This window comes from Halomonas jincaotanensis (assembly GCF_018448785.1).
GTDB lineage: Bacteria > Pseudomonadota > Gammaproteobacteria > Pseudomonadales > Halomonadaceae > Halomonas > Halomonas jincaotanensis.
Window position 1 is genome coordinate 114616 of record NZ_JAHCLU010000013.1, and the last position, 54709, is coordinate 169324.

General features: G+C 62.9%; 52 protein-coding genes and 1 pseudogene (1 of these 53 cut by a window edge). 25 read left to right on the forward strand and 28 right to left on the reverse strand.

Annotated features, from left to right (window positions below; all coding sequences use genetic code 11):
• On the reverse strand, positions 1 to 937 hold the 5' portion of the coding sequence (locus tag KG088_RS12910; RefSeq protein WP_213825942.1) for an MFS transporter. The gene continues 452 nt to the left of window position 1, outside the view; 937 of the gene's 1389 nt are visible here — the first part of the coding sequence; it begins with the start codon at positions 935 to 937; its stop codon lies off the left edge, out of view.
• 117 nt (positions 938 to 1054) lie between these two features.
• Positions 1055 to 1717, reverse strand: coding sequence for a class I SAM-dependent methyltransferase (locus KG088_RS12915; protein ID WP_213825943.1), 663 nt, complete (start codon positions 1715 to 1717; stop codon positions 1055 to 1057).
• Positions 1718 to 1757: 40 nt separating this feature from the next.
• Here KG088_RS12915 and KG088_RS12920 point away from each other — a divergent pair, with 40 nt between their 5' ends.
• From KG088_RS12920 to KG088_RS12930, 3 genes are all read left to right on the forward strand, one after another.
• Positions 1758 to 2150, forward strand: coding sequence for a VOC family protein (locus tag KG088_RS12920; protein ID WP_213825944.1), 393 nt, complete (start codon positions 1758 to 1760; stop codon positions 2148 to 2150).
• A 141-nt stretch (positions 2151 to 2291) separates the two neighbouring features.
• Entirely contained in the window at positions 2292 to 2690 is a 399-nt protein-coding gene (locus tag KG088_RS12925; protein ID WP_213825945.1) for a DUF4870 family protein, read from the forward strand.
• Positions 2691 to 2693: 3 nt separating this feature from the next.
• Positions 2694 to 3623, forward strand: a complete 930-nt coding sequence (locus KG088_RS12930) for a lysophospholipid acyltransferase family protein (RefSeq protein WP_213825946.1) — start codon at positions 2694 to 2696, stop codon at positions 3621 to 3623.
• 61 nt (positions 3624 to 3684) lie between these two features.
• On the opposite strand, the gene KG088_RS12935 is transcribed toward KG088_RS12930, so the two are convergent.
• Positions 3685 to 5091, reverse strand: coding sequence for a mannose-1-phosphate guanylyltransferase/mannose-6-phosphate isomerase (locus KG088_RS12935; protein ID WP_319941432.1), 1407 nt, complete (start codon positions 5089 to 5091; stop codon positions 3685 to 3687).
• Between the two features lies 1 nt (position 5092).
• On the reverse strand, positions 5093 to 6700 hold the full coding sequence (locus KG088_RS12940) for an alkaline phosphatase family protein (protein ID WP_213825948.1): 1608 nt from the start codon (positions 6698 to 6700) through the stop codon (positions 5093 to 5095).
• 127 nt (positions 6701 to 6827) lie between these two features.
• Here KG088_RS12940 and KG088_RS12945 point away from each other — a divergent pair, with 127 nt between their 5' ends.
• The 4 genes from KG088_RS12945 to KG088_RS12960 are packed head-to-tail and all read left to right on the forward strand — an operon-like array spanning position 6828 to position 12001.
• Entirely contained in the window at positions 6828 to 8378 is a 1551-nt protein-coding gene (locus KG088_RS12945) for a glucan biosynthesis protein (RefSeq protein WP_213825949.1), read from the forward strand.
• Positions 8365 to 10317, forward strand: coding sequence for a glucans biosynthesis glucosyltransferase MdoH (gene mdoH, locus KG088_RS12950; RefSeq protein WP_250148248.1), 1953 nt, complete (start codon positions 8365 to 8367; stop codon positions 10315 to 10317). The genes KG088_RS12945 and mdoH overlap by 14 nt, the downstream gene beginning before the upstream one ends.
• Before the next feature lie 53 nt (positions 10318 to 10370).
• Positions 10371 to 11186, forward strand: a complete 816-nt coding sequence (locus KG088_RS12955; protein WP_213825951.1) for an FkbM family methyltransferase — start codon at positions 10371 to 10373, stop codon at positions 11184 to 11186.
• On the forward strand, positions 11183 to 12001 hold the full coding sequence (locus KG088_RS12960) for a creatininase family protein (RefSeq protein ID WP_213825952.1): 819 nt from the start codon (positions 11183 to 11185) through the stop codon (positions 11999 to 12001). Before KG088_RS12955 ends, KG088_RS12960 begins: the two co-directional genes overlap by 4 nt.
• Positions 12002 to 12058: 57 nt before the next feature.
• On the opposite strand, the gene ribA is transcribed toward KG088_RS12960, so the two are convergent.
• Positions 12059 to 13195 carry a GTP cyclohydrolase II RibA gene (ribA, locus tag KG088_RS12965; protein ID WP_213825953.1) on the reverse strand — a complete coding sequence of 379 codons (1137 nt, stop codon included), beginning with the start codon at positions 13193 to 13195 and terminating at the stop codon, positions 12059 to 12061.
• Between the two features lie 277 nt (positions 13196 to 13472).
• Here ribA and KG088_RS12970 point away from each other — a divergent pair, with 277 nt between their 5' ends.
• Complete coding sequence (locus KG088_RS12970; protein ID WP_250148255.1) at positions 13473 to 14114, forward strand: RibD family protein; 642 nt, start codon at positions 13473 to 13475, stop codon at positions 14112 to 14114.
• A gap of 66 nt (positions 14115 to 14180) precedes the next feature.
• On the opposite strand, the pseudogene KG088_RS19610 reads toward KG088_RS12970, so the two are convergent.
• From KG088_RS19610 to KG088_RS12990, 5 genes and pseudogenes are all read right to left on the reverse strand, one after another.
• Positions 14181 to 15056, reverse strand: a pseudogene (locus KG088_RS19610) (lysylphosphatidylglycerol synthase transmembrane domain-containing protein); the annotation flags it as partial.
• On the reverse strand, positions 15053 to 15982 hold the full coding sequence (locus KG088_RS12975) for a class I SAM-dependent methyltransferase (protein WP_213825954.1): 930 nt from the start codon (positions 15980 to 15982) through the stop codon (positions 15053 to 15055). The pseudogene KG088_RS19610 and the gene KG088_RS12975, both read right to left, overlap by 4 nt.
• Positions 15979 to 17103, reverse strand: coding sequence for a glycosyltransferase family 4 protein (locus tag KG088_RS12980; RefSeq protein WP_213825955.1), 1125 nt, complete (start codon positions 17101 to 17103; stop codon positions 15979 to 15981). Before KG088_RS12980 ends, KG088_RS12975 begins: the two co-directional genes overlap by 4 nt.
• Positions 17103 to 17501: a 6-pyruvoyl trahydropterin synthase family protein gene (locus tag KG088_RS12985; RefSeq protein WP_213825956.1), complete on the reverse strand. Its 399-nt coding sequence runs from the start codon at positions 17499 to 17501 to the stop codon at positions 17103 to 17105. The genes KG088_RS12980 and KG088_RS12985 overlap by 1 nt, the downstream gene beginning before the upstream one ends.
• A 17-nt stretch (positions 17502 to 17518) precedes the next feature.
• Positions 17519 to 18511, reverse strand: a complete 993-nt coding sequence (locus tag KG088_RS12990; RefSeq protein ID WP_213825957.1) for a zinc-dependent alcohol dehydrogenase — start codon at positions 18509 to 18511, stop codon at positions 17519 to 17521.
• Positions 18512 to 18745: 234 nt separating this feature from the next.
• Between KG088_RS12990 and KG088_RS12995 the strand changes: the two genes are divergently transcribed.
• Together KG088_RS12995 and KG088_RS13000 are read left to right on the forward strand one after the other, a co-directional pair.
• Positions 18746 to 19477, forward strand: coding sequence for a CDP-alcohol phosphatidyltransferase family protein (locus KG088_RS12995; protein ID WP_213825958.1), 732 nt, complete (start codon positions 18746 to 18748; stop codon positions 19475 to 19477).
• A gap of 35 nt (positions 19478 to 19512) precedes the next feature.
• Positions 19513 to 20067 (forward strand): hypothetical protein, encoded by a 555-nt coding sequence (locus KG088_RS13000; RefSeq protein ID WP_213825959.1) that lies wholly within the window; start codon positions 19513 to 19515, stop codon positions 20065 to 20067.
• Here the strand turns inward: KG088_RS13000 and KG088_RS13005 are convergent.
• Positions 20064 to 21491 carry an amidase gene (locus KG088_RS13005; RefSeq protein ID WP_213825960.1) on the reverse strand — a complete coding sequence of 476 codons (1428 nt, stop codon included), beginning with the start codon at positions 21489 to 21491 and terminating at the stop codon, positions 20064 to 20066. The genes KG088_RS13000 and KG088_RS13005 overlap by 4 nt on opposite strands.
• Positions 21492 to 21885: 394 nt before the next feature.
• Positions 21886 to 22389 (reverse strand): porin family protein, encoded by a 504-nt coding sequence (locus KG088_RS13010; RefSeq protein ID WP_213825961.1) that lies wholly within the window; start codon positions 22387 to 22389, stop codon positions 21886 to 21888.
• Between the two features lie 245 nt (positions 22390 to 22634).
• Here KG088_RS13010 and KG088_RS13015 point away from each other — a divergent pair, with 245 nt between their 5' ends.
• Positions 22635 to 23774, forward strand: a complete 1140-nt coding sequence (locus tag KG088_RS13015; protein WP_213825962.1) for an aminotransferase class V-fold PLP-dependent enzyme — start codon at positions 22635 to 22637, stop codon at positions 23772 to 23774.
• A gap of 99 nt (positions 23775 to 23873) precedes the next feature.
• On the opposite strand, the gene KG088_RS13020 is transcribed toward KG088_RS13015, so the two are convergent.
• Positions 23874 to 24557: a CBS domain-containing protein gene (locus tag KG088_RS13020; RefSeq protein WP_213825963.1), complete on the reverse strand. Its 684-nt coding sequence runs from the start codon at positions 24555 to 24557 to the stop codon at positions 23874 to 23876.
• Positions 24558 to 24899: 342 nt separating this feature from the next.
• Between KG088_RS13020 and KG088_RS13025 the strand changes: the two genes are divergently transcribed.
• From KG088_RS13025 to cdd, 6 genes are all read left to right on the forward strand, one after another.
• Positions 24900 to 26174 carry a NupC/NupG family nucleoside CNT transporter gene (locus tag KG088_RS13025; RefSeq protein WP_213825964.1) on the forward strand — a complete coding sequence of 425 codons (1275 nt, stop codon included), beginning with the start codon at positions 24900 to 24902 and terminating at the stop codon, positions 26172 to 26174.
• Between the two features lie 127 nt (positions 26175 to 26301).
• Positions 26302 to 27114: a deoxyribose-phosphate aldolase gene (gene deoC / locus KG088_RS13030; RefSeq protein ID WP_213825965.1), complete on the forward strand. Its 813-nt coding sequence runs from the start codon at positions 26302 to 26304 to the stop codon at positions 27112 to 27114.
• Entirely contained in the window at positions 27114 to 28454 is a 1341-nt protein-coding gene (deoA, locus tag KG088_RS13035) for a thymidine phosphorylase (RefSeq protein ID WP_213825966.1), read from the forward strand. The genes deoC and deoA overlap by 1 nt, the downstream gene beginning before the upstream one ends.
• Complete coding sequence (locus tag KG088_RS13040; RefSeq protein ID WP_213825967.1) at positions 28451 to 29725, forward strand: phosphopentomutase; 1275 nt, start codon at positions 28451 to 28453, stop codon at positions 29723 to 29725. The genes deoA and KG088_RS13040 overlap by 4 nt, the downstream gene beginning before the upstream one ends.
• The gene (gene deoD, locus KG088_RS13045; RefSeq protein WP_213825968.1) at positions 29725 to 30459 is read left to right on the forward strand and encodes a purine-nucleoside phosphorylase; all 735 of its coding nucleotides are present in this window, start codon (positions 29725 to 29727) and stop codon (positions 30457 to 30459) included. Before KG088_RS13040 ends, deoD begins: the two co-directional genes overlap by 1 nt.
• Entirely contained in the window at positions 30456 to 30887 is a 432-nt protein-coding gene (gene cdd, locus KG088_RS13050; protein WP_213825969.1) for a cytidine deaminase, read from the forward strand. The genes deoD and cdd overlap by 4 nt, the downstream gene beginning before the upstream one ends.
• A 15-nt stretch (positions 30888 to 30902) precedes the next feature.
• On the opposite strand, the gene KG088_RS13055 is transcribed toward cdd, so the two are convergent.
• On the reverse strand, positions 30903 to 31283 hold the full coding sequence (locus KG088_RS13055) for a glutaredoxin family protein (RefSeq protein WP_213825970.1): 381 nt from the start codon (positions 31281 to 31283) through the stop codon (positions 30903 to 30905).
• 70 nt (positions 31284 to 31353) lie between these two features.
• On the reverse strand, positions 31354 to 33612 hold the full coding sequence (locus tag KG088_RS13060) for a mechanosensitive ion channel family protein (RefSeq protein WP_213825971.1): 2259 nt from the start codon (positions 33610 to 33612) through the stop codon (positions 31354 to 31356).
• Between the two features lie 197 nt (positions 33613 to 33809).
• On the opposite strand from KG088_RS13060, the gene KG088_RS13065 reads away from it, so the two are divergent.
• Together KG088_RS13065 and KG088_RS13070 are read left to right on the forward strand one after the other, a co-directional pair.
• Positions 33810 to 34817, forward strand: coding sequence for an amidoligase family protein (locus tag KG088_RS13065; RefSeq protein WP_213825972.1), 1008 nt, complete (start codon positions 33810 to 33812; stop codon positions 34815 to 34817).
• The gene (locus tag KG088_RS13070) at positions 34814 to 35488 is read left to right on the forward strand and encodes a gamma-glutamyl-gamma-aminobutyrate hydrolase family protein (protein ID WP_213825973.1); all 675 of its coding nucleotides are present in this window, start codon (positions 34814 to 34816) and stop codon (positions 35486 to 35488) included. Before KG088_RS13065 ends, KG088_RS13070 begins: the two co-directional genes overlap by 4 nt.
• A 72-nt stretch (positions 35489 to 35560) precedes the next feature.
• Here the strand turns inward: KG088_RS13070 and KG088_RS13075 are convergent, their stop codons facing one another.
• The 3 genes from KG088_RS13075 to KG088_RS13085 form a co-directional block, all read right to left on the reverse strand.
• A complete protein-coding gene (locus KG088_RS13075) occupies positions 35561 to 35992 on the reverse strand; it encodes an OsmC family protein (protein ID WP_213825974.1) in 432 nt (143 codons plus the stop codon).
• 138 nt (positions 35993 to 36130) lie between these two features.
• Positions 36131 to 36631: a thiol peroxidase gene (gene tpx / locus KG088_RS13080; RefSeq protein WP_213825975.1), complete on the reverse strand. Its 501-nt coding sequence runs from the start codon at positions 36629 to 36631 to the stop codon at positions 36131 to 36133.
• A 105-nt stretch (positions 36632 to 36736) separates the two neighbouring features.
• On the reverse strand, positions 36737 to 37444 hold the full coding sequence (locus KG088_RS13085) for a DUF1415 domain-containing protein (protein WP_319941433.1): 708 nt from the start codon (positions 37442 to 37444) through the stop codon (positions 36737 to 36739).
• Here KG088_RS13085 and KG088_RS13090 point away from each other — a divergent pair.
• Positions 37443 to 38345 (forward strand): aldo/keto reductase, encoded by a 903-nt coding sequence (locus tag KG088_RS13090; RefSeq protein WP_213825976.1) that lies wholly within the window; start codon positions 37443 to 37445, stop codon positions 38343 to 38345. The two genes, KG088_RS13085 and KG088_RS13090, sit on opposite strands and share 2 nt — an antisense overlap.
• Positions 38346 to 38486: 141 nt before the next feature.
• Here the strand turns inward: KG088_RS13090 and nfi are convergent, their stop codons facing one another.
• Complete coding sequence (nfi, locus tag KG088_RS13095; protein WP_250148249.1) at positions 38487 to 39158, reverse strand: deoxyribonuclease V; 672 nt, start codon at positions 39156 to 39158, stop codon at positions 38487 to 38489.
• A gap of 75 nt (positions 39159 to 39233) precedes the next feature.
• On the opposite strand from nfi, the gene KG088_RS13100 reads away from it, so the two are divergent.
• Both KG088_RS13100 and KG088_RS13105 read left to right on the forward strand, forming a co-directional pair.
• A complete protein-coding gene (locus KG088_RS13100) occupies positions 39234 to 40550 on the forward strand; it encodes an exonuclease SbcCD subunit D (RefSeq protein WP_213825978.1) in 1317 nt (438 codons plus the stop codon).
• Positions 40547 to 43852, forward strand: coding sequence for an AAA family ATPase (locus tag KG088_RS13105; RefSeq protein ID WP_213825979.1), 3306 nt, complete (start codon positions 40547 to 40549; stop codon positions 43850 to 43852). The genes KG088_RS13100 and KG088_RS13105 overlap by 4 nt, the downstream gene beginning before the upstream one ends.
• A 25-nt stretch (positions 43853 to 43877) precedes the next feature.
• On the opposite strand, the gene KG088_RS13110 is transcribed toward KG088_RS13105, so the two are convergent.
• Positions 43878 to 44486 (reverse strand): LysE family translocator, encoded by a 609-nt coding sequence (locus tag KG088_RS13110; RefSeq protein ID WP_213825980.1) that lies wholly within the window; start codon positions 44484 to 44486, stop codon positions 43878 to 43880.
• A 248-nt stretch (positions 44487 to 44734) separates the two neighbouring features.
• Here KG088_RS13110 and KG088_RS13115 point away from each other — a divergent pair, with 248 nt between their 5' ends.
• On the forward strand, positions 44735 to 45766 hold the full coding sequence (locus KG088_RS13115; RefSeq protein ID WP_213825981.1) for a GlxA family transcriptional regulator: 1032 nt from the start codon (positions 44735 to 44737) through the stop codon (positions 45764 to 45766).
• 75 nt (positions 45767 to 45841) lie between these two features.
• Positions 45842 to 46321, forward strand: a complete 480-nt coding sequence (locus KG088_RS13120) for a nucleoside deaminase (RefSeq protein ID WP_213825982.1) — start codon at positions 45842 to 45844, stop codon at positions 46319 to 46321.
• A gap of 9 nt (positions 46322 to 46330) precedes the next feature.
• Here the strand turns inward: KG088_RS13120 and KG088_RS13125 are convergent, their stop codons facing one another.
• The 3 genes from KG088_RS13125 to KG088_RS13135 all read right to left on the reverse strand — a co-directional run bounded on the left by KG088_RS13125 (position 46331) and on the right by KG088_RS13135 (position 48505).
• On the reverse strand, positions 46331 to 47182 hold the full coding sequence (locus KG088_RS13125; protein ID WP_213825983.1) for a glutathione S-transferase N-terminal domain-containing protein: 852 nt from the start codon (positions 47180 to 47182) through the stop codon (positions 46331 to 46333).
• Positions 47183 to 47286: 104 nt separating this feature from the next.
• On the reverse strand, positions 47287 to 47847 hold the full coding sequence (locus KG088_RS13130; RefSeq protein ID WP_213825984.1) for a flavin reductase family protein: 561 nt from the start codon (positions 47845 to 47847) through the stop codon (positions 47287 to 47289).
• Positions 47848 to 48019: 172 nt separating this feature from the next.
• Positions 48020 to 48505 (reverse strand): cupin domain-containing protein, encoded by a 486-nt coding sequence (locus KG088_RS13135; protein WP_213825985.1) that lies wholly within the window; start codon positions 48503 to 48505, stop codon positions 48020 to 48022.
• A gap of 444 nt (positions 48506 to 48949) precedes the next feature.
• Here KG088_RS13135 and KG088_RS13140 point away from each other — a divergent pair, with 444 nt between their 5' ends.
• The gene (locus tag KG088_RS13140; protein ID WP_213825986.1) at positions 48950 to 49690 is read left to right on the forward strand and encodes a dienelactone hydrolase family protein; all 741 of its coding nucleotides are present in this window, start codon (positions 48950 to 48952) and stop codon (positions 49688 to 49690) included.
• A gap of 76 nt (positions 49691 to 49766) precedes the next feature.
• On the opposite strand, the gene KG088_RS13145 is transcribed toward KG088_RS13140, so the two are convergent.
• The 5 genes from KG088_RS13145 to KG088_RS13165 all read right to left on the reverse strand — a co-directional run bounded on the left by KG088_RS13145 (position 49767) and on the right by KG088_RS13165 (position 54435).
• Complete coding sequence (locus tag KG088_RS13145; RefSeq protein WP_213825987.1) at positions 49767 to 49985, reverse strand: hypothetical protein; 219 nt, start codon at positions 49983 to 49985, stop codon at positions 49767 to 49769.
• Positions 49986 to 50565: 580 nt separating this feature from the next.
• The gene (locus KG088_RS13150) at positions 50566 to 51084 is read right to left on the reverse strand and encodes a DUF2141 domain-containing protein (protein WP_213825988.1); all 519 of its coding nucleotides are present in this window, start codon (positions 51082 to 51084) and stop codon (positions 50566 to 50568) included.
• 564 nt (positions 51085 to 51648) lie between these two features.
• Entirely contained in the window at positions 51649 to 52074 is a 426-nt protein-coding gene (locus KG088_RS13155; protein WP_213825989.1) for a P-loop NTPase family protein, read from the reverse strand.
• 512 nt (positions 52075 to 52586) lie between these two features.
• Positions 52587 to 53876 carry a hemolysin family protein gene (locus tag KG088_RS13160; protein WP_213825991.1) on the reverse strand — a complete coding sequence of 430 codons (1290 nt, stop codon included), beginning with the start codon at positions 53874 to 53876 and terminating at the stop codon, positions 52587 to 52589.
• A 181-nt stretch (positions 53877 to 54057) separates the two neighbouring features.
• Positions 54058 to 54435: a GNAT family N-acetyltransferase gene (locus KG088_RS13165; RefSeq protein WP_213825994.1), complete on the reverse strand. Its 378-nt coding sequence runs from the start codon at positions 54433 to 54435 to the stop codon at positions 54058 to 54060.
• Positions 54436 to 54709: the final 274 nt, after the last annotated feature.

Here is a 54709-nt window from a genome sequence, read left to right on the forward strand (position 1 = left end):
GGCCAACGGCCACCGGGTAGAGCGAAAATACCCCGCCACCGAGCAGAAACAGTAGCCCGGCGAGCAACCAGCGATTAGGCGGCAATGTCAGCAGGGCGATGGCAATCACCACGCAAAAGGCGCTGATGACGATGAGCACCAGCTGGCGGTCATGGCGATCGGACCAGCGGCCCACCGGGTATTGCAGCAACATGGCACCGAGTATTACTACCGCCATCATCTGACCGATCTGGCTGACGGTCAGGTCGATGCGCTGCAAATAAAGGGGCAGCAGGGAGTAGATCGCGGCGACAAGAAGCCCCGAACCAAAACTCCCCACCACCCCGGTTGGGGTAAGGACGATCAGGCGCAGTGGTGAAAGTGGCTCGGCTTTCTCGATCAGTGGCGACACGCGAGGGATCATCGCCATCGGCAGCACCGAGAGCGAGGCCAGCATCCCAATCACCATGAACGAGGCAGCGCCGCCCATGGCCTCGGTAATGCCTAGCAACAGCTGACCGAGCACGCCGGCGGCATAGAGTGAAATCATGTAGAGTGCCAGCAACCGGCCTCGGGACTTGGCCTCGCCGGCAGTGAGTAGCCAGCTTTCGATGACAAGATAGACCCCTACCGTGGCCCAGCCGCCGATCAGGCGTAGTACGAACCACGCCCAGGGCTCCGACACCAGCCCCTGCAACAGCACGGTGACCGCTACCAGCGAAGCGAAACTGCCATAGGCACGTATATGGCCGATGCGCAGCAGCAGCCGATCGTTGAGCATCGCGCCCAGCGCCAGGCCGATGAAATAGGCCGATGATACCCACCCGATAACCACCGCTGACTCGCCGGCAGCGTCCAGGCGCAGGGTGATGACGGTGGCCAGAAAGCCATTGCCGATGCCGAGAATGAAGAGCCCCAGCAAGGGAGCCAGGGCCATGGCGAGCAGTTGCCGCGACATGAGATTCCTCGAAACAGAAAGATAAAACGAAGGGTGGCAGACCATGCGCGTTTTCGCTTGACTCGCCGGCCCGGGGCTGGAATCGGGGCCAGAATCATACGCTTGGCAAACACCGAGTCAATCTGTTTCTTCGCCGCGGAGCACGGGCTTGTGCAACAGCGCCACATCATCGGTGGGCAGCGTCAGCGACAACTGCAAATGTTTTGCTAGCCAGACGAAGGTGGCCTCACTGAAAAAGCTGACATGCGTCGGATCGCGAATATAGTGCCAGCGAGCGAAAGCCTCTTTCGACGTCACCCGCTTGGTCATCACTGCCAGCCAGCCACCGGGGAGGAGCATGCCAGCCAAGCGCTCGAACTCCCGGCCGGGCTCGAATAGATGCTCTACCACCTCGCTGGCGGTGATGAAGTTGTAACAATGTTCCAGCGGAAACGTCGCTGGCGCATAGAAGGGGTCGTAGATCGCCATCGGATGACCCGCCTCCTCGAACATCACCGAGAGGGTCGGCCCGGGGCCTGCACCGAAGTCCAGACCGCGCGCCCCGGGAGCGAGATGCGGTTGTAGCGGGTCGAACAGTCGAGAAAGAAAGCGGCGATACCCGGCGTCGCCGGGCGCATTGTCGTGACGATCGTAGACCGCTTTCTCAGCCTCGCGGGACAGGCGTTGTGCTTTTGGCACGAATACCATCTCGCAACGCTGGCACTGCTGATAATCACGACGAGTATCGTGATGATAAAAAAGGGTCTGGCGAGATGTGCATAGCGGGCAGACCATCATCATCGTATCCTTTCCAACCAACTCATCATTACAGGAGATGTGAATGCTGTCAGGTCTGGACCATCTGGTCATCACCGTGACCGACATTTCCCGCGCCGTGGATTTCTATTCCCGGGTGTTGGGTCTGGATGTGCGTTATCGCGACCGTGAACGCGTCGATCTGATGCTCGGCGACATGGCGCTGCGCCTGCATTGGACCGATACCGACGTATCGCCCAAGGCGGCAACGCCAACGCCCGGCAGCCTGGACATCTGCCTGCGCAGTCAGCGGCCGCTCAGCGAGATACAACGACATCTGGAAGCGCTGGAGGTCGAAGTGGAACTAGGGCCGGTGATTCGCCAGGGCGCCAGCGGCGAGATCGAATCGCTCTACCTGCGTGACCCCGACGGCAACCTGCTCGAGATCAGCCGGCCGTTGAAACACGACGCCACCTGACTCCCGCCACCACTGGCCCAGACACCACACAGACGGCATGGGGTCGCGCCCCCATGCCTCACGACTGGCATTGTGGCGGCCGGCGGGTATCATTGTCGCCATTCATTGACGTTGTCATTCATTTCCGTAGCAGGATAAGCCGTGAACGATTCCTCCAAGCACGACGCACTCAAACATGGCGATGACCCCTCGGTCGTTCGCCAGGACGCCGCACCCGATACCACCATGGCAATCGTAGTGTATGCCCTGCACCTGGCCGGCATCGTAACCGGCGGCGTCACCTCGCTGGTCGGTGTAGTGATCGCCTATGTCTATCGCGGCAAGGGGCCGGTCTGGCTCGACGAGCATTACCGCTACCAGATCCGCACCTTCTGGATGGCCCTGGTCTACTTTGCCGTTTCCGGGCTGCTCACGCTGATCTTGATCGGCTTTCTCACCTGGCTGTTGGCCATCATCTGGCTGGTGATCCGCTGCGTCAAAGGCCTCAGGGCGCTCCATGAAAACCGCGCCCCCGATAACGTGGACACCTGGCTGATTTGATCCATGCCGCGATCTGAGGCTCGTTTCAGCTCGCTCAAGGCTCGCGCCATCACCCTGGTGTGGCGGGTACTCGCCGGTTGCAGCATGGCGGCCCTTTGGCGCATGGCACGCCTCGGGGGTCCGCTGGTGCACCTTTTCAGCCGGCGGGAACGCGAGGTTACCGAAATCAACCTCGCCCAAGTCTATCCCCATCACAAAAGCGCAGAACGCCGCCATCTCGCGCGACAAAGCCTGACCCACTCAACCGCCACCATGCTTGAGTTGGGCTTCGCCTGGATGGCTGACCTCGATCGGGTCCATGCCGCCATTCTCGACGTCCACGGCCGCGAGCTTCTCGATCAAGCACGCGCCGATGGCCGCGGGGTGATCGTCCTGGCGCCCCATTTTGGCAACTGGGAGCTGCTTAATGTCTGGCTGACTCGACACTTTCCGATGACCGTCATGTACGAACCCCCCAAGCTCGTCGACCTCGACCCGCTGATCCTGCATGGGCGTGAGCGTACCGGGGCCAGCCTGGTACCGACCAATCCGCGTGGCGTGGCTGCCCTGCTCAAGGCACTCAGGCAACGCGAGGTGGTCGGCATCCTGCCCGATCAGGAGCCCAGTTGGGGTAGCGGTATCTTCGCCCCATTCTTCGGGCGTCCGGCCTACACCGGCACGCTATTGCCCAAGCTGGTCGCCCGCACGCAAGCCCGTGTCGTCACCGGGGTCGCCAGACGACTGCCCGGTCGTGGCTTCGCCATTCATTTCCTGGCGGCCGACGAGCGTGTCTACGCCAACGACGACACCACCTCCGCCACTGGGGTCAATGCCTGCGTGGAAGCCGCCATCGCCCTGGACCCGAGCCAGTACCAGTGGGAATACAAGCGCTACCGCAAGGTCATCCAGGAACAGGAGGGGCATCCTCGGCATCGGTCGTTTCGACTCTATTGACCGCAAGGGTCTTGCCGAGTGTGTATCTAGCTGACAGTGGGTCTCGTCTTGTCGCTCGGCCTCACTCTCGTCCGTAGCGGTCGTCCAGACGCACGATGTCGTCTTCGCCCAGATAGCTGCCGGACTGCACTTCGATCAGAGCCAACGGAATCAGCCCGGGGTTTTCCAGGCAATGCACTCGCCCCATGGGAATGTAAGTGGATTCATTCTCGCCGATCAGAAACTGCCTATCGTCGAGCGTGACACGCGCCGTACCGCTGACCACGACCCAGTGCTCCGCACGGTGATGATGCAGTTGTCGCGACAGACGGGCCCCGGGTTCTACAACGATCCGCTTGACTTGATGACGTGGCCCCGCATCGACGCTTTGGTAGTGGCCCCAGGGCCGGAACGCGGTCGCGTGCTCCGAGACCTCGTTGCGACCGTCCACCTCAAGACTCTCGACCAGTTGACGTATGTCCTGGGCCCGGCGACGGTCGGCGACCAGCACCGCGTCCGCTGTCTCGACGACCATCAGGTTCTCGACGCCCAGTGTGGCGACCAAGCGCGATTCGGCGTGGACCAACATTCCCTTGCTTGCCTCGCAGCACACATCGCCCTGCAAGGCATTGCCGTGAACGTCATGGGGCAGTACCTCCCAGAGCGCCTGCCAGGAGCCGATATCGCTCCAGCCGGCCGCCAGCGTCACCATCGCGGCGTCACGAGTGCGTTCCATCACCGCCACGTCAACGGAACCACTTGGGCTCGCCAGGAAGGCATCGGCATGTGGGCGCAAGAAATCCAGATCGCTCACGGCGCCGGCCATGGCTCGGCGACAGGCATCGAGCATGGCCGGCTCGAAGGTATCCAATGCCGCCAGATAGCCTTCAGGCGGCAGGACGAACATCCCGCTGTTCCAGTAGTGCTCGCCGCTGCCCCGAAACGCCTCAGCGGTCACGGCGTCGGGTTTCTCCACGAAACGCGCCACCGCGTAGCCGTCATCGCCGAGGCGCTCACCGGCCTGCAGGTAGCCGTAACCGGTTTCGGCGCGCGTCGGCACGACCCCGAAGGTGACCAACCGCCCCTGCTCCGCGAGCCGCAAGGCCTGCAAGAGCGCCTGGCGAAATGCCGTCTCGTCGGCCAGATGATGATCCGACGGCAACACCAGCAAGGGACTGTCGCGACCCTGCGTCTCGGCGACCCATGCCGCCAGGGCGATCGCCGGCGCCGTGCCGCGTCCTTCAGGCTCGAGAAGCAGAATCGCGTCCTCGACCCCGGCCTGACGCAGTTGTTCGGCTGCCAGGAAGCGGTGGTCCTCCTGGCAAATGACGATCGGCGGCCCGGCACCCAGTCCGTCGAGCCGGGCAAGTGTGCTGACCAGCAGGCTCCGGTCATCGAGCAGCGACAGAAACTGCTTGGGCCGCTTGCGGCGCGACAACGGCCAGAGTCGCGTACCGCTGCCGCCGGCCAGGATTACGGGGGTGAACACGTTAAAATCTCCTATCTGTGTCGACGGGATAAGCGAAGTCTTCATGCAGCCAGCGGCGCAATTGATCCATGCCGGGGGGAGTCTCCTCCTGCAGCGGCACGGTGCCGGGGACGAAACCACGCGCCAGGAAGGGGTCGATCAACGACGCGTCACCGCTGATCACATGCACCGGCACCCCGGCGCTGGCATCTTCCCCGGTGATCAGTGGCGCCGACTGATGATCGCCCAGCAGGATCAGCAGGGTCTCATCATCGACGTAGCGCTCGGCCCAGCTCGCGCTGGTGTGTAAAGCATAGTCCAGCGCCAGCGCATACTGGTCTCGCACCTTTTCGGCATCCTGCCAGAGCACCTCGGGCGCCTCGCCGGCGTTTTCCCAGCGCTTGAACACACTGCCGTCGCCGATATCCTCCCAGGCGAGAACGGGAATCACCGGCGTCCAGGGCGCATGACTACTGACCAGCGCCGCCTGGGCGAAGATCGGTGACTCGGCCGGGTCGAGGATACGTTGCTGGAGAAAGTGCAGGGTGTACTGATCGGGCATGGTCACCCAGTTAAGCGGCGGCCCGGCATAGTCGAAGTCATCCGCCGCGTGAATGTCGTCGAAGCCGTAGGCTTCGCCCTCCGGCCAGGCCAGCGTGATCGCGGGCATGACGGCATGGGTGCGATGCCCACTGGCACGAAAATCGTCCACCAGGGTCGCGCGGTCGCTGGCGAGCATCAGCCGATACCATAGCGAATTATCGATCCATTGCCCGCTGAGGGCAGTGGCGTGAGCCAGCCACGACTGACCGCCCCGAATCGGCGAGTCGAGCGTCCCCGACGCTATCGACAGGCCAGCCGACTCGAAACGCTCGGCCATGGTGTCCAGGCGTGGCCGGACAACTCCCATGTAGCGCTCGTCGAACAGCGCCGACACTCCATAGGATTCGATGAAGACTAACAGGACGTTCTTTCCCGCCAGGCCCGGCATTTCACGAGCCGGGGCCGGTGCGTTCTCCATGCGCGCCGCGAACTCGCGGTGGGCTCGCCGTGTCTCGACCCATTGATCCAGTTGAAAATACAGCGTGTTCAGCAGCGGCGTGCGCGCCATCGGCAGCCACCGAGAGTGGGTGAACTCGGCCATGACGAGACCACTGCTGACGACCAGTAACACAGCACCAAGACCGACCGATATCCGGGTGCGCTCCACGCCCTGCAGAACTCGCAGCGTCCAGGCCAGAGACCCAACCAGTAGGCCAACGGCTACTAGCCCCCCGAGTACCACCAGCAGTGCCGGCACTAGCCCCAGATTGCCGATGAGCAAGTCGATAACCGAGCGCGTCAGGGGGAAATCCAGATACAGGTTCAACGAACGCCCGAAGGTCAGCTGTGTTGCGGCGTCCCCCAGGCCGAGCAGCAACCCCAACATAACGATGACGATTATCAGCCACCGCAGCCAGGCGATACGGGCTACAGTCGGCAGCATGACCATGAGCCCCGCCAATACGAGCGCCTCCAGGGCGAGCCACTGGACCGTGGGCTCCCCGAAGCGCACCCACAGCGGCACCAGCAATATTAGGTTGAGGATCGCGGGGGCCACCCACCAGCGAGCATGACGACGAAAGGACATGGGAAAATCCTGAGAAAATAGAAGCCAAGCAAGGTATTGTATAAGATTTGTATCAGAATATCCCGGCAACTTGACGAGCATCTTGCTGTCAACTCAAAGGGAGAGAATGCCCAGGGAGGATTACCGCATGCATCCGGCACGAATGCTGGCAGCTAGCCTGTCATTGATATGGCTCGCACCTTCGGCGTGGGCAGAACCCGAGACGTCCCAGCCCAGTGTATTCGATGAGGCCACCGAGCGGGCCCGCGCGCTGGCCGAGGGCGCTTATGAAGAACGCAACGGAACGTTACCCGAGGCCTTGCAAAATATCGATTACGACGTCTACCGCTCCATTCGCTTTCGTTCGGAACAGGCGCTTTGGGAAGACCAAGCGCTTTTCTCGGTCCAGCTATTTCATGCCGGATTCCTGTTTGGACAGCCCGTCAAGATCAACCTCATCGAGGATGGCGAGATCCGCTCCCTCCCTTTCGATGCTGCGTTTTTTCGCTACGATGGCGATGCCGCCTCGCTGGCAAATGAAGACCTGAGTGGCAGCGGTTATTCGGGATTTCGCCTGCACTATCCGCTGAATCGTGAGGATTATCGCGACGAGTTCCTGGTCTTCCAGGGCGCCAGCTACTTCCGCATGGTCGGCCGCGACCAGGGCTATGGCCTCTCGGCGCGTGGCCTGGCCATCGACACCGCCTCATCCGGTGGTGAAGAGTTCCCCGCCTTTCGCGAGTTCTGGTTGTTCCAGCCAGAACCTGACGCCACCAGCATGGAGATCGTGGCACTGCTCGACAGTCCCTCTGTTGCCGGCGCCTACCATTTCAACGTCCATACCGGCGACCAAATCAAGGTGGATGTCGAGGCACGACTCTTTGCCCGGCGTGACGTGAACAAGCTGGGGCTCGCCCCGCTGACCAGCATGTTCATGTTCGGTGATGTCAGCCCTTATCCGGAAGACGACTTTCGACCCCAGGTCCACGACTCCCAGGGGCTGTTGATGCACACCCATGCCGGCGAGTGGATCTGGCGACCCCTGGGTAACCCACGGGAACTGCGCATCAGCCGACTCCACGACGAGAATCCGCAAGGATTCGGCCTCGTGCAGCGCGAACGCGACTTCGACGACTACCTGGATCTGGAGTCGCGCTACGAGCGTCGACCCAGTCACTGGATCACCCCACTCGATGATTGGGGGCCAGGCGGTCTGGAACTGGTTGAAATCCCTAGCGACTCCGAAACCAACGACAATATCGTGACCTATTGGGTTCCTGAGGAGCCGTTGCGCGCCGACGAAGAGCGTACCTTCCGCTACCGGATCGCCACCTTCGACGCCAATCGGCCCGAAGAACCCTTGGCGAGCGTCGTACGTACCCGCCAGGGCTGGGGGGCCATTCCCGGCCAGAGCGATCCGCCGCCCCGCAGCCGGCGTCAGTTCGTGGTCGATTTTCGCGGCGAGGAATTGTCCACCCTGCACGACACGCACCCAGTAGCGGCTACACTCGATGTATCGAGCGGTGAGTTCCACGAGTTGCAAGTCCATCGTCTTCCCGACGGTGAAACCTGGCGCGCAACGTTCCGGCTCGAGCCCGACGGCGACAGTCCTACCGACATGCGCCTCAAGCTGACGCTTCGCGACCACCCCCTGACCGAAACATGGAATTATGTCTGGAACCCCAATGAGCTCCGCTAGCGCTCCGACCCGGGCCCCCTGGCTGGCCGCAAGACGCTGGATATTCGCTCTGCTGGTGCTTGCGAGCACGGCATTTGGTGGCTGGGCGATGTTCGAGATCCTGCGCGTCAACGGCATCACCCCCTTGCAGGCGGTGGTGCTGGGCCTGTTCGTGATTACCTTTGGCTGGATCACGATCGCATTCTGGACGGCGATCATCGGTTTCGTGTTGCGACTGAGGCATCGTGATCCCTTGACCTTGTCGCGTGTCGCGCCCCCCGCCACGGCGCGGCACCTGGGGGAACACCGCACCGTGCTGGTGATGCCCATCTACAACGAGGATCCGATTCGGGTCGCCAACGGTCTGGAAAGCACCTGCCGCTCACTGCTCGAGCACCCCAATGCCAACGGGTTCGAGGCATTTGTGCTCAGCGATACCCAGGACGCCACGATCGCCCGCCAGGAAGAGGCCGCCATCGCCGCCCTTCAGCAACGCCTCGCGCCGCACTTCACCGTTCACTATCGCCGACGCGAGAACAATCAGGGGCGCAAGGCCGGCAACCTGGCGGACTTCTGCCGCCACTGGGGCCGGCATTACGATTACATGATCGTGCTCGACGCCGACAGCATCATGGGTGGCCAGACCCTGGTTTCGCTGGTCGCCTCCATGCAGGCGAACGACCGGATCGGGCTGATACAGACGATTCCGATTCCCATCCGGTCGGATAGTGTGTTCGGTCGTTTCACGCAACTCGCCGCTGCCTTGCACAGCCCGTTACTGGCGACCGGGCAGTGTTTCTGGCAGGGCGAAACCGTCAACTTCTGGGGCCATAACGCCATCATTCGCACCCAGGCCTTCATGGAAAGCTGCGGTTTGCCAGAGCTCCCGGGGCGCCCCCCGCTGGGTGGCGAAATCCTCAGCCACGATTTCGTCGAGGCGGCGCTGTTGCGTCGCAACGGCTGGGAAGTGCACCTGGATGTGCACGTCGACGAAAGCTATGAGGAAGTGCCCAGCAATATTCTCGATTTCGCCAAGCGCGATCGGCGCTGGATCCAGGGCAACATGCAGCACTTGCGGCTGCTCGGGGTTCCCGGCCTCCACCCCATGAACCGTTTCCACTTCCTGTTCGGGGCCATGGCCTACCTGACCTCGCTGTTGTGGGCATTGATGCTGGTGGTGAGCACCGTTGACGCCATCGGCCGCGCCCAGGGAAGACACGACTTCTTCAGCGCCGGCTACCAGCTCTTTCCCGACTGGCCGATCTCGACGCCCGGCCTGATCATACCACTCATCGTGAGTACGGTGGTGCTGTTGCTGCTGCCGAAGATGCTGGGGTTCCTGCTGTCATTCATCCAGCAGCCCGAGGCCTATGGTGGAAGGTTCAAGCTACTGTTGAGCACGCTGCTGGAAATTGCCATTGCCATCCTCATCGCCCCGCTCATGATGGCCTTTCACAGCCTGTTTATCCTGAGCGTGCTGAGCGGCCAAAAAGTCAGCTGGGATGCCCAGGTGCGCGAGGGGCGCTCCGTCCCCTGGAAGGACGCTATTCGCCACACCTGGGTCGCGACCCTGCTGGGGGCGGGCTGGGCCTACGCCACCTACTCACTGGCGCCGGTATTCTTCTGGTGGTTGTCTCCGGTCTGGATCGGCTTGATGCTGTCGGCACCGCTGGTCAAGCTCACCAGCAGCCTCACCCATGGCAAGCGGCTGCGGCGCCTCGGCCTATTGTGCGTACCCACGGAAGTCATGCCATCGCCCTTGGTGCAAAATGTCCAGTTGGCTGCGCCGGATGATCATGGCGCCCGACTCAGGCCGCCGCCCACGCCGCTGCCGAGCGACATGCCCTTGCAATCCTTTAGCGCCAAGCCAAGGGTATCGCGGCAAAGCGAACCGGGCACGCCTACTGCTGGCAAATCGTCGGGCAAGATCGATGCCTCCAACGACCATCATCTCAACTGAGAATTCAGCCGAGTGATCTACTCACGTTCCATGCACCTCGATCCAGGAAGGCCATGACCCGCGATCTCACTCCGCTGCACCACCGACTCAGCCGCGGGCTGGGCATGGCTCGCTCACTGATCATCTACTGGCGCCCGGGGCGCCAACGCGGGCTGAAACGACTCTATGCCGAGTTCGCGGGACCGGGCGACCTGGCCTTCGACGTGGGCGCCCATCTGGGAGACCGCACCGCGGCCTTTGCCGCCCTCGGCGCCCGTGTTGTCGCGCTGGAACCCCAACCCCACCTGTATCGCTGGCTGACCCGTCTGCTGGGTCGCCACCCCAGGGTCGCCCTGCTGCCCTGCGCCGCCGGCGCTCAGGTCGGCGAGGCGACCCTGGCCATGAGCCGCGCCACTCCAACCGTCTCGACGCTGGCGACACATTGGCGTGAGTCCATCGGCCAGCACAATCAGGGCTTTCAAGCCGTGCGTTGGGAAGACGAGCTTCGCGTCCCCGTCACCTCACTCGACGCCTTGATTGCCGAGCATGGGCTGCCGCGCTTCTGCAAGATCGACGTCGAGGGTTTCGAGGATGAAGTGCTGGCCGGACTCAGCCAACCGGTGGAAGCTGTCTCGGTGGAATTCGTGGCCGGCAGCCTCGAGGTGGCCAAGCGCTGTATCACTCGCCTGACCGCACTTGGCGACTATCGCTTCAATGCCATTGCCGGCGAACAGCGCCGCTTCCTCTGGTCCGACTGGCGCTCGGCCGATAGCGCAAGCCACTGGCTTGCCGAGGGAGCGAGCGATCTCGCCTCCGGCGATCTCTATGCACGCCTGGCAAGCGCACCCTCTTTCTCGTCGCCTCGCCACCAACAGGAGCCCTCCCGATGAGCCGTGTTCCGACTCCGCTGCGATTCCCGCGCTGGCAGGACCTTACCAGCCGGGAACTTTCGTCGTTGCCAAGCCAGAGCGTGGTGGTCATGGTAGTTGGCGCCATCGAGCAACATGGCGCCCATCTGCCACTCTCGACCGACCTGGATATCGGTGAGGGCCTTCTCGCCGCAGCTCAAGGGCATCTACCCGCAGGCTTTCCGCTGGTCGTCCTGCCCCCCATGGCCATCGGCGCCAGCGACGAGCATCTGAGTTTTCCGGGCACCCTGAGCCTGTCGCCGGAACTTGCCATCGCGACCTTGGAAGCTTACGGCGAGGCCGTTGCGCGAGCCGGGTTCCAACGCCTGGTACTGATCAACAGCCACGGCGGCAACAAGGCGGTGATGGATCTGGCTGCACTGCGACTGCGTCGTCGCCATGGCCTGCTGGTGGTCAAGCTGCATTACACGCGCATGCCGTTGCCGGATACCTTGGCCCCCGACGCGCTTCCCGTCGAAGAACTTCGCCACGGCCTGCACGGTGGCGCGTTGGAAACCGCCATCATGCGTTACCTGGCGCCAAGCAAGGTGCGCCTCGACCATCTGGCCGATGTGACGTCACGCGGTCAGACCATGGCGGCACAAGACATGCTGCTCGGGCCAGAGGGGGAAGCAAGCTTCGCCTGGCTGGCCGAGGACCTTCACCCGCTCGGGGTAGTGGGAAATGCACACCTGGGCACCCGCGAGTTGGGCGAGCAACTGGTGGCGAACTATGGCGAGCGGATCGCTCGCCTCTTGGTCGAGACCGCCGAGACATCTCTCGAACCCGTTCGCTGACGTTGCCTGTCGCTGAACTTTCAGCCCTCCAGGATAGTCTGTGGCCGACAGAGCCCATCAACGGCTGCCGTCGGCCGGGCTGTCGAGCACCCCATCGAGCAGATGACCGGCGCGTTCCGCCTTGGCATTGAGGTAACGGCGGTTGTGGTCGTTGAGGCTGCCATAGAGCGCCTGACGCTCCACTACTTCTATTCCCCCTTCGGCGAGCGCCGCGATCTTGCCGGGATTGTTGGTCATCAGCTGAACGCGATGGATCCCGAGGGCGCCCAGCATGTCGACCGCAATGCCATAGCGGCGCTCGTCATCGCCGAAGCCGAGCACCTGGTCGGCATCCACCGTGTCCAACCCGGCGTCCTGCAGGGTATAGGCGCGCAGCTTGTTGGCAAGCCCGATGCCACGCCCCTCCTGAGCCAGGTAGAGAAGCACGCCGCCGCCCAGCGCTTCGATCTCGGCCACCGCGTTGCGCAGCTGATCGCCGCAATCGCAGCGCAGGCTACCGAACAGATCGCCCGTGAGGCAGGCCGAATGCAATCGCAGTGGCACCGCTTCCCCGACCTGGCCCGGATCGCCGATGACCACAGCCACATGCTCGCGCATGCCGTCCGGTTCCCGGAAGAGGATGAAGCGACAGTCGAACGCCTCGACCAGGGGAATCTTCGCCTCGCTCACGCGCTGGAGCATGCCGGTCGTGCCATCCAGGCAATGTTCGGCCTGATCGGCTGGCACGATGAGCAATGAACCGGCGGTGACCTCGGCCTCGATCGCGTCACGATGGGAAGCCTCGACTCTGGCCACCAGCGCCGAAGGTATCAACAGGGCCCGACGCATCAGCACCAGGGCGGCCCGGTCGGCCTGACTTGCCGGTGTCAGCCGCGCCCGCCAGTCTGCCATCGATTCACGCCCCAGACTCGCCTCGGGCGTGGCGCCAAAGGCCAGGGCCATCATGCGTCGGCATTCCAGCCCCGCCGGTAGCGGTAGCCGTGCCGGCGCCTTGGTCTCGGCTACACCGAGGACGCTCAATCGATGCCGGCTCAACACGAGCGCCGGCGTGCCACCAGCCTGCTCGGCAAGCCTTGCCGCTACCGCCTCTGGGGCGCTCTCGACAGCCTGGACCAGCACGCGCGTCTCGCCGGCACTGACCACTACCGGCAGCCCGCGGCGGAGATCGAAAATGGCGCGTTCCACTTGATGCATCGTTCTCTCCCTGTCGTTGCGAGCGTGGCTCGACTTGTCCTCGTGAACCGAACTACGCATGATATGGCCTCCCTCTCGGCCCGGAGGCCTCATGGCCGCCAATGACGATCCCGTTGCCCTCGAAGCGGCGTGGCAGCGCCTGATGCAGGCCGCGGCGAACCGAGCTGCCGCATCGCCCATGACCGGGACCATCATCGACCCTGGCTCGGTGGCCAACAGTGAAGCAGCCCGTGAACTGTTCGACTGCCTCGCCCCGCTGGTCAGCCGAACGGGACGCATGGCCGTGGCCCAGCTCGGTCAGAGCCTCGATGGACGCATCGCCACCGAGAGCGGTCATTCGCATTACATCAATGGGCTGGAAAGCCGCATTCACCTTCACCGGCTGCGCGCCCTGGTGGAGGCGGTCGTGGTGGGCGCCGGTACCGCCTGCGAGGACAACCCGCAGCTCACCGTGCGCCACGTGACAGGCCCCCAGCCGGTGCGCGTCATCCTCGACCCGAGTGGACGGGTGCCGGCCGATCTCCAGCTGTTTCATGACGGAGCGGCGCCGACCCTGCATCTGCATGGCGAAGACGTCGAGCCCGCCGGGCCGGTGGGGGCGCATGTCAGCCGCCAGACCCTGCCCCTGCGCGACGGTGGCTTCACCCCCGCCGCCGTACTCGACGCCCTGGCCCAGCGTGGCCTGATGCGAGTGCTGATCGAGGGTGGCGGCATTACCGTGTCGCGCTTCCTCGAGGCCGGCGTGCTCGACCGACTGCATCTGATGGTCGCGCCACTGCTGATCGGCTCCGGACGCCCCGGCTTGGTCACGACACCCATCGCGACGCTCAGCGAGGCGCTTCGTCCCGTAACTCGCACCTTCCGTTGCGGCGATGACACCCTCTTCGATCTGGATCTCACCCGTACCGGCGCCCCCTGAACCTTCATTTTGGACGGATCTGCCCCATTTCGCCTGCAGCAGACACATCGCTCCAGGTAACGCGGCAACCAGGATCAGCAGGCCGTATGCCATTGATACCGCCACGCCCTGGGCCGGGGGTAGCCCGGCAAGGCCCCAGAAAAACGCCGCCGCCCCCTCACGCACGCCCCATCCGGCCACCGAAACTGGAATCAGCATCGCCAGGAGCACCGGAGGCACCAGCGCCAGTAGCGTGGTAAAGGGCAACGGCACACCGATTGCGCGCGCCGCAAAGACGAACACCAAGGCGTAGCTGATCACCGCCAGCAGCGAGCCGAGTAGATGTTTCGGCCACACCGCGCTTGCCAACAGGCTCCGATGCAGGTCCGCTCCCAGCCCTTCGAGAAAACTGGGTGGACGACGAACCAGACGCCGCACCATCCAGCTAAGCGCCACCGCCATCGCTATCCCGCCGATGAGCCAACCGGGAGAGAAAAGCCTCGACAGCGCCTCGCCGAGCAAGCCGTGCCAGAGCGGGGAGAATCCCACTACCAGCAGCGTCAGTAATCCCATCGCCAGTTGCCCAGAGGCTCGCTCGATGATCACCGCGCGCCAGGCGCTGCCCTGCCGGCCGCTCGCCCGCGAATGACGCCAGGCCCGGGCGGCGTCCCCGGCCACGCCGCCAGGCAGCAGCTGGTTGAGAAACAAGGCCAGGTAATACTCGCGTATCGCGCGTCGCCAGCTCAGCGTTAGATCGAGAAGCCTCGCCGTCAGCCGCCAGCGCCAGGCGCTCAGCAGCAACGGCGGCAGCGTCATCAAAAGGGCGAGCAACGCCCAGCCCGTCGACAGCGACTGCACCTCGGCGAAAATATCGGCGGGCTCCAGCCACCACCAGAGCCCCGCCAGCAGCAACAGGCCCGTGACCGGACGTAGACGTTGCCACCCAGAACCCCCGATGCTCATTGCGCCTCCTCAGTCAGCGGCGGTAACGCCAACAGATCGAGGTGGCCCACGGTAATACCCAGCTCCCCCCTCTCCAGCTCCGCCAGGCGACGCTCGCGCCAGCGCAACAGTCTTCCCTTTTCGCTGGGTGCCTGGTCCAGGGCAGCCGCGAACCAGCCATCGACCAGGGTCTTGGCCAGCGGCAGCATCTCGTCTTCGCCAGGCGACAGATACCAGGGCGTGGCGGCGCCTTGCGCCCGATAGCCGACGTCCTTCAAAAGGGTAGTGAGTACCGCCGGGGCTTCGCCGCCCAGGGCCTGTCCCAATCCCTTGTCGCGCAACTGATGCGTCTGGAACAGGGTACGCACGGCGGTGTCTTCGCCATCATCGAGACGCTCGCCGTCGGCATTCAGGAAGCCCCAGTCGCCGTCCACGCTCAGGGTGAACAGCATCGCCTGGCGGCGTTTGGCACAGGTGCGGATCAGGATCTCGGCCCATGAGCGTGACACCAGATCGAAGAGCGCCGAGGCGGCCACCAGATCTACATTGTCCAGCAAGGCGTGATCCACCGGCGCCAGATCACGGCAACAGGTTTCCACCGATAATCTCTCACCTCCCCCATCACGCAGCCGGGCCGCCTGATGGCGCGCCAGCGCCAGCAAGCCGGGGTCGTGGTCGATGAGCCGCCAGTGCTGGGGACCGGGCAAGCGCGGTGCCAGGAAACGCAGATTGCTGCCAGTGCCGCATCCCAGATCGAGGATGCGGTGCGGGCCGGCGCGAGAGGCCAGCCAGTCGGCGGCCAACCCGGTCAGGGTGTGGCTGCGCGAACGGGCATCGAGCGCTTCACGGCCTTCCAACCAGTCGGGAGTGAACACCGCCTGAGGCGTCAGGCTCGGGGCCTGTGGATAGTCAAGCGCAGAGGGAGAATCGAGATGTTGGCTGCTCATCGATGAGCCTCCTTGTACGCCGCATCATGGGCGGCTGTCGCCTGCGACGCGTGGATGTCATCAAGCGCCGCAATGAAACGCTTACCGGCCTGCTGCCAGTCGTCCAACGCCTCGCGGGCCTGGCGAGCACCGCGTCGCAGCCGGCGTCGCAGCGCGGCATCATCGAGCCAGTCGGCAAGTGCCTCTCCTAGCGCCTTCGTGTCGTCGGGTGGCACCGCGATTCCCGCATGCGGCGGCAAGGTGTCACCCAGCGCGCCGCCGGTGGTGGTAATTACCGGCAAGCCGCGTGCCAGCGCTTCAGTGACCACCATCCCATAACCTTCGTAATGCGATGGCAGCACGAAAAGCTCTGCGCGATGGTAAGCATCAGCAAGGCCATTGGCGTCGCGCTCGCCAAGCCACGCCAGGCGTGCGTCTAACCCCAAGCGCTGCGTCTGGGCAAGCAGCTTCGCGGCATGCGCTGGGTCGCGGCCGTGGCTACCGATCATCTCGCAGGTCCAGTCGCGATCGACGAGCTCGGCCAATGCCCCGACCAGCAGGTCGTGACCCTTGCGTGGCGTCAGGGTGGCCACGCATAACAATCGCCGGGGGCCAGGCGCCTCGAGATCCATGGCACTGGCAGCGAGTGGCGCCGGGTCGACGCCGGGCTCGACAACACGAATACGCTCGCTGGGCACCCGGTAGCGCGCCAGACCGCGGCCGGTATAAGGGCTGGTGACAATCACCCGTCGGGCCAGTGCCAGTGCGCGCGACTCGCTATCGAAGAGTCGTGCTCTCGTTGACGGTGTTAGCCCCGTCTCGTCGGCGAGCGGGTGATGCACCAGCGCCACAATTGCCAGGCGATCGGCGTGAGCCGCGATAATCTCCGGCATGCCCCCCATGGCCAGTCCGTCGATCACCACCCGAACGCCGTCGGGCAAGGCTGCCAGCGCCTGGCTCATGCTGGCGCGGGACTCGGCATCGGGCTCGGGAAAACGGCCGTCCAGGCCCTGCACCGTCACTTGCCACCCCCGGTTACGCAGCGCCGCGACGATACGGGCGTCATACACATAGCCGCCAGTCAGCTGGTCGGGGTCGCCGGCCACCAGAAGTGTCAGGTCCTGCCGCTGTGCTCGGGGCATCAAAGCGCTCCTTCGTAACTGGCCCAGGCGATATGGGACTCGTGCAGTGTCACGCACAGGGCTTCCAGCCCGCTTGCCCCTTCGCCCAACCGACCCAACTGGATGGCGGTCGCCAGGCGCTCGAAGATGACCCGAGCCATACATTCCGTCGTGGTGTTGCGACCCTGAAACTCCTCGAGTTCATCAAGGTTCAGGAAATTGAACTCACCCAGCACTGACTTAACGGTGTCGCCGGCCAGGCCGATATCCACCACCAGGCCATCGTTGTCGAGCTCGCGCCGCTGGAAGGTGACATCGACAACATAGGTGGCACCATGAGTGCGCTGGGCAGGACCAAAGGTCTCGCCAACGAAGCTGTGGGCAATCATGAAATGGTCGCGAACGGTCAGGCGATACATGGGGAAGTGTCCTTGGGTCATGGAAGGGTCGGATATCGCAGGCGATGGCAAAGCACCTTGCCGGCGCCCTCGGCCAGGTGCGGCATCAGCTCGGGCAGTTCGGCGAAAGGGCTCTCGCCGCTGATCAGCGCATCGAGCCGCGAATCGCGCAGGAGTTCCAGGGCGAGCGCCAAGCGGCGGCGATAATCCCAACGGGGGGCATGCTCGGTGGGAAGCCGGCCCACCTGGCTCGCGCGAAGGGTCAGGCGACGCGAATGGAAGGCTTCGCCCAGCGGCAGGTTGACCTCGCTCGCCCCGAACCAGCTCATTTCGATTACTCGCGCCTCGGTGCCCGCCAGGGCCAGGGCGAGTCGCAACCCCTCGGGGTTACCGCTGGCATGAATCACGATGTCCCGCTCGTCACACAGATCGTCGGCATCGGGGGTCGTGAAATCGAGGCCCAGCGAGGCGGCAAGCCCAGCGCGCTCAGCCGCCACATCGACCAGTTGCACGCAGGTGCCGGGCATAGCCTCGCAGAGCCAGGCCACCAGGCAGCCCACCACGCCGGCGCCGATCACCGTGATACGATCACCGACGCCCGGCTCGGCGTCCCAGACCCCGTTGATGGCGGTTTCCATATTGGCAGCCAATACCGCTCGTGCCGCGGGGAGGCCATCGGGAAGCGGGGTGACCGCCTCGGCCGGCACCACGTAGCGGTCCTGATGGGGATAGAGACAGAACACCTCGCGACCCAGCAATGGGGGGGCACCCGCCTCCACGACACCTACGCTGGTATAGCCGTACTTGACCGGCGCCGGAAAGTCGCCCGCCTGGAAAGGGGCACGCATGCGTTGCCATTCGCTCTGTGGCACTCGACCTTGAAACACTAGGGTTTCCGTGCCGCGGCTGATCCCGCTGTAAAGCGTCTTGACACGCACCTCCCCCGCGGTTGGTTCGGCCAGGGGCTCCGGCTGCAAGGCGCCACGACCCGGCGCGAGTGTCCAGTAGGCGGTAGCGGTGTGGCTCGGCATGTCGACATCCCTGCTGACTGTTGTAACGGCATGATCCCAAATGGCCATGCTAGCGATCACTGGAAACATTCACTGCAAAAAGGGTTACTACAAAAACGACTAGCCATCAGGATGGCATACTTCTACAATAATGGTACAAGAAATTGCGCCTGCATAACACAAGGCGTTTCCCATAGCGCTAGGCTACGCAGAAAACCATTCGGCCCTGACAACCCACCACAGGATGCTAGATCGATGGCCTCACTACTGTCGGGACGCTACAACCCGGTACTACTGGAACTGATGACCGGCCTCATTGCCCTGACGGTTGCCAGTCTGATGTTGTGGCTTTGGCTCGAAGCAAGCCCAGTGGTTCCCTTGGCCTCGATTGTGACCTTCCTGATGCTGGCCGGATTGATCCTCCATTTCATACCGGATCGCTCGCGCTGGCTGGGCTGGGCCAACCGCATCACCCTGGCACGCGGCATCCTGATCGCCATGCTCGCCGGCGCCCTTGCCGACCCGAGTCTCTTGGCCTCCCACTCGCTTCCTCTCGTCAGCCTGGCGACCCTCGCGCTCCTGCTCGATGGCGTGGACGGTTGGATTGCGCGACGTACCCGCACTGATAGTTCTTTCGGGGCATATTTCGACATGGAACTGGACGCTTTCTTTATCCTGGTGTTGTGCCTGGCCCTGATCGTGCTCGGTAAGGTGGGTCCCTGGGTCGTATTGATTGGCACCATGCGTTATGCCTTCATCATCGCCGGCCTGCGTCTGACATGGCTGCAACACCCGCTGCCGCAGAGCCAACGACGCAAGGCGGTATGTGTCTGGCAGGTCGCGGCACTGATGCTCGCCCTGCTGCCGATGATCGACGCCACCGTCGCGGCCTGGCTGGCGGCAACGGCGCTGGCCGGACTCGTTGGGTCCTTCGGCTTGGATGTCGGCTGGCTTTACCGCCATGCCAGGGCTTGCCCCTTCGACTAGGCTTAGCGCATTGGCATCAGGAAGAGGCTAAGGTCATGCACTCACTCAACCCCCAGGGACTCGCAGTCGTCGACGAGCTCACCGAGCGTCACGATTTCAGCCGTGACGCCATTGCGCACATGGTGTCGGCCGTGATCGATGGTAATGGCCAGATGGCGATGTTTTCGCATCCCGAGTTCGCTGGCCCAGGCCAGTGGATGCAAGGTGGCATGCTGATGCTGAGCGACCCCGTCAACCATGTGTTGAAAGCCCGCGTGGATGCGCTGTGCCACGAGATTGGCGAGATCCTTGCCCGGCAGCCGGGCCGGCTCGTCGCGGAAAGGAACACTGCCTGGTGGCCAGCGGAGTTCGGTGCGCCCAACGCGACCGGCGAACAGAACGGTTTGCGCTATGCCTACTTTGCCCAAGCTCGGCGCCTCGTTGTGCAGAGCGGCGATACTCTCCAGATTTATGACACCCTTGACCATCGCATCGGTGGCTTTGCCCAGCAGCAGGGAAGCCAGAGCCGATTGACGTTGACCAGCCAACACGGGGACGTCGACCTAGCGAGCCTGCCGGTCATATCCACCGGCAGGCAGCCGCCGAGTTAGACCACGAAAGGATCTACCGGTGTGCAGGGACCGAACGCGGCCTCGATGATCTCGGCCGCCTCCAGCACCAGGTCGTCGCGAAAGCGGTCGGCGTACAGCTGGACGGTCATCGGTGCATTGTCGATCGGCCGGGTCGGTAACACGACAGCGGGGAAGCCGAGCAGATTGCCGGGGGTCACGAACCATTGCATGTTGAGCATCAGATCACTGCCGGCGGGCGATGCGACATCGGCGTCATGCACGAACGGTGCCGAAGGCCAGACGGGGCCCAGGACAAGCGGATAATGCGCAAAGAACGCCGCCCAGGCCCGGCCGAGACGCGAACGCTCCTTATGGAGCTCGGCATGCGTCACCGAGGGATCGAACTTGGCGGCGAGGGCATCCATGAGCATGGTTACCTCCGCGCTGAGCATGGGGCGAACCGACTCGGTCGTAAGGCTCAAGTCGGACATCTGGAATTGCGTCCAGAGATGGTTGATCAGCTCGATTTCCGGCGGTATCGCCTCCTCCACCTGGAAACCGGCGGCAGCGAGAACATCGCCTGCCGCCCGCACGCTGGCGACGACGGCGGGGTCAACGACACTGCCGGGCAGCGATGTCACCATGGCAACGCGACGGGGAACCCGCGGGCCTTCCAGCGCCACCGTGACGGAGCGAGGGTCGCGCACATGCTGGCCATGAACCAGCTCCAGCACGAGCCTGAGATCATCCACACTGCGGGCGATGGGACCATCGGTCAACATCACCTGGGCACTCAGGTAGCCGTCGCCACCACCGCCGAAAGGAACGCGCCCCTGGGTGGGCTTCAACGCGGCGACACCGCAGCAGAACGCGGGATTCCTCAGGGATCCACCAATGTCATTGCCGATGCCGAGCGGCGACATTCCGGATGACACAGCCGAGCCTTCGCCACCACTGCTGCCCCCCGCGGTCAATCGAGCGTTCCACGGATTGCGCGTAAGGCCTCTGAACGGATTGCTGGTGGAAACCCGCAGGCCCATTTCCGGCATGTTCGTACGCCCGATGGGAATGGCGCCGGCGACGCGCAACCGCTCGATGACAGGCGCATCCTGCGCTGGCAATGCATTGGCGTTCGCGGCCAGGCCGAAGGTGGTCGGGGTGCCGACACAATCGATGTTCTCCTTCACGGTAATCGGTACACCATGAAGGGGCGGCAGATCGCGCTTCCCCATCTTCTTGCGCCGGGCATCCGCCGCGTCCGCCGCATCCCGAGCCGAGGTGCTCAACATCACGGTAACGGCATTGAGTGTCGGGTTAACCGCCTCGATTCGCGCCAGATGCGCATCGACTACCTCGCGGCTCGACACGTCCCCGGATTTGATAAGGGCCGCCAAAGTCGTAGCGGATTGCCGCCAGAGGTCCTGCGAACGACGGGGGGACTTGGGTGAAACGTGTTTTTTCATGTGTTCAATTCCTTTTATGAACCGTGACATCCGCCGAGGTGGCGGCACGAGGATGCGATCCTGCATCGTCAAGTCGGTTTGCCGCCGGTAATGATGATTCCGAAAGCGCCAAATACCATAGCCTTCAATTTGAGGGTTTTGGAAACAAACGAGAAAGAAACCTGCCTACCGGTTAAGTATCAACGATAAGACGGTAACCAGGTGGTTTTTTTCACTGCCAGGCCAATTTGATTACATATAAAAGAGGCCTGACGCACATAGACTCAGGCAAAGCTTGACCGACCGACATATAAATCTCGGCTTAACTTAGCGAAGCCAAAAACACCTCGACCTTATACAAAAAAGCCCCGTTGCTATCACGCAACGGGGCTTGGGGTCATCGTTATATACGGCCTTAAAAACGGAATTTCACGCCCACGCTGGTGGCATCGAACGTGTAATCGGACTTATCGAGGTAGCGCATGTAGTCGGCGCCCAACGCCAGGTTGGGCGTCAGATCGAATTCCGCGCCACCGCCATAGGAGACGTCGCTTTCACTGCCACCGCGAGACACATCCACCTCGGTCGCCCCCAGCAAGCCATAGAGGCGAAACTCACGAGACATTGGCAGTATGCCCTTTGCATAGGCCCCGGCCAGTGAATCCAGATCGGCCGGGCCATCGGAACCCCCGGTGCCCAGATGACCTTCCACGGCGAAGTAATCGTTAAATTGCACGCCGCCATTCAATCGCAGCCCTATGCTGTCGCGTTTGCCGCTCCCGTCGGCGTCAAGCTCCCAGAAAAGGGCATCGCCACCAATATAGGGTTCAAGTATCACGGCCTGTTGCGCTTGCGCCGATGACGCCACTACACCTGTCAGCAATAAGGCGGAAACGCTTGAAATACTGAATATTTTCATGGCAGACCTCCATTATAAAACAGCGTTTTCTTACATCTCTCAGTCTGGTATACATTCGACCAAGGTTCAAGCCAGACCTGATCACGCCATTTCTGCCTGTCCCATGACAGGGGCATGCCCCCCTTGGGCAACAATACCTGCGTCGGCAATGGGGCTGCGCTGGCTCCCAACGGTGAATGGGAATATCCTCGCTTCACAACAATCCTTCGCGAAAGAAGGGCACGAAACCTTTATGGAGAATGAAAATGGCCGGCTTGCTACCCGATGTCGACCCCGATGGCCTGCTCGAGTATTCCGTGGTCTACACCGACCGCTCGCTGAATCACATGTCGGCACGCTTTCAGGAAGTGATGCGTGACATCTCCGCCAACCTCAAGCGGGTCTACCATGCGCATAGCGCGATCATCGTGCCAGGCAGTGGCACCTTCGGCATGGAGGCCGTGGCACGTCAGTTCGCCAGCGACCGCACCTGCCTGGTGATTCGCAACGGCTGGTTCAGTTACCGTTGGAGCCAGATCCTCGACATGGGCGGAATACCCGCTGAAACCAGCGTGCTCAAGGCCCGCCGCATCGACGAAGATGACGCCACATCCCCGTTCGCCCCGCCGCCGATCGAGGACGTCATCGAGTCGATCCACGACGTCAAACCCGACGTGGTCTTCGCCCCGCATGTGGAAACCGCCACCGGCATACTGCTTCCGGATGATTACCTGCAACAAGTCGCCGATGCCATTCACGAGGAAGGCGGCCTGTTCGTGCTCGACTGCATCGCCTCGGGCTCACTCTGGGTCGACATGCAGGATCTGGGCATCGATATCCTGGTCAGCGCCCCACAGAAGGGCTGGAGCGCCAGCCCTTGTTGCGCCATGGTCATGCTGTCGCGGATAGCCCGCGAAATAATCGATGAAACCACCAGTTCCAGCTTCGCCTGTGACCTGCGTAAGTGGCTGTCGATAATGGAGACCTACGAAAACGGCGGCCATGCCTATCACGCCACCATGCCCACGGACGGCCTGGTCAAACTGCGCGATGTCATGCATGAAACCCAGGCCTATGGCCTGGAGAAGGTGCGCGACGAACAATGGGCGCTGGGCGAGGGGGTTCGCGCAATGCTCGCCGCCCATGGGCTGAAGAGCGTGGCCGCCCCCGGCTTCGAAGCGCCTGGCGTGGTCGTGTGCTACACCGACGATGACGGCATCGTAGGCAAATTCAAGGCGGCAGGAGTACAGGTCGCCGGTGGCGTGGCATTAATGTGCGACGAGGGGGACGACTTCCAGTCGTTTCGCATTGGCTTGTTCGGTCTGGACAAGTTACATCATCGGGAACAGAGCCTGGCAAATCTCGAGGCGGCGCTGCGACGGGTCGAAGCCCAACCGCCAGGGTAGGGAGTCGGCGCCCTGAACGACGCGGGGCGGCCAGGTGGCCGCCCTGTTGACTCAACGTGGCCGTCGGTTTGACGAGTCTGCTGCCTATGTGGCAACAACTCAGAAGCTCGACACACCGCGCGGCAAGAACCCTAGATGGTTTTCCACGGATTTGACGCCAGCCGTGTTTTCCGCGGCAACCTGGGCGGCAAGCTTCTCCTCCTTCGACTCCACCAGTCCCCAGAGCTCGACCTTGCCATCGGCCACGATGATATTGATATGCTCGACCATCACGCCGGTGTTCTCATCGATCTCGTGGCGAATCGCGTCGCGAATCTCTCGATCATCGACGTTGGGCGCCGTGTCGGGTGCCGTCGCCGAAAATCCGCGCAATAGATTGGCCCGACTGACGATGCCCACCAGCTTACCGTCACGAACGACCGGCACCCGCTTGATGCGGTGTTTCTCGAGCGTCTTGGCGATGCGGTAAAGCGGCTCGTGTTCATCGATGCAGATCGGATTGGCGGTCATGATGTCGCGGGCACGACGCCCATGCGACTTGACGTAGTCGCTGGCGCTATTGGCGGAAAATATCCTGAGCCACCACGACTTGTGATGTTCGTCCTCGTTATCGACCCGACGCATCAGATCGCCCTCACTGACGATGCCGAGCACCCTGTTCTCGGCATCCACCACGGGCACTGCGCTGATACCGTGTTCCAGCAACAAGGTCGCAATCTCCAGTACCTCGCTGTCGGGGCCAACGGTGATGACATTCGGGGTCATGACGTCTGCTGCTTGCATGGGGAGTGCCTCCTGGCGCTAATCCGGGTGCCATCACCGCAGCGGGCCATTCCACCGGGCATGGTCTTCCTTGAGCATAGCAAGCCCACACAAACTCGTCTTGATCCATAACAAGCCTGTGCGAGTCTCTCGTGTCGCTGTGGCTGTCCGACCTTCCAGCGAGCAGGCTCAGTGCGTTAGCCACATTGAAGGCATGGGTCACCGCGGTCAGCTCCCGATACTCGGATAGCCACTCGACCAGCGGGGTCAGGGTCGTTCCACAGTCGAAGAAATGTTATAGGTTTCACTTCAAACTCATCCGGATGCCCGCCGCCCCAAGTCGCCCAATCAGATAGGTGCCCCATGACCCTCATCATGAGCCTGGTCGGGATGGTAACGCTCGTTGCGATCGCCCTTCTCTTCTCCTATGACCGCAAATCGATCCGCTTGCGAACCGTGCTCGGCGCCTTCGCCATCCAGGCCAGCATCGGTGCCTTCGTGCTTTACGTGCCAGTAGGACAGGCGGTCCTGCAGGGCATTTCCGATGCCGTCAGCCAGGTCGTCGCCTATGCCAATGACGGCATCGACTTCCTGTTCGGCGGGCTGGCCGATGCCGAGGAGGTCGGCTTCGTGTTCGCCATCAAGGTACTGCCGGTCATCATCTTCTTCTCGTCATTGATCGCGGTGCTCTACTACATCGGTATCATGCAGTGGATCATTCGACTCCTCGGCGGTGCCCTGCAGAAGGCGCTGGGCACCTCACGCACGGAATCGCTGTCGGCCACCGCCAATATCTTCGTCGGGCAAACCGAGGCACCGCTCGTTGTGAGGCCGTTCATTGCCCGCATGACGCCCTCGCAGCTGTTCGCGGTGATGTGTGGCGGCCTGGCCTCGGTGGCCGGTTCGGTGCTCGCCGGCTATGCCGCCTTGGGCATTCCCATGGAATACCTGGTGGCGGCCTCCTTCATGGCCGCCCCCGGCGGGCTGCTGTTTGCCAAGTTGATCATGCCCGAAACCCGTGACCCAGAAGACAGCGTTTCCGACGCCGAGGCGCGTCTCGAGGAAGAAGAGGACCGGCCAGCCAACGTACTGGACGCGGCGGCGGCCGGAGCCACCTCCGGCCTCAGGCTGGCCGCCAACGTGGGGGCCATGCTGCTCGCCTTCATTGGCCTGATCGCCTTGATCAACGGTATGCTCGGCGGGATCGGCGGCTGGGTCGGCATGGAAGCGCTGAGCCTCGAGTTGCTACTCGGCTGGCTGTTCTCGCCACTGGCCTTCCTGCTCGGCGTCCCCTGGGCAGAAGCCACACTCGCCGGCTCCTTCATCGGCCAGAAGCTGGTGGTCAATGAGTTCGTGGCCTATATCAACCTCGCCCCCTACCTCGACGGCGAGCAGGTCGTCGCGGCCACTGGCCAGGCGATGACGCCCCACACCATGGCCATCCTGTCCTTCGCGCTGTGCGGCTTCGCCAACCTGTCGTCGATCGCAATCCTGCTCGGGGGCCTGGGCAGCATCGCGCCCAGCCGGCGTCACGAGATCGCCCGCTACGGAGTCAAGGCGGTACTCGCCGGCACCTTGTCCAACCTGATGTCGGCCTCGATTGCCGGTTTTTTCCTGGCCCTGGCCGCCCTGGGCTGAAGGCCTCTACCTTAATAACAAGAGCTTAATGACACGAGCTTAACGACGAGACCTTAATGACTAGGACACGCTGTGGCCCCGCCGCAGCGTCTCGTCCATCAACGACACCTAAGCGATGGAATACGCCATGACCGACGCGGCACTCAACGAGCTGCAACGCGTAGCTCGCCAAGCGTTAACACTGATGGACCTGACCAGCCTCAACGACGATGACAACGACCGCCGCATCCGGCAGCTCTGTGAACAGGCCGACACTCCCGCAGGCCATCCCGCGGCGGTCTGCGTCTATCCCGCCTTCGTTGCCACCGCCCGCCATGCACTCACCGAACATGGCCTGGCGGGTAAGGTGCGCGTCGCCACCGTGACCAACTTCCCGCACGGCAAAGCGGATGTTACCTCGGCGGCCAGCGAGACCCGCGAAGCCATCGCCGCCGGTGCCGATGAAGTCGACGTGGTATTTCCATACCGGGCCTTCATGAATGGTGACGAAGCCTTGGGCCGCAAGCTGGTAGCCGTCTGCAAGGCTGCCTGTGGCAAGGCCCCGCTCAAGGTGATACTCGAAACCGGCGAATGGGATGACCCCGAGCAGCTTCGTCGCGCCGCCGACCAAGCCATCGCCGCCGGCGCCGATTTCCTCAAGACCTCGACTGGCAAGGTGGCGGTGAACGCTACCCTGGAGGCCGCCGAGATCCTGCTGACCGCGATCAAGGAAAGTGGGCAGCACACCGCTAGCCGAGAGGTAGGCTTCAAGGCTGCCGGCGGCGTGAAGAGCGCCGAAGACGCACGGGCCTATCTGCAGCTTGCCACGCGCCTCATGGGCGAGGCGTGGGTGACGCCGGAACACTTTCGCTTCGGCGCCTCCAGCCTGCTCGGGAGCCTGCTCGACACGCTCGACGCTGGCCTCCATGATTCGACGTCGGGCCCTCCTGGAGGCTACTGATGGTCGGCACCCTGCTTCCCCAGGAACTGATCCGCCGCAAGCGCGATGGCAATGAGCTGCCCGCCGAGGCGATCCAGGACTTCGTCAACGGCATCGCCCGAGGCGACATCGGCGACGGGCAGATCGGCGCCTTCGCCATGGCGGTCTATCTCAACGGCATGAGCGACGCCGAGACGGTCGTGCTGACCGCCGCCACCCGCGACTCCGGGCAGGTGCTGCGCTGGAAAGCGTTGGACCTGCCCGGCCCGTTGCTCGACAAGCACTCCACCGGCGGCGTCGGCGACCTCGTCTCGCTGGTACTCGGTCCCTGGGTGGCCGCCTGCGGGGGCCACGTGCCGATGATATCCGGACGCGGGCTCGGGCATACCGGCGGCACCCTGGACAAGCTCGAGTCGATCCCGGGTTACGACGTCTCGCCGGACATGGCGCGCTTCAGGGCGCTGGTCAAGGACGTCGGCGTGGCGATCATCGGCCAGACCGCCGACCTGGCCCCGGCCGACAAGCGGCTCTATGCGGTGCGCGACGTCACGGCCACCGTGGAGTCGCTGCCGTTGATCGTCGCCTCGATCCTCGGCAAGAAACTGGCCTGCGGGCTCGATGGACTAGTGATGGACGTCAAGGTCGGAAGCGGCGCCTTCATGCCCACCGCGCAGGCGTCGCGCGAACTGGCCGGCTCCCTCGCCGACGTCGCGACGCGCGCGGGCACGCCGACCACGGCCCTGCTCACCGACATGAACCAGCCGCTGGCCGCCTGCGCCGGCAATGCCCTAGAAGTGCATGCTGCCTTGCGTCTGTTGGGCGGAGACCTGTCCGACCGGCGACTGTACGAGGTCACCCGGGCGCTGGGCGTGGAAATGCTGCTCATGGGCCACCTGGCCGCCACGCGGGAAGAGGCACGCGACAGGCTCGACAAGGCGCTGTTCTCGGGTGCCGCCGCCGAGCGCTTCGCGCGCATGGTGGCGGGCCTCGGCGGCCCCAACGATCTGCTGGAACGCCCCGACGACCATCTGCCCGAGGCGCCAGTGCGCCTGGCCGTGCATGCCGACCGCGAAGGCATCGTCCAGCAACTCGACACGCGCGCGCTCGGCATGGCCGTGGTGGAACTCGGCGGTGGGCGCCTCGAGGCCTCGGCCGCCATCGATCACAGTGTAGGACTCGCCAATATCGCCGCCATCGGCGAGCGCGTCGACGCCGAGCGTCCCCTGGCGATCATCCACGCTCGCGACCGCGCGAGTGGCGAGCGTGCCGCCCATCAGGTTCGCCAGGCCACCCGAGTCGACGACACGGCGGTGAGGGCTGGGCCCTTGATTCACGACGCGATCCGTCTGGAGGACACATGACACGCTCCATCGTTCTGGTACTCGACTCCTTCGGCATCGGCAGCGCCCCGGATGCCGCCGCCTTCGGCGATGCAGGCGCCGACACTCTCGGCCATATCGCCCGTGCCTGCGCGGCGGGGCAGGCCGACTCCAGCGAGCGCTCGGGCCCGTTGCGCCTGCCCAACCTGGCACAGCTGGGCCTCTTCCATGCCCACCACGCCAGTACCGGCGAATGGGCGGAAGGCGTGGCGGTGCCCGAGCGTATCGATGGCGCCTACGGCCACGCGCGCGAACTCTCGTCCGGCAAGGACACGCCCTCGGGGCACTGGGAAATCGCCGGCGTGCCGGTGCGCTTCGAGTGGGGCTATTTCGCGGACCAGCACGACAGCTTTCCAAGCGAATTGCTCGACGCGCTGATTCGCGATGCCGAACTTCCCGGCGTACTCGGCAACTGCCACGCCTCGGGCACCGAGATCATCGCTCGGCTGGGCGAGGCGCACATCGCCAGCGGCAAGCCCATCGTCTATACCTCGGCGGACTCGGTGTTCCAGATCGCCGCCCACGAGGAGCACTTCGGCCTCGAGCGGCTCTGTCGGCTGTGCGAGACCGCTCGCGAGCATCTCGCGCCCTACAACATCGGCCGGGTCATCGCGCGGCCGTTCACGGGCGACACTGCGGACACCTTTGCCCGCACCGCCAACCGACGCGACTACAGCGTCGAGCCGCCCTCGCCCACCGTGCTGCAGCGACTCGTCGAGGCCGGTGGCGAGGTCATCGCGGTCGGCAAGATCGCCGACATCTATGCCCATTGCGGTATCAGTCGCGCCGTCAAGGCCAGCGGCCACGACGCCCTGATGGATGCCACCCTGGCGGCAATGGACACGGCCGGCGAGCACTCGCTGGTAATGACCAACTTCGTCGACTTCGACATGGTCTATGGTCACCGTCGCGACGTGCCGGGCTATGCCGCGGCGCTTGAGCGGTTCGACGCCCGCCTGCCCGAGCTGCTTGCGCGCGTCGATGACGAGGCGCTGGTGATTCTCACCGCCGATCACGGCTGCGACCCGACCTGGCCCGGCACCGACCATACCCGCGAGCACATTCCGATACTGGCCTTGGGGGCGGGACTGGCCGCCGGTTCGCTCGGCGCCCGCGAGACCTTCGCCGATATCGGTCAGAGCCTCGCCACCCATTTCGGCTTGCCACCAATGGCCGATGGCAGCAGCTTTCTGCCGTCCTCCGCCACGTCTTCCACCCCCGTTTCCCCGCTGTCCTCGACAGGAGCCCACTGATGGCCACGCCCCATATCAACGCTCAGCCCGGCGACTTCGCCGATACCGTCCTGATGCCGGGCGATCCGCTGCGGGCGAAGTACATTGCCGAGACCTTTCTCGACGAGGTGCGGGAAGTGAATAGCGTACGCAACATGTTCGGCTATACCGGCCGCTACAAGGATCGGGCGATATCGGTCATGGGGCATGGCATGGGCATTCCCTCGGTGTCGATCTATGCCAAGGAGCTGATCAGCGAGTACGGCGTCACATCGCTGATTCGGGTCGGCTCCTGCGGCGCGGTACGCGATGACGTGGCGGTACGCGATGTGGTGATCGGCATGGGCGCCTGCACCGATTCGGTCGTCAACCGCACCCGCTTCGGCGGTATGGACTTCGCCGCCATCGCCGACTTCGAGCTGACGCGCCATGCCGTCGATGCGGCAGCAGTGCTCGGCGTGCCGGTCAAGGTGGGTAACCTCTTCTCGGCCGACCTGTTCTACGATCCACGCCCGCACACCGCCGAGCTGCTCAAACGCTACGCGATCGTCGGCGTGGAGATGGAGGCCGCCGGGCTCTATGGCGTGGCGGCCGAGCTGGGCGCTCGGGCGGCGACCCTCTGCACCGTCTCCGATCACATCCTCAAGGGCGATTCGCTATCCAGCGACGAGCGCCAGAGCACCTTCAACGAGATGATGGAGGTCGCCCTTGAGGGCGTGCTGCGCGACGATCGGGCCAGGGAGACGGCGTCATGAGCGAAACAACCGATATCGATGCCACCATCGTGGCTGAGCTGATCGCGGTGCGCGATCGCGCCTACGCCCCCTACTCGCGCCATCCGGTCGGGGCCTTGGTGGAAAGCGAGAGCGGCAGACGCTATCCCGGGGCCAATGTGGAAGTCGCCCACTACAAGGGGCTGTGCGCCGAGGCCTCGGCGATTGCCGCCATGGCCAGTGCCGGCGAGCGCCAGCTGCGCCACGTCTATGTCATCGGCCCTGGCGCGCATCTCTGCACGCCCTGTGGGGATTGTCGCCAGCGCATTCGCGAGTTCGCCACGCCCGACACCCTCATCCACGTGGTCGATGCCCAGGGTCGACTGCTCAAGCGCTACCGTATCGAGCAGCTGCTGCCCGATGCGTTCGGGCCGGAGAATTTGCCGAGGCAGGAGAACCCGTTGCGATAGCAGTCGGCCGGCTGGTCACGCGACCGTTTCAGCACCGAAACGCTGGCGCAGCCAGGCAATGATGTCGCGCGATTCGTACATCCATTGGGCCGGGCCATCCGGATTGGCAATGCGCAGGCAGGGAACCTGCACTTTACCGCCGCCTTCCTTGAGCTCTCGGCGATGCTCAGGGTCGAGCTGGGCATCGCGCACCTCGATCTTGAGATTGAGACGGGTGATTTCGCGTCGCACCTTGATACTGAAAGGGCAAGAGCGAAACTGGTAGAGCGCCAGGTGCTGACAGGCCTGATCCACCCGCGCTTGTTCTTCAGGACTACGCTCGACTTCTGCTGACGTACCTAACTTGTCGGCCACCCACTCCAGCGGGGCGAGCATTTTCTTGAGCAGTGATGGCATGATGATCCTCGCCGTTTTCCGAACTGCTGTGACAACGTCGCCGGCCATTTAGCTCATCAATCCACGCTTATCAACCCGAATCTGGTGCCCCCCGGACGATGGTGTCGCTGTCTGGGTCCGCCGCGCCAGCCTCGCCGGGTTCACGTCCGGTTGCGTCGCGGCCATCTCCCTCGCTGCTGCTGCCATCCAGACGGCCGCCGCCCATTCCCTCCATGCTGACACTGAGCCGCGGGATGCCCAGGTCCAGCGACTGATCTTCCATGCGCTGCTTGAGAAGCAGGTTATAGGCGCGAGCCACGTCCCATTGCATTTCCGGCGCCGTACGAAAGCGCATGCGCAGGATCGGACAACCCTCTTCGAAGCTGTCGATTCCCTGCATCTCCAGGGGTGACCAGATATGATGGCGCATCACCGGATCCTGACGCAGGTCCAGGGCGATATCGTGCATGAGGGTGATCGCGTCATCGATCTTCATGGTGTAGGGAATGCGGATCCTCATCAGCGCGATGCCGAACTGACGCGACATGTTATGGATGGACTCGATACGGCTGAAGGTGATGATGTGCACGATGGCATCCAGGTCGCGCAGGCGAACGGTACGCAGCGTCAGCCCCTCGACGGTACCAATATGGCCATTGATCCTGACGAAGTCGTCCACCGCCAGGGAGTCCTCGATGAGGATAAAGATGCCAGTGATGAGGTCCTGGACCAGGGTCTGCGCACCGAAACCGATCGCCAGGCCTATGATGCCGGCACCGGCCAGCAGCGGCGTAACGTTGACCCCCAGGTTGGCCAGGCCGACGATGGCGGCAATGATCAGGATGGTCACGAAGATCACGTTACGCACCATCGGCATGATCGTCTGGGCGCGCGCCAGGTTCATGCGTCGCCCCCGACCGCGTGCCGGCTTGGTCAAGGTTCGGTGGATGGCCGTATCGGCGAAAATCCAGGCCAGCCAGGCCAGCAACACCGTAAAGCCAATCGCCATCAACGCCTGTCCGATTCGCGCGCTGGCGACGCCTTGCTGACCGATCCCCAGGAGTGAGCCACCCCACACCTGAAGCGACAACTCCAGGAACACGACCCAAGTGATCACATGGGACAGCGCGTAGCCGAAGCGCTCGAGCCGCTTGCGATAGTCGCTGAGCCGACGCCGCTTGACGCTACGCTCGGACTGGCGACGTATCAATCCCGTGACGACCAGAGCGAGGACCAGTAATGACGCGGAAATGATCGAACGCGCCAGGGCCGTGCCGACATCGCCCGCCGAGATGAAGATCGCCACCAACGACCCGCCCACCAACAGCAGGGCAGGCACGTGCCAGAGCCCCCCGAGGACACGGATCATGTCCTGTGAACTGCCCCTGCTTCGGCGATACCGATAGGGCCGGTTACGAATCAGATGTTTGATCGGGCGCTTGAAACGCACGATGAAGCGACCGCTGAGCAGGGCCGCCAGCATATTGGCCAGCACCGACATCAGGCCGGCCAGCTCGTTGCCTATCGTCTCCATGAGCCGAGTCGATTGGAACGCATCCCCGAGAGCGACAAGTGCGCCGATGACAAACAGCGGGCGCAGCGCCTGTTGTTGCAGGATCTTTACGGCGATGTAACGGTGTCCCCGCGTGAAGACCGAGACGAAGGTTTCGACCACCACCGACAGCGTTCGACCGCAGAGCGCGACATACGCCACGACCATGGCCATCAGGCGACCGGGACTGTCCGGTATCAACTGAGAGATGCCCAGCACCAGGCCGAACGCCAGGGCCCACGGTAGCAGCCGACGCAGGAAATGCATGGCCAGCAGCCAGGCCCGCGGCTCACGCGGCAGGTCCAGCGGCCAGCCATAGCGGCGTGCCAACAGACGCCCCAGGGCTACCAGCATCACCACCAGACCGCCCCAGATTCCCAGCAGCACGGCGCCTTCGATGACGAAACGCAACAACTCGGCATTACCGGTACGGGTCATCAGTGCAGTGAGATCCGACCAGCCCTGATTCAGCTGGCGACGCCAGTCGTCGACCGGCGACTGGCCGGCCTCCGCCTGATCGCCAAGCTCGGTAAAGGTTTCGGCCAGAGCACCCAGAAGCCCTTGGCGAGGTAGCGCGCCACCCTGCTTTGCGGCCTCCCCCTGCACCTGCTGGAGCTCGCGCAGGCTTTCCAGCAGGGCATCGCGTTGCTCGGCATTCTCCAGTGTCGCGATCACCTCCTCGAGAGAATTCTGGAAAGCCTGGGGATCGTGCTGCTGGGTTTCGTTGCCGCCCTCCGACAGGCCTGGCAGTCCCATTGGCGACACCTGGGCCTGGGTCGGAACACTCAGGCAAAGCATCAGCAATCCCCACCACAGACAAGGCAGCAGCGCCCGTACCCATGAGTCTCGCGGTGGGCGCTTCCGATCCGGCTGGCATGCAGTGGACAACATCTCAACTCCGTTTCGTTTAGGCTGATCCGCCGGCGACGAGGGCAGGCATTATGATAGGCTGCGATATAATATCTACCACCTCACATCGTGCACAGGATGCCGCCATGACGCCCTTGTCGCCACCCGAACCCTGCAATTCGTCGGGCGAGATCCGACGCGTAGGGGTCGAGATCGAGTTTGCCGGCTTGCCCCCGCGTGATACCACGGCGTTGGTGCAGGAGCTGTTCGGCGGCGAGGTGGTAACGGTGAGCGCCCACCGTCTGAAGGTCAAGGACACCCGCTGGGGTGATTTCGTCATCGAGCTTGATACCCAGTACGCCCATCCCGACGATGCCTTGATCAACGCCGGCCCCAAGGACGACAGCGACCTGGAGCGTCATCGCCATCAGGCACGAGTTGATTTCCATACGCGTACCCGCGAGCTGATTGGTGATGTCGTCACCGGCCTGGTACCGACCGAAATCGTCTGCCCGCCGGTACGCTGGGATGAGCTCCACGAACTTGATGCGCTCTTTGAGGCCCTCCGCGTCCATGGGGCCAAGGGCACCAATGACAGTTTGCTTTATGGCTTTGGGCTACACCTCAATCCCGAGGCGCCGAGCCTGGAAGTGGCGAGCATTCTGGATCATCTACGCGCCTACCTGCTCAGCGCCCAGTGGCTGCGCGAACAGATCGATATCGATATCACTCGAGAGGTTCTGCCCCACGCCAACCCTTTTCCCAAGCCCTACGCCCTGAAGATCCTCGAACCCAGCTATGCCCCCAACGTGGACACCCTGATCGGCGATTATCTGGAATATAACCCGTCGCGTAACCGCGAACTGGATATGTTCCCGCTCTTTGCCTACCTGCGCCCCGACTATCCCCATCCGCTGTTCCACCACAAGCTGGTCAAGCCGCGTCCGACCTTTCACTATCGGCTCCCCGATGCGCGCCTTTCGGAACCCGGCTGGGGGTCGGCAGTGGAATGGAATCGCTGGGTCGAAGTCGAGCGTCTGGCGGCCGACAAGGTGGCGCTTACCGAGCGTTCGGCCGCTTATCTGGCTCGCCATACGCGTTCGCCGGTGACCCGCTGGATGGATAAGCTGCGCGACTGGATGGGGGGTTCGTGAGTCAAGACATTCGCCCACTGATCGGCATTACCACCTCCGACGCCAAGAGCCAGATAGCCTGGCTCTTTGACTGGTTCGCCGTATGGCGCCATGGAGGGCGTCCGGTACGCCTGTCGCCCTCACGCCCGATACCGGAGCACCTCGATGGCCTGATCATCGGCGGTGGTGATGACCTCCAGGCGCATTTATACGGTGGGGAAGTCCAGTTGGATGTCCGACTCGATCCCCAACGCGACGAACTGGAGCTGACCCTGCTGAAGCGTTTCATTCCCCAGGGCACGCCGGTGCTGGGCATCTGTCGGGGCGCGCAGCTGATCAACGTACATCTCGGCGGCACCCTCGACCCGGATATCTACACCACCCACGAGGGGCTCAAGCAGCGGCGTACCGTGCTGCCACGCAAGACCGTGGACATCGTCGGCGACAGTCAGCTTCATCGCATCCTCGGTGTCACCTGGTGTCGCATCAACAGCCTGCACCATCAGGCGGTTCAGCAGGCCGGGCGCGGCATCGAGATCGTCGCCCGCGATCGCAACGGCCTGGTGCAGGGCATCGAGTCACGCGACCATACCTTCCTGATCGGTGTGCAATGGCACCCGGAATGGCTGATCTTTAACCCCCCCCAGCAGCGCTTGATCCGCGCCTTGATCGAAGCCGCCGACCGACCCTGAGCGGTCGTGGGCCCCATCGTGAAAACGGCCACCCGTAGGTGGCCGTTGCGATCGTGCCGAGCCTGCCTCGAGTCAGTTATCGAGAGTGGCCTTCAGTGTGATATTGGCATTGAGCAGCTTGGACACCGGGCAGCCTGCCTTGGCCTTTTCGGCGGCCTCTTCGAAGGCAGTCTGGTCGGCCCCGGGCATACGAACGTGGGTCTCGAGATGAATGGCCGGGATACTGAAACCATCGTCATCCTGCTCGAGCGTTACTGTGGCCTTGGTATCGATGCTCTCGGCTTCCATGTCGGCTTCACCCAGAATCAGCGATAGTGCCATGGAGAAACAGCTGGCATGGGCCGCACCAATCAGCTCCTCGGGGTTGGAGCCTGCCTGACCCTCGAAGCGCTGCTTGAACCCGTACGGCGCTTCCTTCAGCACGCCGCTTTCGGTGGATATCGTTCCCTTGCCGTTCTTCAAACCGCCCTGCCAGCGGGCAGAGGCTGTCTTGGTGATGCTCATGAAACGTCTCCCGAAAAAATGATGGATGGCAACAAGCCACCCCTTTATGTGGGACCTCAAGGCCGGGTTATCAACCCGGCGCCGGCAGTCAGTGATGAAACGCTGGCTCGACCCGCCAGGCTCGACCCGCCAAGCAAGTTAGCTCAGGGCGTTCAGCGCCGCGTCATAGTCCGGCTGCTCCTTGATCTCCTCGACCAACTGACTATGGATCACCCGATCCTGTTCGTCGAGCACGACCACCGCCCGCGCGCACAAGCCCGACATCGGGCCGCTGCAGAGGGCCACCCCCCAATCCTTGTGAAAGGCAGGATGGCGGAAAGTCGAGAGGGTCTCGACCTCATCCAGGCCCTCAGCACCGCAGAAACGCTTGGCGGCGAAGGGAAGGTCCGCCGATACCACCAGCACCACGGCGTTCGCCATGCTGGACGCCAGCTCGTTGAAGCGCCGCGTAGACATTGCACACGTCGGCGTATCGACGCTTGGAAGGATATTGAGCACCTTGCGCTTGCCGGCCCAGTTCGCCAGCGTCACGTCGACAAGGTCCGTATTGGTCAGCGTGAGCGGCGCCGCCGCCTGCCCGACGGCGGGAAGATTGCCATCGACATCCACCGGCGTACCGGCACGGGTGACCTGTTGCATGCGAACTCCTTATTAAATAAATAAACGTTAAATAACTAAGCAGTAGAATGAAAAAGTTAAATTAATGAATTGTTGAGCAAAACGACGCAATACCCTGGACCTGTCTCAGGCCTCGCCAACCTCCTGCCCTCGAAGTTCCGCCAGGCGCCGCGACAGCTGAGCGTGCCCGAGGCGACGCATCTCGACAATGTTGCGCTCGGGAATCGCCTCGGGATCGGCATGATACGCCACCGCCTGCTCCACGCTCGCCTCGCGCAACAGGTGCAACATGGGCCAGGGCGAGCGGTTGGTGAAATTCGCAGGATCTTCTGGCTCGGCGTCCTCGAAACAGTAGTCGGGATGAAAACTTGCCAGCTGATACACCCCCTCGTAGCCCTGCTCAAGCATCAATGCCTCGGCAATGTCCAGCAGGTCGAGGTAGTCGTCGAAAGCCTCGACACCACCTGTCAGCACCAGCAGAGTCGTCTCGATGGCCGGTTCGTCGTCCAGCCGCTGGCACTCCTCGATAAGCCTCAGCAACGCGGCCTCCCAGTCGCCGGCCTCGACCTCGACGTAGCGAATCGTGTCGCGCTCTAATTCTCGGCCGGCGAAGGGGCAGATATCGTGAGCGACCACGAAGGTCTCGATCCAGGCACGGGTCGACGCGAGGGGGGCGGAAGCGGTCATGGTCAGGCTCGGCAAGCAGGGAAAGATGTCGTATGGTCCGTCGGCTGTGGACGGATTGCAAAGCGACATTTGCTGTTCCAGCTTGAAGGCATGCCTTTCCACCGACAGATCGTCCACCGACAGACCGCCACTCAGGAGATGCGTCATGACTCAGTCCACCCCGCATGTCAGTCTTGCGGCCACTGCCCACGAACCCCCGATCGCACTGCCCGCCATCGGTCAGGGCACTTGGTATATGGGCGAAGGACTTTCTCCGCGTCGCGATGAAGTGCGCGCGCTGCAACAAGGGCTCGAGCTCGGCCTGACGCTGATCGACACTGCCGAGATGTACGGCGACGGCGGCGCCGAGGAGATCGTGGGCGAGGCGCTCACCGGTCGCCGTGACGAGGCCTTCGTGGTGTCCAAGGTCTATCCCTGGAACGCCGGACGCGACGGTGTCATCGCCGCCTGTGAGCGAAGCCTCGCCCGGCTGAAGACCGACCATCTGGATCTCTACCTGCTCCACTGGCCCGGCGATATCCCACTGGAAGACACGCTGGACGCCTTCGAGCGGCTGCGCGAGAGCGGCAAGATTCGCCGCTTCGGCGTTTCCAACTTCGATGTCGAAGAGATGGAAGCCCTCGAGGCGACTCCTGGCGGCGACCAGTGCGCGGTCAATCAGGTCCTCTATCATCTGGGCTCGCGAGGCATTGAACACGCCCTGCTGCCCTGGCAGCGCGAGCGCGCCATACCCACCATGGCCTATTGCCCGCTGGCCCAGGCCGGTGCCCTGCGCGGCGAACTGCTCAACCACCCCACGGTGCTGGAAGTGGCCAATGACCTTGGCATTACCCCCTCTCAGCTGCTGCTCGCCTGGGCGATCCGACCAATCGATGGACGGCGTGGCGACGACTATCGCGACGTGATCGCCATCCCCAAGGCGGTGCAGAGCGCGCACGTGGCCCAGAATGCCGAAGCGCTGGGCATTAAACTCGATGACGACGCCCTGAAGCGTCTCGATGCGGCATTTCCCGCCCCCACCCGGAAAACCTCACTGGATATCGTGTAAAAGGGCCGGGAAAGCGAGGGATTTACGTAGCGAGCGACGATAGGCAGGTCGGCCGCCGGAGCACAGCAACCGGAGTTGACTGGGTGCTCAATGAGGATTGCGAGCACCGCCGGCGGCCTGGATATCTAGCGCAGTAGTCAATCACAGCTTTCCCCGCCGCGAAGCCAGCCGATCGGCCAGCCGTGTCGGCTCCGGCAACTTGGTTCGCCCGAGGCAGGCCACCACCCACCCCAGCGCGGTGTCGAGACAGAGCCGGTGGCCCGGTGAGATGAACAGCGGCTTGACGCCGACCCGCGAGCGCAGCACCGCACCGATGGTCTCGTGGCGATCGAGCAAGGGCGTCCAGTCGCCGCGCGCCTCGCCTACCTCACCGTAACGGCCACAGAGGCGTGATTTCGCCACACCGATCGTTGGCAGGTCGAGCCATAGCCCCAGGTGCGCCGCGACCCCCAGCCGACGCGGATGCGCGATGCCGTGGCCATCGACCATCACCAGTTCAGGCCGGACGGCGAGCCGGTCGAAGGCGGCCAATGCCGCGGGTATCTCGCGAAACGACAACAGCCCCGGCACATAGGGCATGCGGGTCGGCTCGCGATGGACCACCTGCTCGCCCAGCGTCAGCTCCGGCCAGGTCAACACGACCACGGCGGCGCGGGTGATCTCGCCACCCTCTTCGAAGCCGATGTCCACCCCGGCGATCCGGGTTACCGGATCGAGGCGATCCTCGAGTTCGAGGCGGACGGCGAGCTGTTTCTGGAGGGCAACGGCCTCCGCCGGGGCAAGATTCCATTCGTGCAAGGGGGTGGTCGACATCCTAGCTCCCTGATTCGTCGGCGTCGCTCGGGTTAGACTAGTGGTTTTACTGCGTGACGCTATACCGGGGAGCCGATGCTGAGACTGATTCATACCGCCGACTGGCACCTGGGCCAGAGTTTCCACGGCCAGGAGCGCCATGCCGAACACCGCGCCTTCCTCGCCTGGCTGCTCGACACCCTAGAGCAACGCCGGGCCGACGTCCTGCTGGTGGCCGGCGACGTCTTCGACGTGGTCAATCCCTCGCTGCAAGCCCAGACGTTGCTCTATGACTTCATCGTCAGCGCCCACGAGCGTCTGCCCCGACTCGACCTGGTGATGATCGCCGGCAACCACGATAGCGGCAACCGCATCGAGCTGCCGGCACCGTTGATGCGTCGGCTGCGCACCCACGCCCTGGGCCGGGTGAGCTGGCTGGACGACGGCCGGCTCGACGCCGAGCGCCTGCTGGTGCCGCTCACCGACGAGGCGGGCATGACCCGCGCCTGGTGCCTGGCGCTGCCCTTCCTGCGGCCCGCCGAGGTCACCGGCAACGCCATCGCTGCCCCCGACGGAGAGGCGGGCAGCGACTATGTCACCGGCATCAGCCGCGTCCACGCACAGCTCATCGACGCGGCCCGCCAACGGCGTGAACCCGACCAGGCGCTGGTGGCCATGAGCCACGCCCACCTGCAGGGCGCCGCCGTCTCCGAGGCCAGCGAGCGCCCCATCGTGATCGGCGGCGAAGAGTCGATCTCCGCCGCGCTCTTCCCGCCCGAGATCGCCTACGTGGCATTGGGCCACCTGCATCGTGCCCAGCAGGTCGGCGAGGCGCGCATCCGCTACAGCGGCAGTCCACTCCCGCTGGACTTCAGCGAAGTGGCCTATCCCCATCAGGTGTTGGACGTCACGCTCGACGGCAATGCCCTGGCCGCGGTGGACGCGATCCCCGTGCCGCGTCCGGTGGCCATGCACCGCCTCGGCCCCGCCCCGCTGGAAAAGGTGCTGAGCGAGCTCGAGGCTCTGGAGAGCGATCCTGAGTTACCCCAAGCTCGGGGGCGGGAGCTATCAAAAGCTCGGGGGCGGGAGCTTTCAAGAGAGCGCTGGCCCTGGCTGGAAGTCTGCGTCGAGCTCGAGGCGCCGATCCCCGACCTGCGCGCCCGGGTGGACGCGGCGCTGGCCGGCAAGGCGCTGCGGATGCTGCGCCTGGAACGGCGCCTGCCCCGGGTCGAGGGCGAGGAGGCCCCGGCACGGGTCGACCTGGAGACGCTCGGGCCGCGCCGGCTCTTCGAGCTCACCTGGCAGCAGCGCTGGGGCGAGCCGCCCGACGCGGCGGTGCTGGCCGACTTCGACCGGCTGCGCCAGGACGTGCTGGATGACGCGGCGACCGACACCGGTGAGGCCCGCCCATGAGGATCCTCGCCCTGCGCCTGGAAAACCTGGCCTCGCTGCCCGGCCCACTCGAACTCGACTTCACCGCGCCCCCGCTGTGCGACGCCGGGCTCTTCGCCATCACCGGCCCCACCGGCGCCGGCAAGAGCACCCTGCTCGATGCGCTGTGCCTGGCGCTCTACGGCAGCACGCCGCGGCTGCGCCAGGCGCCCAACCGCGACAGTCAGATCGACGACACCCCGGACTCCACGCTGACTACCAGCGACGCCCGCACCCTGCTGCGTCGCGGTACCGCCGCGGGCCACGCCGAGGTGGACTTCCTGGGCCGCGACGGTCGACGTTACCGTGCTCGTTGGGCCGTGCGCCGCGCCCGCCACAAGGCCGATGGTCGCCTCCAGGCCGCGGAACAGTCGCTGCGCGATCTCGACGATGACCGGCTGCTGTCCACCCAGAAGCGCGAGTTCGACCGCCTGCTGCCCGAGCGCCTGGGGCTCAGCTTCGACCAGTTCACTCGCGCCGTGCTGCTGGCCCAGAGCGAGTTCGCTGCCTTTCTGCAGGCCGACGATAACGCGCGCAGCGATCTGTTGGAGCGCCTCACCGGCACCGCCGAATACTCGCAGATCTCCATGGCGGCCTTCCGCCGTGCCAGCGAGGCCAGACAGGCGGTCGCCAGACTCGAGGCCCGCCTCGCCGACGACCTGCCCGCCGAGCCCGGGGCCCGCGCCGCGCTGGAAAGGACTAGCGACTCCGCCGAGCGAGAACTGAATGCCGCCCAGCAACAGGCCACGCGGCTGGAAACCCGGCAGCGCTGGCACGATACCGACGAGCAGCTTCGACGCAACCACGCCGAGGGGCGCCAACAGCAACAGGAATCAGAGACGCAGTGGCAAGCCCTGGCCTCCTACCGTGCCGATCGCGAGTGGCGTCGACTGCTCGCCCCCCAGCGCCACCGCCTGACCCGCCAGGCCGAACTGCCCGCCGAGATTGCCACCCTCGAGACGACGCATGACCAGACACAAGAAGCGCTGAAGGCCGCCGAAAGCCAGCAGCAGCAGGCCCACCGAGACCACACCGCGGCCGAGCAAACGCTGATCGATGCCGAGACGGCACGCCGCCAGGCCGAGCCCGCCCTGCGCGAGGCCCGTGACGAAACCCAGGCGCTCGCCACCCTAGAAAAGCAGCTGACGGAACTCGAGACGGCGCAGCAAGAGCGCCGACAGCAGGCGAATGAACTCGCTATCGAGCGCCGACAGGCCGACGACGAACAACAACGACATCGCCAGCAGCGCGAGACGTGGCAAATCACCCTGCGCCGGCTGATGGGCGACCACGAACGGCTGGACGACGCTCGCCAGGCGGCGCAGCACCAGCATGACCGAGCCGCCCGGCGCAGCCTGGCGTTGAGCGAGCTTGAGAACCGCTGGCAGGCGGCCCGCCGCACCGATGAGGACCACCGCAAGCTCGCCGGGCGCCTGACGGCGAACAAACGACGCAAGGCGCAGCTATGCGAGCAAGGCAAGGCCGCCCGGCAGCGATGGGACGACCGGGCGCGACACTACCGCGCCGTGCATGAGGTCATTCAACGCCACCGCGCCGTGCGCAGCGAGAGCGTGACGACGCTGCGCGAAGGCCTGACGGAGGGCGAGGCCTGCCCGGTGTGCGGCGGCCTCGACCACCCCTGGCGCCACCAGCCGCCGGCCACGCCCGAGGCCGCTCAGCTCGCCGCCCAACAGGCCGAGGAGTCACGTCAGCTGATACAGGCGGAGAGCGAACGGGACGAGGCCCAGCGCCAACGCGACGAACTGGTGGGCGACTATCGCTCCGTCGAGGCGACCTTGAAACAGCACCACCGCGACCTTCAGGACATCGAGCGGCGCCTGGAAGCGGCTCGCCAGGCCCTGGCCGACCATCCGCTGCATGGCGAATTCGCCCCTATCGAAGACGCCGAACGCGACGCCTGGCTGTCGACTCAGCAGCGGGAGAGCGACACGGCGCGTCAGCATGACCAAACCGTGCTGGACGAACTGGCCAGGGCCGAAGCCGAACTGGCACCACTGGAAAAGGCACTGCAGGACGGCAGGCTGACGCTCACCCGGCTCGAGACCCGCCGCGACGAGCTCGGCAAGGCACTCGCCGGACTCGATGAACGCCTTCCCCCCCTGCGTCAGCAGCGTGACGAACGCGCCCGCCGTCTCGCCGCCCTGCTCGGTGAGCACGCCTCACCGGACACCTGGCAGCGACAGCTCGACGCCCACCAATCCAGCGCCCGCCAGGCGCGCGACACGGCATTGGCCGGGTTCCATGAGGCTCAAAAGCAGCAACAACGGCTCGCCCAGCAAGGGCAGTACGAGAGCGAGCGACTCATCGCGCTGGGTCAGGAGCGCGCCACTCTGGACCGCGAGATGGCCGACTGGCGCCGCGCCCACCCCGAACTCGATGACGCCACTCTGGCGCGGCTGTTGGCCCAGCCCGACGACGAGGCACGACGCCAGGAACAGGCGGTGAATGACGCCGAGCAGGCACGGCAGCAGGCCGACGCCACCCTCGCCGAGCGCCGCCAGGCACTGCTCGCCCATCGCCGCGACCAGGCACTGACCGGGGACGAGACGAATGACGACACGCTGCTGAGCGATATCGTGCAGGACGAGATCCGGCAGCGCCACGAGGCGCTGACAGGCGAAGGCGAGGCACTCGCGCCGCGACTCGACACAGCACAGCGACATCGCGACGAGGCACTGCATGCCCTGCACGACGACGACCGCCGGCGCACCCGCCAACAGGAATGCCAGGCCGAGCTGGAAGCGGCCCGTGCCGAGTACCGCCGCTGGGGCCAGATCAGCGAGCTGATCGGTTCCGCCGACGGCAAGACGTTCCGGCGCATCGCCCAAGCCTACAACCTGGAGCAACTGCTGGAACACGCCAACACCCACCTCGCCGGCCTCAGTCGCCGCTACCGGCTGGCGCGCGGCGGCAGCCCCCTGGGCCTGCTGGTGGTGGACGTTGATATGGGCGACGAACGCCGCTCGGTACACTCCCTCTCCGGAGGCGAGACCTTCCTGGTCTCGCTCGCCCTCGCCCTGGGGCTCGCCTCCATGGCGTCGGGTGACCTCATGATCGAGTCGCTGTTCATCGACGAAGGCTTCGGCAGCCTCGACCCGCAATCCCTGGCGCTCGCCATGGAAGCGCTCGACGGCTTGCAGGCGCTGGGCCGCCGCGTAGGGGTGATCTCACACGTGCAGGAAATGCACGAGCGCATCCCCGTGCAGATCCAGGTGGAACCGCTGGGCAACGGGACTAGCAAGGCGATGTTGGTGAGCCTGTAATATCGAAAAGTAGCATGCGCCTAACTCACCCCACGAAAATCCACATCGCCGACAGCGCAACAGTGAGCGACATGCCTCGCGCCCAAAGATGCATGGCGTAGGAAGAACGCAGTACGCTTTGCATTGTTCCAGCCAACAGGATAACCAGCAGGAAGACGCCGAACAGCGCACCGATCGTGGCAACGATCAACAGGATCGCATCCTGCCATCGCACCAGGGTCAGGTCGGTGACGCGCGGCAGAAGCACGAGATACATCACCACGGTCTGCGGGCTGCTCAGGCAGATAGCCAAGCCCGTTAGAAACGAGGTCGCGCCCCCGGAGACCGGCAGCGAATGATCCGTCGCTACCTCCGATTGGAGCCACATGCGGAGCGCCATCCAGAGCAGAAATCCGACGCCCGCATATTTGGCGAAGGTGAAGACCTCGGGATGCGCCTGCAGCCAGAAGCCCAGACCGGCGCAGATCGTCAGAATGACAAGGATGTCGCCGGCACAGATACCGATCGCGATGGCGCAGGCGCCGCGCCGATCTCTGCTGGCGGACCGAGCGGCCAGCACGGCAACAAGGGGGCCAGGAGCCAACGTCAGCGCGGCAAGCGTAATCACATAGGTACAAAGCGCCGTCAGCTCCATGAGTTCTTCGACTTGGTGAGCAATCGTTTATAGGCTGTGTAATGAAACGGTGGCACGGCCCCTCACACCGCTCCAGTGCTGGCGACGCACTTGGCCGCAAGCGTGCGACTTTTGGCGTCAAGTGTTTTCAGCAGGCGAAAAACGCGCAGGCTTCGGGAAGGTGATTGCCTTCTTCATGAGCGCGTGGCGTAGATAGGAACTGTCTTGTGAACACTGGACCTGCTTTCGATCGTCTGCACCGGGTGGTGATGCTGATCTACCCCCAAGTGGCCTCAGTGGATGTCTGTGGCCCGCTCGAACCCTTCGGTCTGGCCAACTTCCTGACCGGGCGTCGGCTCTATGATCCGATCACCGCCTCGATTGACGGCGCCGCCGTACCTGTCGCCGGAAGCTTTCTGAAGCTCGAGCCGACCTGTTGCTGCGAGGACTTGCCCGACCGTATCGACCTTTTGCTCATCGCCGGTGGGCCGGGCTGCTTCGCCGCGGCCGAGGACGAGCGCTTCACGTCATGGATTCGCAGGCTGGAGCCGCGTTGCGTGCGGATGGGCTCGGTGTGCACAGGCTCTACCGTGCTGCTGGCATCGGGCATCACGAACGGACACAAGATCGCCACGCATTGGCTCGAAGCGATGCGCCTGCAAACGGACAACGCTTTCAGTACGCAGGTCGAACCCGACGCGATCTTTATCCACTCGGGAAAATTCTGGACGTCGGCGGGCATGCTGGCGGGTGTCGATCTCGCCCTCGCCGTGATCGAGGCGGATCATGGGCGTCAGCTGGCACTGGATATCGCGCGCTTCATGGTGCTGGTCATGCGGCGCCAAAGCGGGCAGTCCCAGTTCAGTTCGCAACTGATGGCAGATGCGACGGAAGACCCCCGGATTCGCCGGGTGCAACTGTATATCTGGGAGAATCCACGCGCAGACTTGTCCCTCTCACGACTGGCAAAACGCGCGGCGATGAGCGAGCGGTCGCTGGGGCGTCGGTTCAAGAAGGTCACGAACATCACGATTTCCCGCTACATCGAGGATGTGCGCCTGAGTTTGGCCCGCCGCCTGCTGGAGGCGTCGGCGCAATCGATACAAGCCGTGGCCGACAATGCCGGTTTCGGGACCACCGCGACGCTGCGCCGCGTCTTCGAGCGCAGGCTGTGTGTGTCTCCGAGCGTCTACAAGGCAAGTTTCGGACCGGAAAACGCCGAGGCACACGATGCCATCGTCAATGACGACGCAATGCGTATGGATCTCGAGAATGTCGTGAACGGCAAATCGGTCTGGTAAATATCGGTCACGAAAATGGCTCACGAGACCCGACAAATCTCGTGGGACCCAACATCAATGGATCAGAGAGAAACGATGGTTACCGAGACAGACAGACAACACCTTCAACGCTGCGTGGCGCTGGCGGAAGAGGCCCTGAAAGCCGGCGACGAGCCTTTCGGCTCGGTACTAGTGAGTGGCGATGGTGACGACGTGCTGGTGGAGGACCACAACCATGTGGCCGGCGGGGATGCCACCCAGCATCCGGAGTTCTTCATCGCACGCTGGGCGGCGAAGAACCTGACGCCCGAGGAGCGCTCCCTGGCCACTGTCTACACCTCCGGGGAGCACTGCCCCATGTGCGCGGCGGCGCATGGGTGGGTGGGGCTGGGACGAATCGTCTATGCCAGCTCGTCCGAGCAGCTGGTGGAATGGCTGGAAGAGCTGGGCGTGGCCCCGCCCAGAGTGCGTCCGCTGTCGATCCGGGAGGTCGTGCCGGACGCGGTGGTCGAAGGGCCGGTGCCTGAATTCGCCGAGCGCATCCGCCACCTGCATCGCCGGCTACACGGCGCCTGAGCCCACAAATCAGCCTTCCGCCAGCACCTGCTCGATATAGGCCTCGCAGCGCTGGAGAGCTGGTCGCTCGCGAAGGGCTGCCCAGTAGGCCTCAAACTCGGCCCGGCGTGGCAGGGTACCGAAGTGCATGCCCCAGCCAATATGCGAGCCGACATAGACGTCGGCGGCACTGAACGCATCGCCGGCGATAAACAGCCGGCCATCGACGGCGGACGCCAGGGTGTCGATCAGAACCCAGTAGTCACCGCAGCCGAGCTGCCCCTGCTGCTCGACCGTGGGCTGCAAGCCGAGGTTGTTGAGCGCGATAGCCGTCTCGAGGGGGCCTGCCGCGAAGAACAGCCAGCGGTAATAGTCGCCTCGGGCGGCGATTGGCGGCGCCAGACCGGCCTCGGGGAAGGCATCGGCGAGATAGGCGCAGATGGCGGCGGCCTCGGTGACTACCGCGTCCCCATGGCGGATGGCCGGCACCTTGCCCATGGGGTTGAGGGCCAGATAGTCCGGCGACTTCATGGTGGTGCCGTATTCGAGGAGCACCGTGCGATAGGGCACGCCGAGCTCTTCAAGCATCCAGTGGACGATCCCGCCCCGCGAGAGCGGATGGGTGTAGAAAATGAGCTCGGCCGGTTCCCGCGGAGCGGGTTCGGCCAACGCCGTGGGGGGCAGTGTCACTTCGGACGGCAGCACGTACCCCTGGTTGGGTACATTGACGACGTCGACCCCCACCGCCCGCAGCGCGGCAATGTCCTGGTAGAGGGTGCGCAGGGGAATACCCAGCCGCTCGGCAAGCTCGGGTCCGCCAATCGGGCCGGTATGGTGGCGCAACACCCGGATCAGGTCTTGCAGGCGGGTCGTTCGGGACATGGGGCGACTCCTCAGGCGCGTGACTGTCACTCGCCTCTTCAGGGAGCGGCGAGGCGAATATCATGCCTTCGAGACGCTATTGGCGCCAGTCACTCTGCCAGGGCCTACAGCATCTGTGGCAGGAACCGGTCGCGGCGGTCGATGACTTCGCCGGCCACCATGAAGACGCCGTCGCCAGTGTAGTGAAGTGTCTCCGGGTAGCCGGGCGATACCACCGCACGGGCCGACACCACCTCCCAGATGAAGAAGTTGTAGCGCTCCACCAGGCAGTCGTCGAACAGCCGGCATTCGAAGTGCGCGTGGCACTCCCCGATCAGCGGTGCGCTCACCCGCTCCGCCGGCTGTGCGGTCAGCCCGAAGCGCTCGAACTTGTCCACCTTGGCGCCGCTGCTGTTGCCGACTCCCACCACCTGATCGGTCAGAGCCGTCGTCGGCAGGTTAATGACACACTCGCCGCTGCGGCGGATTATCTCAAAGCTGTGATTCCCGGCCGAGATGATGCAGCCCACCAGCGACGGCGAGAACGCCATCACCGTATGCCAACCCATGGTCATGATATTACGCTGCCCCTCACAGGCCGATGAAACCAGCGTGATGGGGCCCGGCTCCAGGTAGCGACGCACCCTCTCCAGCGGCACGGGGACTTTTTCGAGGTATTCGCTCATGACAGCTCATCCCGTCAGCAGGGTATCGACACACGCCAGCAAGATAATGACCCTCCAGTTGCCAGTATTCATGGCTTATGCTCATCGGGTCTAAGTTTTAACAGTGAATCCAGTCCGTTGCGCAAGGGCAGCCAGGGTGGCGGCTTACCCTTGCGAATTTACCCGCCAGTGACTATTCATCCACCGCGAACGCATCCACCGGCTCGTTGAAGGCGATGAACAGCACGCAATCCTCCTGCGACTGGCAAGTCGCCACATGGGGCAGTTCCGGCGGACCGTAGGCGTAGTTACCCGGCTCGATCACCACTGGCTCCTGGTTGTCGTAGTCCACCATCATCTCCCCGGACAACAACACCATGCGTTCCGCCGAGGTGTGCCAATGGTGAGGCGCGGTGGTGTTGCTGCGCAGGCGAAAGAGCACATCGGTATTCTTCTTTTTGGGGTCACCCTGCAAGACGGCCAGACCACAGGAGTCCGGCATAAACGCGGGGCAGGGACCCCATTGGATATGCTCGCTGTCGTACTCGCGCACGAACGCTTTGTCATCGGCGGCGAGAGCCGGGCCGGACAACGCCAGTAACGCCAGTAACGCGATCTTTCGACCCCAGGGTACCGCTGTTGCACGGATTTTTTGCGTGGTCAGTGATAGGCGTTTCATCGCTATTCCCTCCCTGTTGGTTTGGGGCTTTATTGCTCCGTGGCAGAGTCCACTATAGCTTCGCCAGAGGTGCCGGGAGTGATAAGCACGTGAGAATTTGATGAGGATTTGCCTGCGGCCAGAAACCCTGTTGCCCACGCAGTACTGTGGGGAGTCACAGGGGGGGTGATGTATGCAGGGACAAGCCGATAGATTGCGGCCCGCCTGCCGAAGCACTTCCGGCGGGTCTGCGCCGAGAGGCCCGATCTGGCAATTGAAGAGTTGAGCCGCCGTTTGCAAGCCACCGCGCGGCTTGCAAATGGTCGGGCTCCAGGCGCTGCAAATGTTCATCGGAATGAGAGAGTGACGACCTCGTCAACAGGGCCTGTTTCCGGTTAGATTGGTCTCTAGCGACATTCGTCCCCGACGATATCCATTCGCCATCGACACCCCCGGAGCCCATTCATGTCTCGCGCTATCGAAATCGCCGCTGCCGACGGCACCATCGACGCTCATGTCTTCACGCCCGGGAATGCCGAGGGCCCCCTTCCGGCCGTGGTGCTGTTCACCGATATCGGCGGTTTGCGCCCCTGCTATTACGAGAAGGCCCAGCAGATCGCGGACAACGGCTATGCCGTGTTGATGCCCAACATTTATTACCGCGATGCCAAGGGCATCATCGTGCCGGAAGGCAAGTCCTTCCGCGACCCGGACGTGCGGCCGACGCTGGTCGAGTATGCCGGCCACCTCACGCCCGAGGCTCAATCCCGCGACTTCGCCGCCCTGCTGGACGGCATCGATAGCGAGGCTGAGTTCGCGGACGGCAAGGTCGGCGTGGTCGGCTATTGCATGACCGGGGCCTTCGCGCTGCGCATGGCGGCCGGACACGCCAACCGCGTTGCCGCTGCGGCCGGTTTCCACTCGGCCCGGCTGGCGGAGGTCGACGATCCGAACAGTCCCGTGCACGTGGTCGGCACCATCGAGGGGCACGTCTATTTCGGCCACGCCGACAAGGACGAATTGCTGCCACCCGAGCAGATCGCCCGCATGGACGGGGCGTTGGCCGCCGCCGGCGTGCACTTCACCACCGAGCTCTACAAGGGCGCAGCCCACGGCTTCACGGCCAAGGACGCCCCCTCCTACGACGCGGCCGCCGACGCCCTGCATCACAAGCGACTGTCCATGCTCCTGAATGAACTGCTCTAGAAGCTCTCTTGCCGCCAGCAGAGGATAACTTCTATCACTCAATTGATCATCAGGGACCCTAAAGTTAGAGCAGCTATCAACTTGGCTTTCTTGTGACCGTGCAGTGGCACACATCGCCGTCGATACTATCGATGCGAACAACAACTGGGCGATCCTCAGCCGGGTCTTCGGTAAACAGGAGCCAGGTATTGGAATCGAGCCCCCTAACATACTCCCTGCCTACCTCAGGCTCCTTCACCTGATCCGTGCCAATCTTTGTGGTCATGCCAACCTCAAGACGTCTTATATCTTGCATGGACTTCTCCTATGTTAAAGAAAACAGAATACCACCTGCCAAGGCTGGCTTGGCGCGGCGTCGTTCTGCTGCCATGCCTTGAGACCAGTGCGATGAAGGAATCCAGCAGCAAACGCCTTGTTTGGTCCAGTGTATGGTAATCGGCTATATTTTTCCGCGAAGCCGTTTGAATACTCACCTGTTCGTTTCCCTTCAGCCGCTCCAGCAGCCATTTAACCTTATGATTTTTAAATATTATTTCCCGTGTTTCATGGGATTAGGCGCTACAGGTATGGCCACATCTGCCCCCCTGCTCCAGTGTTACCCTGGCTTCATCATGCAACGGTCGCGGAGGGTCCACTTCATGGCCAGACGGATGCCCACCGACACCCGAAGTCTTCGGCAGCTTCGTAACGTCTGGTTTATCCAGAGACGTCAATCGCCAATCCCCGCAATCACCTTGGTAAGGGGAAGATTCGCCAATAGAACCCCAGACGGGCGACCTCGACGAAACCTGTAGGATACGGGACCTTTTACTCGCTGATCATCGTGAGTTTGAATCCAGGTTTAAAGAATGCCTCGGTATTCATGAAATGATTGCTTAGTAATTCAATCTAATCGTCAGATCCAAGTTTTGCCCACTGTACGAAAAGCTAGCGGCTTCGAACGAAGGCGCACTCATCGTGGCTTTTGCGCCGCTTGAAAAGCCGTAGCCTTCCGTGGGGACCCCTAGAAAGTTAGTGGCTAGCTTGCCATCCATATTTTCATCATGAATGACGGCCAACGCATACGTTCCTGGGGGGATATCTAAAAAGTTGCAACGCGCCTGCGAATCCCGAATTTTTATCATCATTATATTGGTTGCGGAGTGAAGAAATTCAGTAGGAAAACCCGCTGGCGATTCAAAAAGCGCACATGCTACACTCCCAGCGTTATTACGAATGTTCGGGATTTTTACGTGAATTCCGGGGCATGATGATTGGGCAAATACGATAGCGGGAAAATATACAAGCATCAGCACTGACCACAATGCTACACACCGAACCCCCATGGGGAACCGCGTCACCGGATGCCTTGCAGGAGAGCCGACCGCAGACTCCCGATTAGTTGATTCACCCATGATTTTCCTCATAGCTCCAGTCTTCCTAGACTGACTTACTCGACCATTAGACGCCCAATAGAAATTAAACTTCGTGCTTGTATCTTACAATGCTTACGCACGCAATAATTATATCGCACGCCACCTTGCTCCCAACATATCGGTATACCGAAATATTAATTAAAATTCGATTACATAAACCAATTATCGTGCATACTGCATAATCCGGAAGAACGAGCATGTGGCATTTCCCAAGGCGTCCGCTCCGGGTCGAGGCTGTGTGAAAACGTTTGGAGCGTCTTGCGCTGGTCAAAAAATCGATCAATTTTAGTGCTCTCTCGCAAATTCTAAGGCAGTTGCATGGCAAGCTTACTCCAGATTCCACATACAAACGTCACCTTCTGCAGAGCCCGAGTTTTTTTCACGCAGCCTGGGTCATAAGCTGCTTTATCCATACCATCAGGGTAGACTAACGTTTCCCATTCGGCCAGAAGCGGTCTTTCAGATATATCTTATATAATGCAGCGTTAAACGGTGGGCGACAAAAGCGGACGGCTACTGCCTGCCGTGCACTGATACGACTTATTATAATGATTCATACTCGCTTGGATGAGTAAACTCACGTTTTTTACCATTGAAAGACTCGTAGAGTGCCCAATGTCGGCGGAGGCCATACTCATCAGAGCGAGTCTCATAGGAGCTAACCCATTCTATTAGGTTGTTGAGGTTTTTATCTTGCTCCTCTTTCGAGCAGAATTTCTCAGGTTCCCATGGCCGCGCACGGCAGTGCGCAACACATACATCAACCCCAGGGTTAAGAAATATGAGCTCTTCACACTCTGTAAGGATCGAGTCAATAATATCTGAGTAGCAACCTTCGATTATCCAACTCTTATTTTCGGAAATAAAGCACATTACATCGGAAATGCTATCTTCAAGGCAACGTCTCTCTGACCCATCCAGAAACGCCACTTCATCCAGAGACAGGCGAGCAGCTGGTTGCTTAGCCATAAATTTCCTGGAGAGAGTGCTCTTGCCAGACCCAGCATTTCCAAGAAGTATCATTCTCACCATATGTATTCCTTCTCGGTAAAACAGGCACTGAACTGCCCGCTCCAACATTGGACAAAAAAGCACCCAGAATTCGCTTGCAGAGCGGCTTGGGATCGATAAATCCCAACGCGTATATCAGAATAAATTAATATTCCAAATTCGACCAAAAGCTGACTTTGTCGACGCTCCTCCACGGTCCTGGTATAGCTTCATATCACGCTCGGCCACTCCCACCATGTGTTAAGAAAACCTTCGTTGTCTTTACATCTCGACCTCATGTTGGCGGCCATGCCAAGCTCGAATGCCCTGCGAAGTATTAATGAAAGTAAAGGATGGAGAGGTGTCTCTTCACGCCCCCGAATGAGACCCCACAGAGGGTAACGTCCTGGCGTTCCTGGAGCGGGACTTGGTAGATCGTCCGAACAGCATTTACCCCGTCACCATGATCTTGACCATGCGGTCCCCGACAGCTATGCGCCTTTCTCGCCTGCCAGTGTTCTCTGAACGAGTAGCTTGTCGATCCGCCGTCCATCCAGGTCGACGACCTCGATCCGCCAGTCGCCGACGGTCACGTGCTCGCCCACCTTCGGCAGTTCCGTCGCCCGGTGAAGGACAAGGCCAGCGACGGTCTCGTAGTCGGGGTCTTCTTCCAAAGTGAGACCGAGGTGGTCGGTAAACTCGTCGACAGGCATCCAGCCGGCGACGAGCAACGAGCCATCATCGCGTTCGACCAGCTTGGGCTCGTCCGCCTCCGCGTCATCGAACCCTCCCGTGATCGCACCGAGAATATCCATGGGAGTGATGATGCCCTCGAAATGACCGTACTCATCGTAGACGAGGAGCATCTGAGCGGGGGCCGCCTTGAGTTGTTCGATCACCTGCATTGCCGGCAAGGCGTCATGGATCACCGGGGCAGGCCGTGCGTGCGACCTGGGGTCGAAGCCTTCATCTTCCACGTGGTGGAGATCACGGCTCAGGAGGATGCCGACGATGTCATCCTGTCCACCGTCGTATAACGGCAGGCGGGAACGTCCAGAGGCGCGAAGCCGGGCGAGGATCCCGGCACGGGTCTCGCTGGTCCCGACAAGCTCGACCTCGTGCCGCGGGGTCATCAAGCCGCGCGCGCAGCGATCGGCGATGCGCATGACCCCGGTGATCATCCTGGTTTCGCCCTTTTCGATCGTACCGGCGCCCTCCGCCTCGGCGATGATCATCCGGATCTCTTCGTCGCTGACGGTCGCTTCCCGCTTGCCTGAGTGTCCAAGCAACTTTAGGACGAGATTGCCCGACCGGACCAGAAGCCAGACGAGCGGCAAGGCGGCGCGGGAAAGCAAGTGCATCGCCGGCGCCACACGGGAAGCGACCGTCTCCGGGTTGGCTAGTGCGATCTGCTTCGGAACGAGCTCACCGATGATCAGTGAAAGATAGGTGATGGCGACCACGACGATACCCACGCCTAGCGGATCGGCGAGCGGTGCCGGAACCCCGAGGCCCGGCAGCGCGTCGGCAAGCCGGGCGCCCAGCGTCGCCCCGGAGAAGGCGCCGGAGAGAACGCCGACCAGGGTGATACCGATCTGGACTGTCGAGAGAAACCGCGCCGGGTCGGCGGCAAGGGCAAGTGCGGTCCTGGCGCCACGTGAGCCGCCGGCGGCCCGCGTCTGGAGACGCGTCGAACGGGAAGAGACGATCGCTAGCTCCGACATGGCGAGCAGACCGTTCAGTACGATCAGGGACAGAACGATGAGAATTTCGAGGAGCATGGTAGCCAATAGAATGAAGGAGGCGAGAGGGGATCGGGATGAGTGCGTTAAGCAAAGAACTGCACGAGCGCCACTTGATCATGGCACATAACATGGTCCTCGGCCACAAGCGGACTTTAAAACGATACTGATATAACGCCGCCATCACTCGATCGTCGCGTGCATGGCCTTGTTAGCCAATTTATAGCTTAAAGACCGAGCTAACACGCTTGTAACCGAGCTGTTCATAATAAAGGTCTTCATCTGAAAAAACATAAACATCCTGATGGGGATGCTCTTGCTTAACCTTAGCCAGAAGCTCTGCGCCAAAACCATTTCCTCTGAACTGTGGTGACATATATAACTCACTAACGTATATTCCAAAGGCATCGACAAAAGCTCGAAGATATCCACAAATACTGCCATGACTTTCGCATACAAAGGTTTCGCTTTCGAGAAGTGCTTCCTTGAACGCATCAATTACATCGTTGTACAAAAACAAACTCCACTCGGGCTCCTCTCCCAAAAGTGCTAACAACGCAAGCTCATGAATTTTTTGGTATTTCAGAATAGTGTGCATAGATAAATTCTTATTTGGCTATCAGCGTATTAGACGGTGCATTCTATGATTGGGTGAGCGTGCCGGCACGTTTGTCCGGCAAATGCCGCCTCCCATGGATATCCCAAGACATTAATATTTAAACTTATTAACTAACTTATAGACTATATATCCAAAGTTCGCACGCCTGCAGCGTTTTCGGAACGACTGCTTCGGGTCGAGGCTGTGTGAAAACTCCCAAATCCGTTGCCTGTTTCCGCATCCGGCTGTCAGGCCACGTCCAGCGGCCAACGAG

Coding starts and splice junctions, on each gene's coding strand:
- KG088_RS12915 (WP_213825943.1), bottom strand. CDS start 1,717: ATGATGATGGTCTGCCCGCTATGCACATCTCGCCAGACCCTTTTTTAT.
- KG088_RS12920 (WP_213825944.1), top strand. CDS start 1,758: ATGCTGTCAGGTCTGGACCATCTGGTCATCACCGTGACCGACATTTCC.
- KG088_RS12930 (WP_213825946.1), top strand. CDS start 2,694: ATGCCGCGATCTGAGGCTCGTTTCAGCTCGCTCAAGGCTCGCGCCATC.
- KG088_RS12940 (WP_213825948.1), bottom strand. CDS start 6,700: ATGTCCTTTCGTCGTCATGCTCGCTGGTGGGTGGCCCCCGCGATCCTC.
- KG088_RS12945 (WP_213825949.1), top strand. CDS start 6,828: ATGCATCCGGCACGAATGCTGGCAGCTAGCCTGTCATTGATATGGCTC.
- mdoH (WP_250148248.1), top strand. CDS start 8,365: ATGAGCTCCGCTAGCGCTCCGACCCGGGCCCCCTGGCTGGCCGCAAGA.
- KG088_RS12955 (WP_213825951.1), top strand. CDS start 10,371: ATGACCCGCGATCTCACTCCGCTGCACCACCGACTCAGCCGCGGGCTG.
- KG088_RS12960 (WP_213825952.1), top strand. CDS start 11,183: ATGAGCCGTGTTCCGACTCCGCTGCGATTCCCGCGCTGGCAGGACCTT.
- ribA (WP_213825953.1), bottom strand. CDS start 13,195: ATGCATCAAGTGGAACGCGCCATTTTCGATCTCCGCCGCGGGCTGCCG.
- KG088_RS12970 (WP_250148255.1), top strand. CDS start 13,473: ATGGCCGTGGCCCAGCTCGGTCAGAGCCTCGATGGACGCATCGCCACC.
- KG088_RS12975 (WP_213825954.1), bottom strand. CDS start 15,982: ATGAGCAGCCAACATCTCGATTCTCCCTCTGCGCTTGACTATCCACAG.
- KG088_RS12980 (WP_213825955.1), bottom strand. CDS start 17,103: ATGCCCCGAGCACAGCGGCAGGACCTGACACTTCTGGTGGCCGGCGAC.
- KG088_RS12985 (WP_213825956.1), bottom strand. CDS start 17,501: ATGTATCGCCTGACCGTTCGCGACCATTTCATGATTGCCCACAGCTTC.
- KG088_RS12990 (WP_213825957.1), bottom strand. CDS start 18,511: ATGCCGAGCCACACCGCTACCGCCTACTGGACACTCGCGCCGGGTCGT.
- KG088_RS12995 (WP_213825958.1), top strand. CDS start 18,746: ATGGCCTCACTACTGTCGGGACGCTACAACCCGGTACTACTGGAACTG.
- KG088_RS13000 (WP_213825959.1), top strand. CDS start 19,513: ATGCACTCACTCAACCCCCAGGGACTCGCAGTCGTCGACGAGCTCACC.
- KG088_RS13005 (WP_213825960.1), bottom strand. CDS start 21,491: ATGAAAAAACACGTTTCACCCAAGTCCCCCCGTCGTTCGCAGGACCTC.
- KG088_RS13010 (WP_213825961.1), bottom strand. CDS start 22,389: ATGAAAATATTCAGTATTTCAAGCGTTTCCGCCTTATTGCTGACAGGT.
- KG088_RS13015 (WP_213825962.1), top strand. CDS start 22,635: ATGGCCGGCTTGCTACCCGATGTCGACCCCGATGGCCTGCTCGAGTAT.
- KG088_RS13020 (WP_213825963.1), bottom strand. CDS start 24,557: ATGCAAGCAGCAGACGTCATGACCCCGAATGTCATCACCGTTGGCCCC.
- KG088_RS13025 (WP_213825964.1), top strand. CDS start 24,900: ATGACCCTCATCATGAGCCTGGTCGGGATGGTAACGCTCGTTGCGATC.
- deoC (WP_213825965.1), top strand. CDS start 26,302: ATGACCGACGCGGCACTCAACGAGCTGCAACGCGTAGCTCGCCAAGCG.
- deoA (WP_213825966.1), top strand. CDS start 27,114: ATGGTCGGCACCCTGCTTCCCCAGGAACTGATCCGCCGCAAGCGCGAT.
- KG088_RS13040 (WP_213825967.1), top strand. CDS start 28,451: ATGACACGCTCCATCGTTCTGGTACTCGACTCCTTCGGCATCGGCAGC.
- deoD (WP_213825968.1), top strand. CDS start 29,725: ATGGCCACGCCCCATATCAACGCTCAGCCCGGCGACTTCGCCGATACC.
- cdd (WP_213825969.1), top strand. CDS start 30,456: ATGAGCGAAACAACCGATATCGATGCCACCATCGTGGCTGAGCTGATC.
- KG088_RS13055 (WP_213825970.1), bottom strand. CDS start 31,283: ATGCCATCACTGCTCAAGAAAATGCTCGCCCCGCTGGAGTGGGTGGCC.
- KG088_RS13060 (WP_213825971.1), bottom strand. CDS start 33,612: ATGCTTTGCCTGAGTGTTCCGACCCAGGCCCAGGTGTCGCCAATGGGA.
- KG088_RS13065 (WP_213825972.1), top strand. CDS start 33,810: ATGACGCCCTTGTCGCCACCCGAACCCTGCAATTCGTCGGGCGAGATC.
- KG088_RS13075 (WP_213825974.1), bottom strand. CDS start 35,992: ATGAGCATCACCAAGACAGCCTCTGCCCGCTGGCAGGGCGGTTTGAAG.
- tpx (WP_213825975.1), bottom strand. CDS start 36,631: ATGCAACAGGTCACCCGTGCCGGTACGCCGGTGGATGTCGATGGCAAT.
- KG088_RS13090 (WP_213825976.1), top strand. CDS start 37,443: ATGACTCAGTCCACCCCGCATGTCAGTCTTGCGGCCACTGCCCACGAA.
- KG088_RS13085 (WP_319941433.1), bottom strand. CDS start 37,444: ATGACGCATCTCCTGAGTGGCGGTCTGTCGGTGGACGATCTGTCGGTG.
- nfi (WP_250148249.1), bottom strand. CDS start 39,158: ATGTCGACCACCCCCTTGCACGAATGGAATCTTGCCCCGGCGGAGGCC.
- KG088_RS13100 (WP_213825978.1), top strand. CDS start 39,234: ATGCTGAGACTGATTCATACCGCCGACTGGCACCTGGGCCAGAGTTTC.
- KG088_RS13105 (WP_213825979.1), top strand. CDS start 40,547: ATGAGGATCCTCGCCCTGCGCCTGGAAAACCTGGCCTCGCTGCCCGGC.
- KG088_RS13110 (WP_213825980.1), bottom strand. CDS start 44,486: ATGGAGCTGACGGCGCTTTGTACCTATGTGATTACGCTTGCCGCGCTG.
- KG088_RS13115 (WP_213825981.1), top strand. CDS start 44,735: ATGCTGATCTACCCCCAAGTGGCCTCAGTGGATGTCTGTGGCCCGCTC.
- KG088_RS13120 (WP_213825982.1), top strand. CDS start 45,842: ATGGTTACCGAGACAGACAGACAACACCTTCAACGCTGCGTGGCGCTG.
- KG088_RS13125 (WP_213825983.1), bottom strand. CDS start 47,182: ATGTCCCGAACGACCCGCCTGCAAGACCTGATCCGGGTGTTGCGCCAC.
- KG088_RS13130 (WP_213825984.1), bottom strand. CDS start 47,847: ATGAGCGAATACCTCGAAAAAGTCCCCGTGCCGCTGGAGAGGGTGCGT.
- KG088_RS13135 (WP_213825985.1), bottom strand. CDS start 48,505: ATGAAACGCCTATCACTGACCACGCAAAAAATCCGTGCAACAGCGGTA.
- KG088_RS13140 (WP_213825986.1), top strand. CDS start 48,950: ATGTCTCGCGCTATCGAAATCGCCGCTGCCGACGGCACCATCGACGCT.
- KG088_RS13145 (WP_213825987.1), bottom strand. CDS start 49,985: ATGCAAGATATAAGACGTCTTGAGGTTGGCATGACCACAAAGATTGGC.
- KG088_RS13150 (WP_213825988.1), bottom strand. CDS start 51,084: ATGGGTGAATCAACTAATCGGGAGTCTGCGGTCGGCTCTCCTGCAAGG.
- KG088_RS13155 (WP_213825989.1), bottom strand. CDS start 52,074: ATGGCTAAGCAACCAGCTGCTCGCCTGTCTCTGGATGAAGTGGCGTTT.
- KG088_RS13160 (WP_213825991.1), bottom strand. CDS start 53,876: ATGCTCCTCGAAATTCTCATCGTTCTGTCCCTGATCGTACTGAACGGT.
- KG088_RS13165 (WP_213825994.1), bottom strand. CDS start 54,435: ATGCACACTATTCTGAAATACCAAAAAATTCATGAGCTTGCGTTGTTA.